Raw genomic sequence first — 57,671 nt, forward strand, 5'->3', positions numbered from 1 at the left:
AAATAAAAAAGGGCATGTTACATGCCCTTTTTTAGTGATTAAAAACGCCGTTGATTAAAGCGCTGTTGCGGCTTTCATCTCGGTTACAAATGTTTTTAATTGTGTGGTCATTGCATTTAAATCATTTAGGTTTGCTTCAATGATTTTTACTACTGCAGAACCTGAAATAGCACCCGCAGCACCGGCTTTAAGCGCAGCTTTTACATCATCAGGTGTTGAAATACCAAAGCCTAATAACGCAGGCGCACTGTGGTACTCTTGTAAGCGCGAAACCACGTGTGTTGCAGGCATTTGTGCTTTAGTATCGGTGCCTGTTACCCCTGCACGAGACAGTAAGTAAGTGTAACCGCGACCGTACGATGCGCACTCACGCAACGTATCGTCACTGGCGTTCGGCGTAGCGATAAATATCGGGTCAATACCGTTTGCCATGGCGGCTTTTCTAAACATTTTAGACTCGTGTAATGGCACATCAGCCACTAAAATAGAGTCAACGCCTACTGCTTTTGCATCAGTGTAAAACTTTTCTAAGCCACGTTTAAATATTAAGTTTGAATACAATAATAAACCAATTGGGATATCGGCATTGTACTGGCGTATTTCTTTAATAATATCAAAACAATCTTGTGTATTAATGTGCTCATCTAAAGCACGAATATTGGCCTTTTGAATAACAGGGCCGTCGGCAATCGGATCTGAAAACGGAATACCTAGCTCTAGTCCATCTGCGCCGCCATCGATTAAGCTTTTAATAATTTCAATGCTTTGCGCTTTACCCGGATCGCCAATAGTCACAAACGGTACAAATGCGCCTTGGTTTTGCTCTTTTAGTGCTGCAAACATTTGTCCGTAACGGTCAGTTTTTACTTGGCTCATAATTGACCTTCCTCTGATAATACCTTGTGTACGTGGGCTAAATCTTTATCGCCACGACCACTTAAATTAATAACAATAATACTGTCCTGCGTTTGCTCTTCTGCATATTCGAGGGCGTAGGCTAGCGCATGACTTGATTCTAGTGCCGGAATAATACCTTCGTGCTTTGCCAGTGCTTGAAAGGCATCAAGTGCTTTGGTGTCGGTAATGCCTACATATTGAGCACGGCCAGTTTCGTGCAAAAAGGCATGTTGAGGGCCAACTGCGGGATAATCTAATCCCGCCGATACAGAGTAAGACTCTTCAATTTGGCCATCTGTATTTTGCATAATATAAGTGTAAGTACCGTGTAAAATACCTTTAGTGCCTTTACAGATGGTTGCGCCATGTTCGTGCGTGTCTAACCCTTTACCTGCAGGTTCAACGCCAATAAGCTTAACGCTTGGCTCGTCAATAAAATCAGTAAACATACCAATAGCATTGGAGCCACCACCTACACACGCAATAACCGCATCAGGCAAACGGCCTTCGGCTTTAAGTACTTGTTGTTTTGCTTCTTCACCAATTATTTTTTGATATTCACGTACAATTGTTGGAAAAGGGTGAGGGCCCGCGGCTGTACCTAAAAGGTAATGAGCCTCTTGATAATTTGCTGACCAGTCACGCAATGCCTCATTAACCGCATCTTTTAGTGTGCCCGAGCCTGCCGTTACTGGAATAACTTCAGCGCCCATGAGTTTCATTCTGAATACATTTGGCTGTTGGCGTTCAACATCTTTTGCACCCATGTAAATACGGCATTTTAAGCCAAGTAATGCACAGGCAAGTGCAGTGGCTACACCATGTTGGCCGGCGCCGGTTTCTGCTATGACTTCTTTTTTACCCATGCGTTTGGTAAGCAGTGCTTGGCCTAATACTTGGTTTGTTTTGTGCGCACCACCGTGGAGTAAATCTTCACGCTTTAAGTACAGTTTTACTTTTGGGTTTTTAACTAAGTTACGCGTTAACGTAAGCGGCGTAGGGCGACCCGCATACTCGTTAAGTAATTTACTTAGCTCTGCCTGAAACTCAGGATCTTTTTGTGCTTTATTAAATTCGTTTTCTAACTGCTTAAGCGCAGGGACAAGCAGTTCCGGTACAAACATACCGCCAAACTCGCCAAAATAAGCTGGATTTTGCATTTTAACCTCAATAATTTCTGATACTTGTAAAAGCATGATGTAGTTTGTTTGCGCACTTTTTACCAGGAGACTGCTCTACACCTGAATTTAAATCAAGTCCTAAAGCTCCGTGATAGAGGGCATCGCTAATATTGTCTGGGTTTAAGCCGCCAGCAAGCATAAATGGGGTGGTCGCATCACGCAGTACCGACCAATCAAATGTTTTACCTGTGCCACCCGCGTGTGAATCACTGTGGGTGTCGTATAAATGGCGATCTGCGCCTGCTACGGGTTGTGGTAAAACATCTTTTATTGCCTGTGCTTTCCAAATTTGGCAATTACGTGGTAATTCACTACGTAATGACGCAATGTATTGTTCATCTTCTTGGCCATGTAATTGAACGGCTGATAATTTAAGTTGTTTAGCGTGTTCAGCCACATCAGGTATAGCAGCGTTAACAAATACGCCAACAAATTTTAAAGGCGCACTTTGACTGATTTCTTTAGCGCAATCTAAATCAACAAAGCGGGGTGATTTAGGGTAAAAAATCAACCCGCCATACACAGCGCCATTGCTATAGGCTGCAATAGCATCTTGATTGCGGGTTAAGCCGCACACTTTGTTTTCGCCTAATATAACGCGACGACATGCTTGTATTAGATCAGCTTCAGCCATTAATGAGCTGCCAATTAAAAAGCCATTACATAAAGGGGCTAAGCGTTTTACATCTTGATGGGTGTAAATACCTGACTCAGAAATAACCACTTTATTTTCAGGAATAAGTTTACGTAGTCGTTCTGTGGTGGCTAAGTCGGTGCTTAAATCACGCAAATCTCGATTATTAATTCCAATTATTTGTGCATTGAGTGCCAGCGCACGGTGAACTTCTTCTTCGTTACTTACCTCAGTTAATACTGACATATTTAATGAGTCGGCCACTTCATGCAGTGTTTTATATTGCTGATCGTCAAGCACAGATAGCATCAGTAAAATAGCGTCGCCGCCATAAAGACGTGCCATATAAACTTGGTACTCATCAATAAAAAAGTCTTTACAAATAAGCGGCTGTTCAACTTGGCTACGTACAAATTCAAGGTAATCAAAGCTGCCTTGAAAGTACTTTTCGTCAGTTAACACACTCATACAAGTGGCATACTGCTTATACGCTTGGGTGATTTCTGTTAAATCAAATGGCTGACGAATCAACCCCTTAGAGGGCGATGCTTTTTTGCATTCTAAAATAAACTGCGTACCAGATGCTGCCAGTGCTTTGTAAAAACTACGCTCAGTCGGTTTGGCTTGGTGCTTAAAGCTATCTAGTGGGCGTGCAGCCTTACGCTCGATTAGTTCTATTTTTTTATCAGCAATAATTTTGTCTAATACATTAGCCATGACTTACCTCAATAATTGCATTTAATGTGTCCATGGCCTTGCCTGAACGTAATAAAGAGTGTGTTATTTGTGCACCTTGTTTTAACGACTCTGCTTGGCCGGTTAAGTACAGCAATGCGGCCACATTAACAACAATTGCGGCGTTGTGTGCCTCAGTGCCTTTACCTTGTAAAATAGCAAGGCTGGCGTTTGCATTGTATTGTGGGCCTTCACCGGCTAATTGTTCAAGTGAATAGTTTGCAAGGTCAAAATCACTTGGACTGAGTGTGTACTGAGTAATTTTACCATTATTAAGCTCTACAACCTGTGTTGGGCCATGTAAGGCAATTTCGTCAGTACCAGAGCCGTGCACTATCATAGCGCGTTTAGTCCCTAGAGTATTAAGCGTTTGTGCCATTGGCAGACATAAAGACTCATCGTACACGCCGAGTAATTGCACCTCAGGAGCGGCTGGATTAGCCAGTGGCCCAAGAATATTAAAAATGGTTCGGGTTTTTAAACTGGTACGCACGTTCATCGCATGGCGTACCCCGCTGTGGTAGTGCGGTGCAAATAAAAAGGTAAAATTTGTGCTGTCTAAACAACGAGCAGCGACCTCTGGGGTCATATCGATATTGATCCCCAGTGCTTTGAGCAAGTCAGCAGAGCCAGAATTACTCGACACGCTTCGATTGCCATGTTTTACCATATTAATACCTGCCGCGGCCGCCACAATCGCGGCCGTGGTACTAATATTTATAGTGTTTGAACCATCGCCACCGGTGCCACAGCTATCAGCAAGTAGTGTTTTATTAGTGGTAAAGGCAACGGCATTTTCACGCATTGAAGCGGCAGCACCGGCAATCTCATCGCTTACTTCACCTTTCATTTTAAGGCCAATAAGTAACGCAGAGAGTTCAATGTCGCTCATATTACCTTGCATAATTTGATCAAATAGCGATTTTGCTTGCACGTAACTAAGTGACTGCTTTGTGATGATGTGCTCAATGGCGTGTTGAACATTAAGCGGGCTGTGTAATTGATTAGTCATAATGTTCCTTTTATTTGGCACGTGTTAAATAAGCAACGCTTTGCTGTAGTAGCATTGCGCCATTGGGCGTTAAAATTGACTCTGGGTGGAATTGATAGCCCAGTACATTGTCTTGATGATGATAAATAGCCATTGGTATATCTTGGTATTTGGCAATAACGGCTAAGTTATCAGGTACTTTTGTTGCCATTAAAGAATGATAACGTGCCACTGGCATGGTGCTTCCCATACCGTAAAATACAGGGTGATCATTTAAATTTATAATTGATGACTTACCATGTACGGTTTCACCAGCGTGACCGACTACTCCGCCATAGCTTTGTGTTAGCGCTTGTTGGCCTAAACAAATACCTAGCATTGGAAATTGGCCCTTACACAGGTTAATTAACTCCATAAGGCAGCCTGCATCGCTAGGTGCACCAGGGCCTGGTGATAATACCAGCAGTACTTGTCCACGCTCTGCCTGCATTTTTTCGAATATGATCTCTGCGCTAATGTTGTTTCGGTAAACTACTAACTCAGCACCTAGCATTGTTAGCTCATCAACAAGGTTGTAGCTAAATGAGTCAAAGTTATCTAAAAAGTAAATTTTAATAGGGTGTGCTTCACTCATTTTATACTGCCTTATACGTCGATTTAATCGCGGTGATCACCGCTTGGGCTTTAGCGCGCGTTTCGTTTGCCTCTGACATTGGATCTGAATCGAATACAACCCCAGCACCAGCCTGCACATAAGCAATATTATTTTTAACAAAGGCGGCACGAATAACAATACAGCTGTCCATGGCACCGTCACCGGTTAAATAGCCAACTGCGCCACCATAGCTACCGCGACGTTTGCCTTCAGTTTTGCGCACTAATTCTGCCGCACGCACTTTGGGTGCCCCCACTAAGGTACCCATATTCATACAGGCTTGATAAGCATGCAGGGCATCTAGTTCGGGTTTTAATTTTCCAACTACGCGTGATACTAAATGCATTACTTGTGAATAACGGTCTACTTTTAATAGCTCTTTGGCATGGCGAGTACCAGGCACGCTAATACGAGCAACGTCGTTACGTGCTAAATCAACCAGCATTAAGTGCTCGGCACGTTCTTTTTGATCGTTTCTGAGCTCAAGTTCAATACGGCTATCTAAATCGGGATTAATTTGTCCATTTGCAAACTTACCCCGTGAACGTGTACCTGCAATCGGATAAACCTCAACTTGTTGAGACTTAACCTCATACTTAAGCGCAGACTCTGGAGAAGCGCCAAATAATGAGAAATCTTCATCACGCATGTAAAACATGTACGGGCTTGGATTTTGCTTTTTAAGCTGGCTATAAGCATGTAATGAGTCAGGGCACGGCAATGAGAAAGTACGAGAGGGCACCACTTGAAAAATATCGCCATCAACTATGTGTTGCTTAAGTTTTATCACTTGTTGGCAATATTGCTCATCACTAATATCAACATTTACAGGGCAGTCACCTGCTTGGCTTGGGGCACTAAAGTCTGCGGCGTGGTCGCATAATGTATTCAGGCGCTCTAATTGTTTGCCCACTTCAAAACAGTTTGCGTGAACATCTGGGCCATTAAACACATTACCAATTAACTCGGTTGTTTGTTTTTGGTGATCAATAACAACCAGTGTTTCGGCTAAATAAAATACGTAGTCTGGGCAGGTATTTTCACCGTCAGGTACATCGGATAGTTGTTCAAAGTTAGCCACCATGTCGTAGGCAAATACACCGCCTAAAAACACTGAGAACGGATTGTCAGTGGTGCTTCTAATACTATTTAAACAAGTGTGTAGTGCACTAAAAGCGTTATCGGCAATCAGTTTGCTAGCTTGGTCAATGGTGTCATCGACTGGGTGATACTCAAGTGTGAGTGTGGTATCGGTTAACTGTGAAGCGCAGTTTTGTACATTAGCCTGCAAATAGTTAAGTAGTTGTTGGCCGTTGTTTGATTGTGCACTGATGCTCACTTGGTTGCCTTGGCAAACAATACGCAATGCACAATCAACCAGTATTAAGCTTTTTACGCTATCTTTTGAATCTATTTCTGCAGATTCAAGCAATAGTGAGTTAGGTTTATCAAGTGCCGCATACAAGGCAAGTGGGCTACTTATGTAGTCTCGTACTTGCGTTATGCTTGTCACTTCACCTGGTGTTGTTGTTATATGACTAAAAATCAAACCTCATCCCCTAAAAAATAAAACCCCGCAATGCTAAGCAGTGCGGGGTTTGAATAACGATGTCTAAATTATAGATAGACCATTACCGTCCCGCTATGCCAAGCGCCACCACCAATGATGTGTAAGAGTGTTTACGTTATTCATGTTTTTAATTCCTGTTAATCTTGTATTGCAAAATTTAGTGATAAAAAAACCCGCATGGTAGCGGGTTAGAATTTTTTGTTTAGACACGACAATTCATCACCCTTTGTTTTAAGAGTGCCACCACCAGATGATGTTTTGAATTGTATTTTTCATTGTTATTTATTCTTTAATGTCTAAAAGTGGCTACAGTAAAACGTATCAACTGCTTTTGTGTCAAGTGTTTATTTAAAACAATTTCGTTAAAAAACTTGTTATACTGTGTGAAACACCATTAAACCATTAATTAAAGTAGTTTTCATTTGATAAAATACGACTTACATAGCCATACAACACACTCAGACGGACATTTAACCGTTGAGGAACTATTAGCGCGAGCAGTCGATAAAAACATTGATGTATTTGCCATTACCGATCACGATACTGTGGCCGCAATTGAGCCTGCGCAGGCTTTTATCAAACGTGAAAACTTGCCGCTTAAACTGATTAATGGGGTTGAAATATCAACCAAATGGGAGAGTTTTGAAATACATATTGTTGGGCTTAACATTGATACCAATGATAGCACTTTGCATACATTACTTAGCGAGCAACAGCAAAAGCGCGAAACCCGTGCAATTGAAATAGGCCACCGATTAACTAAAAATGGCTTTGAGGGTATTTATCAACAAGCCCGCGAGCTGGCTGAAAATGCGCAAATTACTCGCGCTCACTTTGCCAGAGCTTTAATTGAGCGAGGTGTGGCTAAAAACTTTCCTGGGGTATTTAAAAAGTACTTAGGGCGAGGAAAAACCGGTTACGTACCGAGTAACTGGTGTGATATGCAAACGGCAATTTCAGCGATTCATGCCGCCGGTGGGGTGGCTGTTTTGGCGCACCCAAGTAGCTATAAAATGTCGAATAAGTGGTTGCGTAAACTACTCGTAGAGTTTAAATCAGTGGGCGGTGATGCAATGGAAGTTGCCCAACCGCAACAGGCCCCGAGTGAGCGTCAGTTTTTAGGCTTATTGAGTCAAGAATACGATTTGCTTTGCTCTCAAGGCTCTGATTTTCATTTTCCGACTAGTTATTTAGAACTTGGAAAAAATTTATACTTACCTAAAGATTGCCAAGGGGTTTGGCAAACATGGGAAAAGCACGAAGGAGTTGCATTATGAGTCAATTATTTCATATACATCCGGATAACCCACAGCCTAGACTAATTTCTCAAGCTGTTGATATTATTAAACAGGGCGGCGTAGTTGTGTACCCAACAGATTCGGGATATGCGATTGGCTGTAATTTAGGTAACAAACAAGCAAAAGAGCGCATAGAGCGTATTCGTGGTATTGAAAAACACCATAATTTTACTTTAGTGTGCCGCGATTTATCTGAGCTTTCTACTTATGCTCGGGTAGATAACCAAATGTTCAGGCTGATCAAAAATAATACCCCAGGGCCTTATACGTTTATTTTTAAAGGCACGAAAGAAGTACCTAAACGCTTATTAAACGATAAGAAAAAAACCATAGGCATTCGTGTTATTGAACACCCAATTGCTTGTGCGTTACTTGCTGAATTGGGGGAGCCATTAATGTCATGCTCACTTATTTTACCGGGTGATGAATACACGCAAGCGGACCCCGATGACATTTTGGATCGTCTAGATAAGCATGTCGATTTAATTATTCATGGCGGATACCTCACAGAGCAAGCAACCACGGTAATTGATTTATCAGAGGACGATATTCAAATTTTACGTGTAGGCTGCGGTGATACGGCTCCATTTGAATAACAATGAAAAAGCCTGACACGGTTTCGTTAACACCTACAGATATGCCAGTGCAGCAAAAGCTGCCACTGGCATTTTTGCATGGGAAAGCCGTTGTTGAAAAGCCTGAAGATTTATATATTCCGCCTGATGCGCTTGAAGTTATTTTAGAAACCTTTGAAGGTCCGTTAGATCTGTTGCTTTATTTAATTAAAAAGCACAAGTTAGATGTTCTCGAATTATCTATATTTAGCATTACTGAGCAGTATGTAAAATATGTAGAAATGATGAGTGAGTTTCAGTTAGAACTCGCCGGCGAATATCTCGTAATGGCAGCATTGCTGGCGCAGATTAAGTCGCGGTTGTTACTGCCAGTGCATGAGGAATTAGAAGAAGAGGAAGATCCCCGCGCCGAACTTATAAAACGTCTACAAGAGTACGAACAATTTAAAAAAGCGGCCGAAAATATCGATTCTTTGCCCCGCGTTGGTCGCGATATATTTATCGCCAATGCAACTTTCCCAGAGTTAGAAGAAAAAAACCAACCCTTACCTGAACTGGCAATCAAAGATCTATTGTTAGCGCTAAGCGACGTAATGGCGCGTGCTAAAACATTTGAGCATCATTTAATTAGCGCAGAAACCCTGTCAACTCGTGAACGTATGAGTTTAATTTTACACACACTATCCCAAGCAAAAGCACCTGTTGCGTTTACCCAACTGTTTACCTTTGAAGAGGGCCGCAGTGGAGTAGTTGTTAGTTTTATTGCCATGTTAGAACTAATCAAAGAGGGCTTAATTGCTTGCTTACAAGTTGAGTCTGATAGCCAAATATATGTATCTCTTAATGAGCCTGCCGAAAGTTAACCTCCCATAAAGTTTTTTGCAATTATACTAAATTAATAGACTTTACTGTGCGTATACGCACGATAAGTGTTTGCATATGCTATTTTAATCGCCACTCATCCATTATATCGTAGTGTTATTACTAGATTAGAGATTGGCGATAAGCAATGTTTAAAAACTCAAAAACCGGTTATGGCCTGATGGCTATATTTTTACACTGGTTAATGGCGTTGACTGTCTTTGGTTTGTTTGGTTTAGGCTTATACATGGTTGAGCTAACTTACTATGATAGCTGGTACAAAGGCTCATTAGATTTGCATAAAAGCATAGGGCTGAGTTTAGCGGCTGTATTTGTTTTTAGACTGTTATGGCGTCGATTTAATGTAAAACCTAGCCCTATTGGGACCAACACTCAATTAAATCAGCTGGCCCAAACCGCACATATTTTAATGTATCTGTTTTTAGTGATTATTATGGTGTCTGGGTATCTAATCTCTACTGCTGATGGGCGACCAATCGAAGTGTTTGGCTTGTTTTATGTCAAAGCCATCGACTTTACCTTTGATTCTCAGGCAGATATAGCAGGGCAGATCCATTATTACAGCGCATGCTTACTGATTGGGTTTGTGGTGCTGCATATTTTAGGTGCGTTAAAACACCACTTTATAGATAAAGATAAAACATTAATTAGAATGATCAAATTACAAAAGGAAGCTTAAAATGAAAAAGTTACTATTAACTTCAGCGTTATCAGCAGCGATGTTTATGACAGCTACCGATGCTAGTGCTGCAGACTATGTTATTGATACCAAAGGAGCACATGCCTTTGTTAATTTTAAAATTAAACATTTAGGTTACAGCTGGTTGCACGGGCGTTTTAACACCTTTGATGGGCAGTTTAACTACGACGCTAAAAACCCAAACGCATCTCAAATTAGTGTAAATATCGACACAGCAAGCCTAGATTCAAACCATGCTGAACGAGATAAACACTTACGCGGTAGCGACTTTTTAAATGTAAGCAAATACCCACAGGCTAGCTTTAAAAGTACAGCAATTAAGTTTGATCAAGACGGTGAAGAAGCCACAGTAACCGGTGAGTTTACCCTTCATGGTATTACTAAAACAATTAGTTTTGAAATTGATAAGATTGGTGAAGGTAAAGATCCATGGGGTGGTTACCGTGTTGGTTTTGAAGGTGAAACCAGCTTAAAACTAGCTGATTACGGTATTGATTACGATTTAGGCCCAGCGTCAACGCACGTTGATATTGGTTTATTTATTGAAGGTATTCGTCAATAATACCGTTTTATAGTTAAAGCTAAGCGTTATCACGCTTAGCTTTTTTATTGTAAATGCGCTTCTAATTTTGATTTTAAGTGACTTGGTAACCACCGAGTTAATACTTGTTTATAGTCTTCAGTTTGCTTAATTAGTTTGAGTTGCTGATTGAGTGTGGCAATATCTTCTGCGCCTTGCTCGTTTTTAGTACAGCCAATGTAACCGTAACTAATTTTTGGTGCCTCAGTCAGCATGCGCTGCGTTAAATTGTCACTAAACCCCATCGTTTTTGCTAAATAATAATGCTCACTGGGGTAGCCTAATAAAATATCAATTCGCTCTAAGTTAAGCATATAGGTTAATGTACTGAGGGTATCGCGAGTAGGTCTAATGACAATATTTGTATTAGGTGTGGTATTAATTACCTTATCAATTTCACTGCCGTATGAGCGATTCATCGATACACCCAAGGTGAGCTTTTTATTTACTAATAAATTAGTTAACGACACTGATTTACTGCTTTCAATACCTAGCGCAATGCTCAGCTTTTGATGCATGGCAATAGATGGAGAAAGACCAGCTGTAGAGCTTTGGTGCGTGAAATAAACACGTTCTTCTCGATATTTGTTTTTATAAAGTGATAATGCGCATGCATTTGATTGCAGGTTAGCGAGTTCCTGAATAACTTTACCAGAGGGAATAATGATACGTTCAAAGTTAATATGCGGAAGTTGTTGCTCTAACAGTGAAATAATACTTTCATCACGGCCCTGAGATTTATCCGGACCGTTTAAAATATAATAGGGCGCAAAGTCATGCGTTATCCATTTTATTGTTCTGGCATCACACTTTGTGCTTAAAAATACACAGACGAACAGTATTAACCACGAAAACCGCATTTTCACTACAACAAATAAATAAACATGGATTTAAGTGTAGTCAGTAATACACCAAAAAGTAAAATGCCAGCATAAAGCTGGCATTTTAATTTATTTATAAGTTAAACACTTATAAATAATAATTAACTGGCTTTCAGCCATTTTACAAATTGACGTGCATCACTTGCTTTTTGAAACAATGCATTTTTCAAACCTTGTGTATCGCTGAAGATTACACGATGTTTGTTAACCGAAATTGATTGCACTGGATGTGCTATTTGGATCATAGATCCGTTATATTTGTATGACATAATAAAACTCACTTTATTTTTGTTATTTATTCTGGGCTTTTTCTTAAAGCACATTACAGATGATAAATAATCTAATTGTGTTTAGCTTCATTACAGTGTTGACGATCTTTATGACACTTTTACGATGATATTAAAAATAAATCATCAAGGTATTAATAGGGGTTCTCGCCGTACAATAACTTAGCTTTTGAATATACGTTTTGCGGGGCTTACTGGATCAGGGTAAAGAGGTTAACCGCTAGGGCTTTTTATAGCCAAGCAGCGATATTACGTCACAATATTTTTCTTTGCAAGCAATTTATTAAAATACTTTGAATTGAGTGGAATTCACATATAGCCATAAATATTAATTCGTAAAGGTCAACAGACCCAAATATATCTGACTATACTCAGTTTTTAACTGAGGGGGTCAAATGAACTCACTATCTGCGCCATATCAACATTTTTTATCTAATCCAATAGCAAAGCCGCCTTGTCGTATGCACAATGCAAATATGTATGGTTTTTTTGCTGAAATAGAATCTAATAAAGCACAAAAGTATATTGATTCAACGTTAAACATAGGGGAGGAGGGTAATATTTATTTTAAAATACTTGGCGAGTTTGCACTTATTACATTTACAGATATTGAAAAAATAGCCTCGATGACCCCGCCATTCGATCAGCATGGTTGGATGCAAGAAACAGATATTATCATTTGGTTGCCTGTCGCTAAGGTTGAGGATGAAGATATAACCTACTTATATTGGTATCCAGCGTTTATCTGTGTTAACAACATTTATGCACTTATTAATGGTCGCGAAACATGGGGCTATAATAAGTATTTGTGTGACTACACCATGCCCAGCTGTGTATCTGAGCTATCGAATTTTTCAATATCTTTAGAGTGCTTTGAACATTTCTCCCCTGAATCAAAGCTACAAATGCATGAGCTATTTTCAATTACTATAAATTCTAAACACCAAGATAGCGATTTCTTATCTATTATTGATAACTTTGGCGATCAAGTAGCAAATTTGTTTTCTCGCAAACATTTAGATATTGATTTTTCATTATTAAAGCAGTTATTGAGTGGCTTTGTTAATCCACAAATGGATCAAATTTTGTTAAAACAATTTCCTGATGGCAGTGGCGATTCAGCGGTATACCAGAGCGTAATGCACTCACCTTCAATGATTAAAAAAATACATAGCTTTAAATTTTTGAAACCTGAGTTTACTTTGCATCTTAATAAATTAGATAGTTTTCCACTTGCCGATATGTTTGGTCTAAAGTTAGGTAGTCAAGCGCTGCACTTACCTTTTTATGTGCAAATGGATTTCGACCAGTTAGCCGCAACTAAAATTTAAATTGCTTAGAAGGATTTACCATGAACCAAGAAAAAATCGTGATAATTGGTGGCGGTGTATCGGCTATGACTGCTGCACTGTATTTAACTGAGCAACCTGACTGGCAACAGCATCGAACTATCACAGTATACCAACAAGGCTGGCGTTTGGGTGGTAAAGGAGCAAGTGGTCGAAATGCGGCTAGCGGGCAGCGTATTGAAGAGCATGGCTTACATGTTTGGTTTGGTGCTTATGTAAATAGCTTTAAAACAATAGAAACGGTTTACACTAAGTTACAACGGCCAGCCGATTCACCTTTATCTACATGGCAGCAAGCATTAAAACCGCATAGCTTTATAGCCTTAGAAGAATATATTGATGACCAATGGCAAACATGGCCAATTGATTTCCCATTACTTGCAGGGAATCCTGTTGATGGAAGTTTAGATATAACGCCATGGGATTTTATTAAAATGACCCTAGCTTGGCTAAAAAAGTGGATATTTGATTTACAGTCAGCAGCAAAAAAAGCTAATAAAAATATACAATTAAGTACAAAAAAAACACGAGACCAATCTTTATTACGGCACTTGCACCAACAAATAACAGATTTGGTTGATGATACCGAAGATGCTTGGCGAGATTTTGCTGATGATATAAAACAATATTCGAGTGAAGTTGCTTCTACTCCAAGCTTATTAATCAATACATTAAATAAGTTTGCCCACGCCGACAATACATTAAACCCCCAAGTACATGAGAAAAAAGATGGCCTTGTTATTTGGTATATAGTTAGAAAGCTAAAGCGCTGGCTTAATAGCGAAATGATTGAGTTGTTAGACAATAATGCGCAGCTTAGACGATTATATATTTGCGCAGACCTTGCTATCGCAATGCTAGTTGGTTTGGTAAAAGACAAAGTATATCGAGAAGGGTTTGAGGTTATAAATAAATTTGATTTTAGGCAATGGCTTATAAGAAATGGGGCAAATGAGCAATACAGTGCTAATTCGGCGCCTATACGAGGGTTTTATGATTTGGTGTTTGCGCACCCTGCGGGTGACCTAAGTAAGCCGAATGTTGAGGCTGGTGTCGCATCACTGGCTATGTTACGCATCGCGCTGTGTTACCGCGGAGGGGTCATGTGGAAAATGCAAGCGGGGATGGGCGATGTCATCTTTGCTCCCTTATACGAACTACTAAAAAAAAGAGGGGTTAAGTTTGAGTATTTTCATCAATTGCAAAACCTGACTCCCAGCCTAAGTGAGCAAGGAGAGAGTTTTGTCGAGACCGTTGAACTTCAGCAACAAGTTTCTTTTCTCGCAGACGCAGAGTATCAACCACTGGTTAATGTTAAAAAACTACCTTGTTGGCCAAGTGAACCACTTTATGCGCAAATTAATAGTGAACAAGCCGCACTATTAAAGCAGCATGATATTAATTTAGAATCTTTTTGGTCAGACTGGCCGTCTCAATACGAAAACCATTTTGGGCAGCCACTGCCAATAAAAAAATTAAACTACAAAGAAGATTTTGACAGAATTGTGTTGGGTGTATCTGTGGCGTCACTTGAGCACGTATGCCCTTCATTATTAGCGTGGGATACTAAATTTGCAGCGCAAGCAAAGCAAGTCAAAACGGTGGCAACCCAAGCTGCCCAACTATGGCTTAATAAAACAGACGAGCAATTAGGCTGGCAATATATTCCAAAGAGTAAAGAAGGCCCAATTCTAAGTGGCTTTAGCGAACCATTTGATACGTGGGCGGCAATGATGAATTTAGTCGACAAAGAGCAGTGGCCTACTGATTGCCCTCCTAAAAACATTGCTTATTTTTGCAGTGTTTTTCCTTGTGAGTACTATCCACCAAAAAGTGAATATCAATTTCCTCTACAGGCTAAATCGCAAGTAAAGGTAAATCTAGAAGCAATACTAGAAAAAAACATGCAGTCCTTATGGCCGCTTGCATATCAAAATAATGAGTTCGACTGGTCTGTATTATATGAAATATCGTCATCAGGGGATGAACGATTAAATGCTCAATACTGGCGAGTAAACGTTGACCCAAGTGAGCGTTATGTTTTGTCAGTTGCGGGTTCAAGTAAGTATCGACTGGCGACAGATGAAACAAAATTTACAAACCTTTTTATTACCGGTGACTGGATTAAAACGGGTGTTAATGCCGGTTGTGTTGAAGCGGCTGTTATGGCAGGTATGCAAACAGCCAGAGCAATGGTGGGTTACCCACAACACATTAGTGGCGAAAATGCATTTGCAGTTATCAAAAATTAAAATACTCTTCCAGCACAGCTTTAATCGGTTGATTAGTATATAGTTAAACATGTTGTTTACATTTATTTAGCGCAAAGGTCACGTGAAATGAAAAATAAAGGCAAGCTTCTCAATAAAAATATATGGTTGGTATGCTTACTAGGCTTTTTACTGCCACTGCAGGCGAAAGTAGTGGTAGAGGGTAAAAGTGATGACCAACCGAACATGGAAATCATTGAGGTTTATGCGCAAAAAAGAGCCCAAAAAATTGAAGAAGTCGGCATTTCTGTAAGCACAATAAAAGGGGACGATCTCAAAGCGCAACAGGTTAAAGACTCAACAGAGTTATCTGTATTTGCCCCAAATTTAAAAATTAGTCAAAACGCAGCGGAAGGCACACCACCAGCAGTTAATATTCGTGGCGTAGGGCTAGTTGATTATAACACCGCTAATACATCGCCGGTAGCGATGTATGTGGATGATATAGCTGTGGGCTCTGCCAGTAACCAAATTGTAAACTTATTTGATATCGAGCAAATTGATATTTTGCGTGGCCCTCAAGGAACTTTATTTGGTCGTAACTCTACTGGCGGGGCTATTTTAATCCGTTCTAAACGCCCTGAGTTTGAACAAAGTGGTTATTTAAGTGCTGGTATTGCTAATAACAACGCGACCAGTGTAGATGCTATGTTTAATTCAGCTATTGGAGACAACACAGCCGTTCGTGTTGCGCTAAACCATAAAAATTATGATTATTCTACAAACAATATTTTCGCTGATTCACCAACAGCGGGCATGCGGCAAACAAATGGCCGAGTGTCCTTTTTAGCTGACTTTGACACTGTGCAGTTGTTGATAAAAGGGCATATTTCTGATTGGGATGGCATAGTTCAGCCTGTTGGCAGTATTGGGGTTATTGCAAACCCATTAACAGGAGAGCGATGCTCGCCAGCACAAGCAGGTTCAACCACCTGTTTTGATAACTTTGGATTTAATGATGGCAGTGATGATTTTTATACAGTAAGCGTTAATAATAATTCGCCACATAAAACCGATGGTAAGGGGGTTAGTGCCCATGTTAATTGGCAATTGGATACACACAATGAGCTTATTTCACTAACTAGCTATAACAAGTTAAAGCGTGATCATGCCTTTAACTGTGATGGCTCTCCAGCACGGTTATGTGAAGGCAATTTAGGTTTAAATACTGATTTAGTAACGCAAGAGTTTCGGTTGCAATCTCAGCTCGCAGAGCATTTTCTTACAACGGGAATTTATTATGCTGATGAGTCTATTATTCAAGACAATGTAAATGATATTTTGCGAGATTATCGAGGCATTTTAGAGACAGATTTAACCGCTACTTTTTTCTATGATAATAGGATAAAAACAAAGAGCATTGCAGCGTTTACCCAACTTGACTATCAATTAAACCAAGATTGGCTAATTACCGCTGGGCTTCGTTATTCTTATGAGTATTTAGATTACGACTCAACATCCCAGCTTAATATTATTTTAGACCCTAACGATTTAACCGGAGTTAAGGTGCCATTTTATCGTGTTCAGGGAGAGCAATCAGATAATGGCATTTCTGGTCAGTTGGCTGTGAACGTTAAGCTAGATGATGCAACCTATGCCTATTATCGATTTGCTAATGGCGCAAAAAGCGGAGGCTATAACGGTGGGTTTTTATCATCGGTTGAACAAGCACAGCTTGCTGATTATCAAAAAGAACGATTGAACTCACATGAAATTGGCTCAAAGTCTTGGTGGCCACAGTTGGGCATGCGATTTAATTGGGCTGCATTTTATTATGATTATAATGACCAACAGGTGTTTATGAATCAGCCTTCAGTATCTGATCAGAGCCCGCCTATTCAATTATTAGAAAATGTGGCAGATTCGACTATATATGGCCTAGAGGCTGATTTTGAGTATTGGCTGACCGATGATTTGAATGTTAAGTTTGCTATGGGTTATATACCCCATGCAGAGTTTGAAGAATATGTTGATCCTTTAGGTAACGCATTAACAGATAATCGTTTGCCGTTTACCTCAAAATGGAATCTCAGTGCAGGCATTGAATACACGCTCGTGCTGGCTAATCACCCACTAACAACGCAATTATTAGTTGATTATCAATCCGACTATTATTTTGATCAGAATCAAAACCCTTATGCTATGCAAGATGGCTATAGTATTTTTAACGCAAACATACATTATCAACATGATAACTGGGCGATTGCTATTTGGGGGAAAAATCTCTTTGGTACGCAATATAGTCATTTAAAATTTGATTTAAGCTCTTTCCTTGGCATGCTTGAAGACTTTAAAGGTGAAGGCAGGCGTTTTGGTTTAGATGTTAGTTATCAGTTTTAATTTTAGTCTTTAAATTAAGGTGCGAAGTATGCCAATGAAGGCAGTTCTAAAGCTATTTTTATATTGTGTATTTTTGTGCTTTAGCAATTTAGCGCCGGCAGATACACTCGCTCCTATTGTTTATACTTTAAAACAACAAGATACTGATTTGCTCGGTCAGGGTCATGTATTTCAGGTAACGAGTGGTACTTTTCCCCGTAACCACAGTGAAATAGAAATGTGGCTTGAAGATAAACAACCACAATCAAGAACATCGTTTTTTGGTGGTAGTTTTTGGTTTGTCATAGCACTTGAAAATAAAACAGACTTAGATGAACTGGTGCTCTATCCGTATAACACGTTACTTTCAAAAATCGAAACCCGGATTTATGATATATCGAACTTTGATGAACCAATAAAGCAGTATGTCACTGGGGGGCTTTACCCAAATGAGTTTGCATTTCACTATGGAAATAAAGTTAAGCTGGCGCCTAATCGTTCTTACGTATTAATTGCAAAATTTCAAAGTGAATATTTTTATACTCCACCAAAATTAGTGCTTTCATCTTATGACGATTTTTTTGTAAGAAAAACCTCAGACAACATGATTATGTTGCTGTGCTTTGGGGTTGGTATTGCGTTAGGTTTATACAATTTTCTTATTTACTTGGGGGATAGAGATAAAACCCATTTGTACTATGCCATGTTCACAGCATGCTGGGTGTTGGCTTGGAGTCAGTTTTTTCATATACCGGATCAAATTTTTGGTTTTTACAATGCCCATTTTCATTGGTTAGGTTTTACTTTAATTCCCATCACAAATATTTTATTTTTTAACAGCTTACTTAAATTAAAAGACACGTCTCCTAAGTTATCTCGATTATCAATCTACTTAGGCATTGTTGCCACCGCAGGCGCACCTTTTGCAATGGTTTGGCCTGGTTTTGGCTTTATTTGGGCCACTTTAGTGACAGGGGCAACTTTATCTTTAGGTATGGTTGTTGGTATACGAAGCTGGATCAGTGGCTTTAAGCCGGCTCGCTATTTTGTTCTCGCCTATTTGGCTATGGCCATTCCTAATATGGTTGGCAATTTAACTAATCTAGGAATTATTGAGCCAATAAAAATGGATCTCTATTTACTTGGGCTTATTGGCACAGCGCTCGATGCGGTATTACTTGCTTTTGCTGTCGCAAATAAATTCAGTATTTTGCATCATCAGAATGTTGAATTGACTAAAAATTTGGAACACAAGGTTAAGCTGCGTACCCAAGAGTTACAACAATTGGCGGAGGAGCTTCGTGATGCAAGTGAAGCTAAAAGTCGATTTTTAGCCAATATGAGCCATGAGATCCGCACCCCAATGACATCCATTATTGGTTATGCTGATGGGATAATTTTAGGTGATATACAGCCTCATGAAAGAAATCATGGGATCAGGGTGATTTTGCAAAACAGTCGTCATGTACTTGGGCTAATTAACGATATTTTGGATATGTCGAAAATTGAGGCTAACCGTTTAGAGATAGAATTAGTTGAAACGGATTTGTTTGCCACTATTGCTGAAATTGAATCATTACTAGGAAAGCAAATCCGCGATAAAGGCTTAAAATTCAAAGTTGATTATCAATTTCCATTACCAGATTGGATAGTCTCAGATCCAACTCGACTTAGGCAAATATTATTAAATTTAGCAACCAATGCACTTAAATTTACTACCCAGGGCTACATAATGCTGACGGTGAGTTGCAATCAAAAGCAACTAATAATTAAAGTTAAAGACACCGGTATTGGTATGACCGAAAGCGAGCAAAAAGACCTATTTACTCCCTTTCACCAAGCTGACTCGTCAATTTCTCGTAAATACGGTGGTACTGGACTTGGCTTAAATATATCAAAAAGCTTAGCAAATAAACTAAATGGCGATATTACTGTATTTTCTGTGGTAGGTAAGGGTAGCGAGTTTTGCTTTACTATGGAGTTAAATACAACCGAACATACACAATGGGTTAACGCATTTGACGATATACGTAAACCACAAACCAAAGAGCTACTTTTAAATAATAGTCAGCGAAATTTAGTGGGTAGAGTACTTGTGGCTGAAGACCATCCAGAAAATCGTCAGCTTATTAAGCGAATTTTAGAGCGGATGGGGTTAACCGTTGTCGCTGTTGAAAATGGTCGAGATGCAGCGCAAGCAGCGATGGATGAAAGCTTTGACTTAATTTTATTAGATATTCAAATGCCAATTATGGATGGTGAGCAAGCAATTAAGATTATACAAGCAACAGGGGTAACAACACCCATTGTGGCGCTCACTGCTAACACGATGAAGCATGAAATTGATCGCTATTTAAAACAAGGTTTTACTGATCATATTGCCAAACCTATAGATAGAAGCTGTTTTAGTAGTAAAATTGCAAGTTATCTTGATATTGATATATGCGAGAACATTAAGCTACCCGATGAGGAGTTTGCACTACTCAAGCAAGAATATATTAAAGGGTTAAATAAACAAAAAGACACGTTAGTGTCTCAATTTAAGCAGGGTGATATAACGAGTTTTGCACGCAGCGTGCATATGATCAAAGGAACGGCTGGAATGTTTGAATGCAAAGCGTTGTATAAACAGGCTGTTGATTTTGAAACAAACTTAAAGTCTTCACCTGACGCTTTCGACATACAACAAGTTGAGGCTCTACTCAATGCGATTGACGTTATTTTAACCGTTAAAAAAGCACCTTAAATTTTACATTTTATCGTTGAATAACCGCTATACGCTTTGTTATGAAGACAACTAGGGTTATGCATGCTTAAATATATTCTCTTGTAGGAGGACGTATGCAGTATCAACATATTAAGGTGCCAGACAATGGCGACAATATTCACATTGATGATCAAGGACAGTGGCATATACCCGAACAACCTATTATTGCCTATATTGACGGTGATGGTGTTGGCTTAGATGTGATGCCAGTAATGCGTCAAGTAGTGGATGCTGCCATAGAACATTGTTATGGCAAGGAACGTAAGATACATTGGATGCAGGTGTATAATGGTGAACAAGCGGCTAAGCTTTATGATGGCGACTGGTTCCCTCAAGAAACCATTAATGCAGTACGTGAATGCAAAATTGCTATAAAAGGGCCGCTAACCACACCTTTAGGCGGTGGCTTTCGCTCTCTTAATGTTGCGCTTCGCCATGAAATGGATTTATTTGTTAATATGCGTACTATAAAAGGCTTTAGTGCTTTACCCTCGCCATTAAAAAACCCCTTTACCACTAACATTACCGTGTTGCGCGATAGTAGTGAAGATGTTTATTCAGGAATTGAATGGCAGGCGGGGAGTGTTGAAAGTGAAAAAGTGCTCGATTTTTTGTGTGAAGAAATGGGCGTAACCCGTCTTCGTTTCGCTCAAGAGTGTGGTATAGGGATTAAAAATATATCTAAAGAAGGGTCAGAGCGATTAATACGCTTTGCCATTAATTATTCCCTTAAAAATGAGAGAGAGTCACTTACGTTAGTGCATAAAGGTAATGTTCTTAAATTTACCGATGGGGCGTTTAAACGCTGGGGCTTTGCGCTCGCAAAACAAGAATATAATGCCAAAGAACATGAAAATGGGCGTTGGCTTGAAATACAACGAACCAATTTACCCCCCTTGATTATTAAAGAAGTGATTGCCGATAATATGTTGCAGCAATGCTTGATGGATCCTGCGCAATTTGATGTGGTGGCTACTACAAATCAAAATGGTGACTTTTTAGCCGATATGCTCAGTGCACAGGTTGGGGGGGTAGGGATTATGCCTGCCGCCAATTTAAATACAGAGGTTGCTTTTTTTGAGCCGACACATGGCACATTCGAGCGAATAGCTGGTCAAGATAAGGCAAACCCAAGTAGTAGCTTATTAAGCGCGGTGCTAATGCTAAAATTTATGGGATGGGTTGAAGCGGCATGTTTAATCGAAAACGCCTTAGAAACTACATTTGCCAGTGGGCAGGTAACTTTTGATTTGGCTCATTCAAATCATAACTCGACAACCTTAAGCTGCAAACAATTTGCTAGTAAGGTTATCGAGCACTTTTAAACGACTGCATGTTAAGCTGCTGAAGCGTTAGTGGTTGCTTGACGATGAACACATGGACGCTCTGTTAGCTCTGCTGCTCTGTGATAAAGCTCATGTGCACTTTGCTCGTCACATACAGTGCCACTGAGCGTGTCCATTAACGCAACTACAATAATGGCAGGTACTTGACAGCAGTATTCATCTAATACAGCTTCGGTTGTTTGTGCATCAACATGGCAATGAGGGTGGCTTTTACGTTGATAGGCACTTAATAAAGTGTTTACGTCAAGAGTATCGTTTTCTTGATGTTTATTTTTACGACATTTACAGCCGAATTCATCAACTAATGTGGCAAGTGACTGGTAAACGTGACCCGTCTCAAGCGGCGTATTTGGGCATAATTGTTGTTCAATGAAGTGATGTAAATTTGCATCAATGAATAACCCGTCTTGTTGTGTGAAGCTTGCTGATGTTTGCATAATTATTACTCTTAGTTTGTTGGCTTAACTTCACTGTAGCGCTAAGTGTAATATTAATGAAATTGTTGTTTTCAATAATTGATATTGATTTAATCAATATTTTAATGTGTTACCTATCAACCACTGTATTTGCGAACGCTAATAACTCACGTCTAAGCCATTGATGCGCTGGTGTGTGGTGTAATAACGGGCTCCAAATCATTTTTACTTCTATAGGGACGACTTGAAATGGTACTGGGCTAATCACTAAATTAGTATGACTGGTTAATAGCTTTGCTTGACGACGGGGTAGCGTAGCTATGAGTTGCTCAGATTGACACAGTAAGCTGGCAATCATGTAATGGCGAGTAAATACGCGTATTTTACGGGTTTGTTCTAATTGCCACAAAGCTTCATCTACCCAGCCTAATTTTTGTTTTCCTGACTTATTGGTCACTGCGGGCTCTGGCCCCCAGCCTGCGCGGTTAACCCATATATGTTCGCTTTGTAGGTATTGATTTAAGTTAGCATGCGTTAAAAAATCATTTTTTGGGTGGGTTAAACAACAATAATTATCTCGCCATACAGTCGCTTGATGAAAAGAGCGCGGCAGACCATTAAAACGATTTATTGCCAAATCGATAGTGCCTTTTTCCATATCTTGTAAATTTACATCACTGGGACTGAGCACATCAAAGTCAATGCCCGGGTTTTTAGCTAGTTGCTCGCAAATAAAGGGGGCAATTAGAGTCGATTCTAAATAATCGTTTGCCATAATACGAAATGTAACTTGCGCAGTTGCTGGGTTAAATTGCTCGCTTGGTTGAGTGATCTCCTCTGCCATTTTAAGCAGCGCTTCAATTTCAGGTTTGAGCGACAGTGCTTTGGCTGTGGGAGTCATAGAGCCCGCAGCTCGTACCAGCAAAGGATCATCAAATAAATCTCTTAAACGTTTTAACGCATTACTCATCGCTGGTTGAGTTAAAGCAAGCTTATTAGCTGCTTTTGATACGCTTTTTTCATCTATTAATACATTTAAATAGACGAGTAAATTGAGATCGACATTTCTTATATTCATATGATCAATTTTATTTATTTGCTGTATTAATTACCTAAATTAAAGTGTGCTTGCTAAGGTGTAAACCTCTAATAAAAAATAATCAGCATAATTGCTAAAAATAGAAGCGCCTAAATCATGCCAAGCACGCCATTAACCTCTCAACATAATCCGGTACAAACCGTGGTCGCCACTAAGTTAGCCCGAGCGATATTTGCAGGCTTTGAGGCTATGTTTGCACAATTTTTAAATATCACCTTAGGGGCACAAAGTCGCTTTGAACAACGCCAGTATCATGAGGTGCAAGCAGCAATGCGAGAGCGCTTACAAGTGTATGAACGCTTAGTAAAGCAAGTAAGTGAAGCCGTTAGAGTGATTGCTTATGATGAATTGGATTGTCCTCAAACATGGCAGCGGGCAAAAAATATTTATGGTGAGATGGTAAAAGAGCATGAAAACCAACCCATTGCGCATACATTTTTTAATTCTACTTTTGGCGCTATTTGGGATGATAAAAAAATTCGCACAGTTCACTTATTTGTATTAAAAGCAAAATACCGAGGACAGCCGCGTTCCTATGAAGGACTTGTAAGTCGTATCTCCTTAAAAGAAGGTTTTGATCAAGCAATTAAAGCCTTATTAAATGAGCAAGTGTTTAGAGTCCCCTTTGAAGATTTAAGTAGTGATTTAACTAAGTTACAAGCAACGTTAACGCAAGGTGCTCAGCAGCAATGTCGACAAGTATACGAATTAATAAACTTAAATGACGGTTATATTGAATACGCTAATTCGCATTTTTATCGTAATAAGGCCTGTTATGTCATAGGGCGATGTATTGCCAAAAATGGCGATAACATGCCCTTTGCAATTGCTATTTTAAATACCCCCGATGGGCTTACAATTGATGCTGTAATGATGGGGGCTGATCAACTTAGTTTATTATTTGGCTTTGCACGTACCTATTTTATGGTAGATACCGACCAACCTGCTCGTTATGTTGACTACCTCAGTGTATTAATGCCTCACAAACAACGTTTTGAATTATTTAATGCGATTGGTTTTATTAAACATGCAAAAACCGAATTTTATCGTTATAAAGTAGATACGACTAAAAGTAGTCCCGCAGAATACACGTACCATCTAGCGCCAGGGACTCCGGGTATGGTGATGCTAGTTTTTACCATTGACGGCCTAGATTATGTATACAAGGTAATAAAAGATAAGTTTAGTGCCCCAAAAACAGCAACTAAACAACAAGTAAAAGATAAATATAACTTTGTAAAACAAGCTGACAGAGTAGGGCGATTAGTTGACACTCATGAGTTTAGATACCTTGCATTTGACTTAAGCCGTTTTAGTGATGAACTGCTAATACAAATGAAAAAACACATTGGCGATAGCTTAGTCATTTCCGGCAAAGCCTTAATACTAAAGCATGTTTACGTTGAGCGAAAAATGACACCGCTCAACCTGTATATCAATCAATGTAATAGTCAATCACTTCAGCAAGTGATGCTTGATTATGGTAAAGCGATAAAAGAGCTTGCCAGTGCAAATATTTTTGCTGGTGACATGCTGATGAAAAACTTCGGCGTCACACGTTGGGGGCGAATAGTATTTTATGATTATGATGAAATTTGCCCTCTCACCGATTGCAATTTTAGAGACGTGCCAAATACACAAAACGCGTTAGAAGAATTAAGCTCACACAGCTATTTTGATATTGACCAAAATGATATATTTCCCAGTCAATTTAAAGTGTTTTTTAGTGCCAGTAACAGTGCGTTTAACCACTTTAACCATTACCATAGTGATTTATTTACGGCAAAGTACTGGCAAATGATCCAGCAAGGAATTGAGCAAGGCCAGCTTCCAGATGTATACCCTTATAAGCAAAGTTGGCGTTTTAATACTATGTCAGTAAATTAACGCTGAGTTGGTTTCTTCAGGCACAGTTAACACGATAAGGATTATGATGAAATTTACTATATTCGCTTGCTTAGTTTTATTGCCATACTCTGTATTTGCCAATCCCCTATTAGGTACGTGGGAGTTTGTTCAAGGAAAATACGCGGTAGAAGATGGGTTTGTCAGCGCTAAAGCCCCAGAGATAACTTCAATCAAATTAGTAACAGCAACACACTTTAGCTATATCACAGAAAAAAATGGCCAATTTAGTTATGCTGGTGGTGGCCAGTACCAATTAACCGATGGGCAATTTATTGAAACCTTTGAGTATGGCAATATTGCATCATTGATGGGTAAAACCATGGCTTTTGATTATAAAGTTGAAGGGAATTTGTGGCATCATTCTCTTACAGAAAATGGCCAGCTAGTTGAAGCCGAAGTGTGGCGAAAAATCAAATAAACCCAATACAAGGAGACTTATGCGGTACATTTCACATCATGAGCAGCAGTTAGCGTTTTCGAAAACCGATAAACCGAAGGTAAACAATAATGAAGTGCTGGTAAAAGTGGCAGCGATTGGGGTTAACCGCGCTGATTGTATGCAGCGTCAAGGTAAGTATCCTGCCCCTGAAGGGGATAGCCCTATTTTAGGACTTGAGTGTGCAGGCACCGTGTGTGAGCTTGGCAGTGAGGTAGACCCTAAATGGCTCGGTAAGCGTATTTTTACTTTATGTGCTGGTGGCGCTTACAGTGAATACGTCGCAGTAGATTCGCAGCAGTTAATGATATTGCCCGATCATATCTCTATGGCGCAAGGTGCCGCTATAAGCGAAGTGTATTTAACAGCCTTTGGTGCGCTATTTGAATTAGGCAAGTTACAATCAGGGCAAACGGCGCTTATTCATGCCGGTGCCAGTGGTGTTGGTGGGGCTGCTATTCAAATGGCAAAAAGTGCTGGTGCACAAGTAGTGATTACCGCGGGTTCGGATGAAAAGTGTGAACATGCTAAAAGGTTGGGTGCTGACCACGTAATTAATTATAAAACCACTGATTTTGTTGAGTATATGAAATCAAATGAGCTAACTGCAAACGCAATTGTTGACCCTGTTTCTGGTAGCTATTTAAATAAAAATGCCATAGTGGCCGCAGTGGATTGTCAGATTATTATGCTGGCATTTTTAGACGGGCGCTTTGCAGAGGTAGACTTTGCACGTTTATTACAAAAGCGGATTTCGTTTCATGCATCAACGCTACGTAATCGCAGTATTGAGTTTAAACGGGCTCTGAGAGATGCCTTTGTCGCGCGTTTTTATGATGATATTGCCAATCAGAACTATGACTTTAATATTTATAAAACCATGTCATGGCAGCAAGCCAGTGAGGCTCATGCCATTTTAGAGGGTAATGAAAACTCAGGTAAAGTTGTGCTACTGGTTGAATGATATAAGCAAGCACAGCGGGATTAATATTGTTAATTAGGCTGTGCGCCCATATAATTTAGTGAACACTATAAAATATTAAGGCAAATAATGAATCCAATTATTGCAATATTAAAAGAGCACAACGTTAGTGATGAAAAAGTAGCTGCGTTGTTTGAAGCATTTACCCAAAACCCAATGATGGCTATGGCATTAGTGCAAGAGCTGGGTATACCACCTGAAAAGCTTCAGCAACTAATGGCTGTGGTGATGACTCAACCGCATTTGATTAAAGAAGCCACTGATGAATTAGGTCTTGATTTTGCAAAAGTACAAGAAGCGAAAGACAAGTTAAATCAGCAGTAAACCACCTTTAGAGACATGTTTTATACATGTCTCTATCATTAAACATGTTTTGTTACACACTCCTTTGAACGGCTCTGCGTTTATACAGTCAAATAAATACTTAACCCATAGCAGAGACAAAACATGAAGCGACTTTATAAATTTTGGAAAAATAATCGTTCTTTAATTGTATTCATTATTTTAATGAGTGTGTTTAGAAGTGCCGTCGCCGATTGGTATGAAGTACCAACAGGTTCAATGAAACCGACTATTGAAGAAGGCGATCGAATCCTTACCGATAAAATGGCGTATGATTTACGTATACCATTTACGCATGTATCCCTGTTGAGAATGGGGGACCCACAAACTGGCGATATTATTGTATTTGACTCGAAAGTAGCGGATAACCGTTTGATTAAGCGAGTAATAGGTGTACCTGGAGATACTATTGTACTTAAAAATAATGAACTTATAATCAACGGCGAAAAGCTTAATTACACACATTTGCAAAGTAATCCGACTTCTTTAGATAAAATAGAAAACTTAAATGGTTATAAGCATTCAATCCGCGTTAGTAATACACCATCACGTTTATCGAGCTTTGATGAAATAACAATTCCTGAACACTACTATTTAGCCATGGGTGATAACCGTGATAATAGTGCAGATTCTAGAGTAATAGGGCTCATCCCACGTGATGAATTACTAGGTAAAGCCGAGCGTGTGATTGTATCGCTTGATTACGATAACTATTATTTACCTAGAGCAGAGAGATTTTTAAAACCTTTAGAGTAATAGAACTGCTGTTAGCAAGGCTAACCACAAGGTTTTAGCCTTAATTCGTTTGTGATTTTTCTAATCTATATCAATTGAATACGCTTCGAGTAGCTCATTCAGCTTAGTTTGCTCTGATGCATCGAACTCGATACCAACACTAAGGCGATTCCCCTTCATTTGATTATTTCTGATATAGGACGTGACTATGACAGACTTATTGTCTATCGGTGACAAAATATGCACAAATACTTGGCGTTTTTTTAGCGCTACAAATCCAGAGCTCACATGTATCGCAAAACGGCAGCCACTGGGTGAAATATCAATAATTAACCCATGCAATAAGCTCTTACTATCGGCGTCTATATCACCTTTGTGTAAACTTATTTTAGCTGGAATATGAGTCGGTAGCCTGCTAGTTTCGCGTAATTGACGGCTTTCGATTTTTTTAGGGTACGCTAGATAAATTAACCGTTCAGGGCGAAATGAAATCGCTAATATACTTGTAGAAAAAGCCACACATTCACCGCGCTCATCTTCGATGATATAACGAACAATGGCGCCATTACCTTCAACTAAAATATCGCTGTAGTCGTTTTTACCTGCTTGAGCAGGGTATTTTAATATTAAATATTTACCGGTGTCGTAGCCGATTAAAGTGAGTTTAAAGCGAACCTGAATAGGATTGTTAAATTGTATATCAATTAATTTCCCTGGAAGTAAATCGAGGAAAAACTTTTTTTGATCTTCAGTTGCTTTCTCTTCAACAGTGGTATTATTTTTATTCGCTTCCACAAACTCTTTCTCAATATTAACAGACGCTTAATTATCTTTTAATATAGTGTAAAAATCACTAGTATTAAAGAGGGCATTTAGAATTAGCTATTAATACTTTATGCTCGTTCTAGTAAGTATTTCAGCTATTCACTGGGTTTTATCTACAGAAATGTTGCTATTGTAGCAACAGGTAAACATTAAGGTGATCAATAAAAACTTAGCGCTTTGCTATTTAAATCATACTTATACTACCATTTATCACGTTAAGGATTATTTTTTACGAGCTGAAAGACTGTTTACCTTTTTCTCGATAAAATTTATCTACATAAAAAGTAAGTCACTTAGCTAAGTAAATGGTATAGCATAGTAACACCATCCATCTGTTTAAATTAGAGCAGCACAAAGGATTATGATGATCGTTAACATGTTCGATAAATTAATATTTGCTTGCGCTTTTATTATTGCATTGCAACTACCGCAGCTAAGTGATCATTACCAACAACATTTAGCGGGCTTGTATCATGCGACCAAGTGGCAAGTTGATGGCTATGCAGATACAGCAAAGCAATATAAATTTTCTAGCACACAAGCAATGATAAACCGTCATTTAGAAAACACGGAACCGAGTGTCAGAGCCGATGCAGAACAAAAACAGCAAACCTTGATGCTATTCGCAGACTTAAATCAAGGTATGAAGCTATTTGAGCAAGGTAATTTAGTGCAAAAATTGCTGTATATATTCTCCCCTGATCGTTTCGAAAGATTACAAAATACACTTGATAACTTTAAGTTAGGGATCCCTTTAACCACCAGTGCATTATTGTTTGCGCTGATATTAGCTATCATATTAAATCAGCTCGTAATGTTGCCGTATACTTTATATGTTGCCCACAGAAAACGAAACGCAGCGAATGCTCAATGACGTAATTACTGTTGGTGCTTTTTAATCGGCTTTTTAACGATAAAGGCACCACGAATATCACCCTGTTTGAAATTTGTTGCTTGATCGCTAGGGTACAAAGCGGCTATTTTTTTAGCAACTTCAGGTGCAATGTCACTGCCATGACATGCTAAACACGCCTTTTGAGTGGGGATCGCTTTTATAAAATACCAGCCATCTGACCTTTGTGTTTGGTGTTCTATTTTTGCTATAGGCTCGCCATTGAGCTTACGTTGTTCAAAATTTAATAAAACATTTCTTAACCATTCATCGGGTTGATTATCTGGGTTACGTGTTTTTAACGCACTGCGGCTAATTTGCCATGCACTATTGCTGTGTTGTGGAGTGATAGCGGGTGCGGCTGTATTACATACACTAATCGCCGCTATAGGTCCATTTTGTTGCATGGTGCTAACCAGTATCTGTTTTAAATCAGTTGAAAATGCCTTAATAGTTTTGCGCGCATCGTCAACATTGTTAGCAAAAGCAGCGGATGAAATAAATAAACTGGAAAAAAGTAAAATAATGCGCATAATACCCCCTCAATATTAGTAACTACTAATATATAGAGTATCAGGTATTTTTCAACTAAATCGTACAGTGTTTCAGCACTTTTTTATTCGATGTACCGTGGCTAAAATCGATAAACGGTCCCAAGTGAGAATAATATGTATACTAAACAAGATGATAATAAAGTAATAAATCAACAAAACACCTATGATGCTGGTGGACTTAGTGCTGATGACCCCTTGGCGGCAATTAAAACTATTCGACTTGAGCAGTTGGCACAATGTCGGCTAAAAACACAAAAAGAAATGCAAACGGGGCATAAAAAAAATAAACCCTAAGCGATAATAATTTGCTAAATTAAATTTATGAATTTCAAACTTGGATAGTGCAATCAATTACATAACTATAAAACACCCTCATCAGGTTATTTCCTTTATTGCTTGGCTATGCGCTTTGGTTGTGATGTTGATAGGACTTTTTACACCTAACAATAAAGAAATTTTATTGTTCTTAACAGTGAGCTCGCTGTGTTTGCTGATGTTTAATAGTGTGGCAATTTCTGCTTGGGTATTTCATCAGTTTAAAGATAAGCAGTTACGCTTTATAGCGGTTCTATGTAGCGCAGCTTTAATGCTGTGCACAGTAGGGGATGTGATTAACTTTAACCTATCCCAGCACTATCATCGCTATGCAACGTTAATAAAGCATGACTACTTAATTGATTCAATTTTATTTTTTGCACCTGGCTACAGCCTTTTATTTTTAGCCTGTGTGTTGGCCTATAAAAGGCAGCAAGCTATATCGCAATTAAAAAGCATACTTTTTATGCTTGTTGTACTGGTGATAAGTGCTACGTCACTCGCTTCTATGTATCTTGATGGCGCTGGTATACCTATTTTAGCTATGACCGGCGTTTATAGTGTGGTGGTAACTGCCGTGGCGCTTATGGGCCTTATGTTGGTTATTGCTTATGGTGGGTTTCATGCGCCCAAACCAATAATGTGGGTGAGCTTAGGGCTTTTACTAGCTGCATTGGCCGATGCCATTATTGGTGCTTTTTGGATTTATGGTAACCAAGGGCAAGGTTTTTATCCTCAGGTGCGCTATATAAATTGGTTTATCTATATTAGCTCCCAATGCTTAGTGATTCATTTGGCAAAAGTAGTCGCCTTAGCTAAATAACGTCAACAATAAAAAAGCCGCTAAATATTTAGCGGCTTTTTTAAACTAGCGCAGAGTTTACATTACTCGCATACCAGGCTCTGAACCATCGTCTGGGTTAAGAATGTATATTTCTTTACCGCCAGGGCCTGCGGCAAGTACCATGCCTTCAGACATTCCAAAGCGCATTTTACGTGGTTTAAGGTTAGCAACCATCACAGTTAGCTTTCCTTCGATGTCTTCTGGTGCGTAGGCTGATTTAATGCCTGCAAATACTTGGCGTGTTTCGCCGCCTAAATCAAGAGTTAACTTAAGCAGTTTGTCAGCACCTTCTACGTGCTCTGCTTTAGCAATTTTAGCAACGCGTAAATCTACTTTTGCAAAGTCATCAAATTCAATCTCAGCTGCGATAGGCTCTTTTGCCAGTGGGCTATTAGGATCGATTTTGTCTTTTTCAGCGATTAAGCTTTCTTTTGATTCTTCAACCATTTTATTCACTTTGTCCATTTCAACACGTTGCATTAACGGCTTAAATTTATTGATAGGGTGGCTTATTAGTGCAGTTTGCACACCTTGCCATGTAAGCTCATCATTTAAAAAGGCTTCAACATTTGTTGCCATACCAGGTAGTACAGGCTTCAAGTAAGTGATCAGCACGCGAAATAGGTTAAGTCCTAACGAACATACTTGATGCGCTTCTTCTTGCTTAGACTCGTCTTTAATAAGCACCCAAGGCGCAGCATTATCAATAAATTGATTTGCTTTATCAGCAAGCGCCATAATTTCACGGATTGCGCGGCTGTATTCACGATTTTCGTAATGTTCAGTAATAGTGGCTGAGGCATTTTGAAATTCAGCAAGCAGTTGTGGTTCCATAATTGTGTCGCTTAACTTACCGTCAAACTTTTTAGTAATAAAGCCAGCACAACGGCTCGCAATATTAACTACTTTACCCACTAAGTCTGAATTTACACGCTGTGCAAAATCTTCAAGGTTTAAGTCTAAATCGGTGATTCCACTGTTTAGTTTAGCTGCGTAGTAATAACGTAAAAATTCAGGATCTAGGTTATCTAAATAAGTACGCGCTTTAATAAACGTGCCTTTTGATTTAGACATTTTCGCGCCATTAACAGTAACAAATCCATGGGCAAATACGTTAGTAGGCTTTCTAAATTGAGCGCCTTCTAACATCGCAGGCCAAAAAAGGCTGTGGAAATAGATGATGTCTTTACCAATAAAATGATAAAGCTCAGCGTCAGACCCTTCTTGCCAAAACGCATCAAAGTCGATGCCTTGTTTGTCACATAAGTTTTTAAAGCTCGCCATATAACCAATAGGCGCATCTAGCCATACGTAAAAATATTTACCTGGTGCGTTTGGAATTTCAAAACCAAAATAAGGTGCATCACGGCTAATGTCCCATTGCTGAAGACCATCGGCAAACCACTCATCTAGCTTGTTCGCCATTTCTTGCTGGATTGTGCCTGAGTGTAGCCATTCTTTAAGCATGCCTTCAAAGGCTGGTAAGTCAAAAAAGTAATGCTCAGAATCTTTTAAAATAGGCTCAGCACCCGACATGACAGAGCGTGGGTTGATTAGCTCTGTTGGGCTATAAGTTGCGCCACAGGCATCACAGCTATCACCGTTTTGATCTTCTGATTTACAGGTAGGGCAGGTGCCAGTAACAAAGCGGTCTGGCAGAAAAATACCTTTTTCTGGATCGAATAACTGAGAAATAGTGTGCTTTTTAATATGACCGGCATCGTTAAGGCGGTTATAAATAAGCTCACTAAATTCTTTATTTTCTTGGCTGTGAGTGCTGTGGTAATTATCAAATTTGATATTAAAATCAGCAAAATCGCGTTGGCGTTCTATGCTAACGTTTTTAACCATTTCCTCTGGCGTGATCCCTTGCTTTTGCGCATTAAGCATAATAGGTGTGCCATGAGCATCATCGGCGCACACGTAGTATGCTTCGTGGCCTTGTAGTTTTTGAAAACGCGACCAAATATCAGTTTGAATATACTCTAATAAATGCCCCAAATGGGTAGGGCCATTGGCATAAGGTAATGCGCTAGTAATCAGGATCTTTCGCTGTGCCATAATCATTCCAAATTAAGCGTTCCTAGCTAGGAACAGATGAAAATTATTACATTATCGATAAGCGCGGTAGTAACAGAGTACACTGCTTATTGATATTTACTAATTGACTGGTGTTAATGCCCTGAATGTTACATAATTCCGTGGCACTTTTCATCAAAGAAACGCTATTTTATTGCTATGTTTGGACTGTCGAAACTATTCTCTGCTAAATCGGTGCAAAAACAACCGATTATTTCTGCTTTAGCGGCCTATCGCAGTGCCGCTTTTGCTGTGGGTATTGAGCAAGATTTTATTGCTGATATTACTCAAAACACCGATAAATCAATTATTGTTAAACTCACTCTTCCTTTTGCCGCGCAATCTGAAATGCCGCATGTTGCTAAATTTTTAACTGAGCGACTTAAAATCGAGGTAAATGTAAGTGCGGTTGTGGCACTTAAAGAGCCTGCGAAATTTAAAGCCATAAAGCACATTATTTTAGTGGCCTCAGGCAAAGGCGGGGTAGGCAAATCTACTACGGCTGTAAATCTTGCCGGTTCGCTTAAAAACGAGGGCGCTAAAGTAGGCATTTTAGATGCCGACATTTATGGTCCGTCTATTCCTATGTTGTTAGGTTTGGTAGGCAGTGAGCCTGTCACTAAAGACAACAAACAATTACAACCATTTGATGCCAGCGGTATTAAAGCGCAATCTATAGGCTTTTTAGTGCCTAGCGACGATGCAACTGTATGGCGCGGTCCTATGGCCTCAGGCGCGCTTAGTCAGCTATTAAATGAAACCGATTGGGGTGAGCTTGATTACTTAATCGTCGATATGCCTCCAGGCACTGGCGATATTCAATTAACCATGAGCCAAAAAGTACCTGCCAGTGGCACTGTAATTGTTACAACGCCACAAGACTTAGCGTTGGCAGATGCGCAAAAAGGCATTGCTATGTTTAATAAAGTAAACGTGCCAGTGCTTGGTTTAATTGAAAATATGAGCCATTACATTTGCGGGCATTGCGGTGAAGCTAATCATGTATTCGGTAAAGGTGGCGCACAAAAGTTAGCCTTGAAGCATGGTGTTCCTGTGCTTTCACATATTCCGCTTGCGATTAATATCAGAGAATCCTCTGAACAAGGTAAATTGATTGCCAATGATGCAAATGCAGCTATAAGTGAAACTTACAGTGCAGCCGCACGGCTCATCGCCAGTACGCTTTATTATCAACAACATCACAACGCGATTGAAGTTGTGATTACGGAAGATTAAAAATGAGACTTTCAGATACACATATAAAAGAATATTTAAACGACGGGCGCATTGTTATTGAGCCCGCCCCGACCAGTGAAATGATTTCTGGGGTGACTGCGGATCTTCGTTTGGGTAATAAGTTTAGAACTTTTCATGCCCATAATGCCGCTTTTGTTGACTTAAGTGGTCCAAAAGATCAGCTTAATAAAGCCTTAGAATCAATTATGAGCGACGAAATTGTACTAGATGAAGGCGAAGCATTCTTTTTACACCCCGGCGAGCTTGCATTAGCAATAACCTATGAAAAAGTAACCCTACCTGCAGATATTGTTGGCTGGTTAGATGGGCGTTCGTCGCTGGCACGTTTAGGTTTAATGGTGCATGTAACCGCACACAGAATCGACCCTGGTTGGAGTGGTAATATTGTTTTAGAGTTTTATAACTCGGGTAAACTGCCACTTGCACTTAGACCCATGATGAAGATTGGTGCAATGAGCTTTGAAACGCTCACCGGTCCATGTGAAAACCCGTATAACACCCGTGTTGATGCAAAATATAAAGATCAGAATAGCGCGGTGGCAAGTCGTATCAGTGATGATAAATAGTAATTCTGATTTTTAGAAACGATTACTATGTTTGTTGATGAAGCACATAACCTAATAGTTGAAAATAATGGTTAAGTGCTTCATTGGCGTGTAATGTGTGCTTTAACTCAGGATAAATTAAACTATTATTACTTAACCCGCTGACTAAGAAACTGTTTTTGATTGTTTGATGCTGGTTTATACATGCTTCAAAACAACGAGCTGCAAGCTCCTCTGGCATACTCATGTATTGTTGCTTTTGCTTCTTATCAAACGCGATACAGCGTTGTACAAATTCATTCGCATCTTCACCGTTTTGTTCTAAAAATACCTGCTTATAAAATTGATTAAGTGCATCATTAAGTGGATGGCTCAAATCAGGAGAGTTTGATAACCATAACTTAGAGGCGAAACCAAAGCGGGTTTTTGATTTAAATAAATGCTCACTAATATGATGATCAAATGCATGAAACCACTCATGGGCTAAAGCACCGCCGCCTGCGTTTTTTGCCAGTGCGAGAGTTTGATCGTAAGCATTATAGTGTGCTTGCACGCCTTTTTGCCCACCGTGACCAAAGGCAAAGTTAAGCTTACCGCGAAGGCCAATTGCTGTTGGCGGTAAATGTAAAATTTGCGCTAAATCAGCTAGCGCATCATAAATTAGATTGGCACTAATAAATCGCTCTTCTTTAGTCACCCATTTACCAACTACCATCGAACGAAAACCAAAAGTCGTTCTAATATCGCTAAAATCAACTTGGTCGTCAAAACGATAGTCAGGGCCTTGGCGTGAAAATCCACGCTTTAATCGAGAAGGGGTATTACGCATTGGTTATTTCATTTTTAATTACAGGTAACGTGCTTTTACGTGAGCGGGCATATGTTGGGTTTGTTTGGTAATTAATTCATCTAATAAATCATACAACGGCGCCGGATTGAGTGCTTCAATAAGCGATAAACTATGCGCTACGGCCTCTAGCGTTGACAAGCTATCTGCTCTTGGGGCTTTACGAATAGTATAACGGTTCGTGGGAATTTGGCGAAAGCTTACTGTTTTAAACTTTTGTAATAGTGGGGTTAATTGCAAAATTTTAAAGGCTTTATTCCATGTACCATCGAGCACTATTAAATGTGTAATGGGTCGCACGTTTTCATTGTCATTAGCTACATCTAACTCAATTGCGTCCTCGTTTGGATAGAGTAACACCGTCGAGCTGAGCGGCAGCTTTTGCAAGCAAGCAAAATCTTGATTATTTTCGCCTATAATTATTTTGCATCGCGTTAAACTTAATGCCAATAACTGTGCCGTATTTTTACTAATTTTTGCTTCACTGGGGTGCTGTAACACAACAACCTGAGTTTGATTATCAACACAGGTGATTGCATTGCAAATACAGGTGCTTAGCGAAAAATTACATTGTTCACAAAGGGCACGTGCCATAAGCTAACCATTCGATTAATACATTTAACTTAATTATACATTTTTGCATTAATAAAGTTGGTTTTTTTTGTGCTTAGATATAGAGTAAGAGATGAAATATAAATTGCAGGAACGCATTATAGGGCATCAATATGACAGAAATCAGTATCGACGAATCCGCTTTAGAAAGTATGGAATCGCTATTAGGTGAACAATTTCCAGATACGCTGGAATTTTGTTGTGCGGAATTTGAGCGCTTAGGGAACGAAACTATTGCAGCGCTAGGCCAAGATAAAGAGGCTGCAATTCGCCATTCTCATAGCCTTAAGTCAAATGCGGCTCAATTTGGAGCGGCAAGTTTAGCCGAGGTAGCACGTTTAATTGAATATAATTTAAATAATGGGAATGACGAGCAGGCTGTTGATGCAGCAAATAATTTAATGGCGCAAGTTACTGGCTCGCAAGCAAAATTAAATGAGTGGCACGCTCAGCGATAAACCCGTTTAATGAAGAACAGAATAAAGTGTTAACGTGAATTTTTTTCAGTTTTAAGCGCTTAATTTCCCCTAGTAATTCACGGCTTTACTGAGTTAGTCTTAAGGCTAACTTGCTCTTTAGAGGTAACAATGTCAGAAATAAAAAAGAGTCATAAATTAGACGGCGTCTGTTATGACATCCGTGGCCCCGTTTTAGTGCAAGCTAAAAAAATGGAAGATGAGGGCCAAAAAGTACTTAAGCTTAATATTGGTAACCCCGCGGCGTTTGGTTTTGATATGCCAGAAGATATGCACCGCGACATTATTCGTAATTTATATTCTGCTCAAGGCTATTGTGATTCTAAAGGGCTTTACTCTGCGCGTGTTGCTATTTATCAGCATTACCAACAGCGTGGTTTACACAACTTAGACGTTGATAATATTTACATTGGTAACGGTGTGAGTGAACTGATTCAAATGGTCACTCAAGCGTTGTTAAATAATGACGATGAAGTATTAATTCCTGCACCCGATTATCCGCTTTGGACTGCGTCGGTAAAGTTAGCAGGCGGTAACCCTGTTCACTATTTATGTGATGAAGAGCAAGATTGGTTTCCTGATATTGATGATATTAAAAGCAAAATCACCTCGAAAACTAAAGCATTGGTGTTAATAAACCCTAATAATCCAACAGGGGCAGTGTACAGTGATGCCTTGCTTGAAGAATTGATCAACATTGCCCGAGAGCACAAGCTTTTACTGTTAAGTGACGAAATATACGAGAAAATTCTGTACGACGGCGTTACCCATACTTCTATTGGTGCATTGTGCGACGATATTCCCATTATTACGTTTAACGGTTTAGCTAAGACATATCGCGCCGCTGGTCTTAGAATGGGTTGGATGGTGCTAAGCGGGCGCACTGCCTTAATGACAGATTTAATTAAAGGCCTCGATATTCTTGCCTCAATGCGTTTATGCGCAAACGTCCCTGCTCAATATGCCATTCAGCAAGCATTGGGTGGGGTACAATCCATTGATAGCTTAATTGACCCCGGAGGCCGCTTATACGAGCAACGAGATATTGCTTGGCGTGGATTAAATGCAATTGAGGGGATAAGCTGTAAAAAGCCAAAAGGGGCGCTGTATGCATTTCCCAAAGTTGATACAAAATTGTTTAATATTAAAAATGATGAACAAATGATGTTTGACTTGTTAAAGGCAGAAAAAATATTATTAGTACATGGGCGCGCTTTTAACTGGCCAGACCCCGATCATTTTAGATTGGTGTTTTTACCTAATAAAGATGATTTAAGCAGTGCGATGATGAAAATGCAGCGGTTCTTCAAAGATTACCGACAAGAATAAAGTAAAAAACGAGCCAAATGGCTCGTTTTTTGGTTAATGCACTAAAGTAAATGGCCGTGTTTCAAAGCATGTGATGGGGCATTCCATTCTCTGTCTTGGAATGCCTGCTTCCATAAAAACGTGCCCTTGCACAGTAAAGCCGTTATTTTTGAATCGTTCTACTTCATTTAAAATACAGTTAATACTGACAGCCTCAATACCTTGCTCTGCGGCAAGCTTTACAATGAAATTAAGTAGAGATTTATAAACGTTGCGATTGCGGTGCTGGGGTAGTACGGCAATTCTTCCTATTAAACCATCATTACATAATCGACCTGTGGCAACAGGTGAGTGCATATTATCGGTAACCAGAATATGTTGAGCGAGCGCATCTAAGCTATCAAATTCAATATTCTTTGGAATATGTAATTCGTAAACAAAAACACGCTCTCTTATTTGTTGAAGTTGATCTTTTTCACTTTGCCAATCAACTTTGTCAACAGTATAAACCATAGCCTCCTCCTAGCTAAACCAAATACCCTCATTAACCAGTGTAGTAAAGGTTTCGATAAAATCTAGGCTAGGTGTGGTTGAATTCAGCAAGCTGCTATCAAATTCAATAAAATCAGTTAGCTGTTTTACAGCCTCTAAATCAGATAGCGGTAAAGGGTAGTTTTCGCCATTAACACTTAAAAGCAGCTCATCACCTATGCATTGGTAAATTGCACGCGTGCCACCAAGACGCTCAAATGTCACATCATTTTCAAGTTGTTGTATAATTTCAGCTGTACTAAACGGGTTTTCTTCAGGCGCTAAATCCATATCATGCTTAGGTTGACTTAATGTGTTTCCCAACCAATTTTTAAATAAGCTGTCGTTTTCTATTAAAGCCTGCATTAACGTTTTTACTTTATCAACTTCGCTTTGCGTAAGCTCACCTTTTGAATCACGTAGCGCGAGGGTATGATCCGTGTAACGTTTTTGACCGCTTTCTGTGTCAATAATATGATCTGCAAAGCTAGACAGTAAATCTTGTTGATTAGGGGCTCTAAATCCGACCGAGTAGTTTAAAGCATTTTCAATGGCATAGCCTTCATGTGGACAACCTGGTGGTATGTACAAAATGTCACCTGGCTCTAAAACGCAATCAATCACTGCAGTGAAAGCTTCAACTTGTAGCAAGCTTTTATTTTGAGCAAACTGCTTTAATGAGGCATCAGGTAAGCCTACTCGCCAATGGCGTTTGCCTTCTCCTTGAATAATAAATACATCATATTGATCTAAGTGTGGTCCAACACCACCGCCAGGGGTTGAGTAGCTGATCATTAAATCATCTATACGCCAGTTAGGAATAAAACGAAATGGCTCAAGCAATTGTGCGGCTTCTGGGTGCCAATGATCGACTGCTTGCACTAATAAAGTAGCGTGCTCATCGGTGAGTATTTCAAAATCTTCAAACGGCCCTTGATGGGACTGCCATTGCTGGTTATGGTTGGTTATAATACGCGACTCTATGCTGTCTTCCATGGCAAGGCCTGCCAGTTCATTGGCATCAAGAGGGTCTTCAAAGTCGCTAAAACCTCTTTTGATTAACAGTGGCTTTTTTTGCCAATATTGATTTAAAAACGCTTGCTCAGATAATTCATTTATTTTTAATTGATACATAGAATGCCTATAACGTTAAGACCTAAATGAAAAAAGCGAAAGGCAGGTACCTTTCGCTTTTTATTAGTAGATTTGAGTAATTAAACTAAATCATCAATAAACTCAACAGCGCGACCAATGTAGTTGGCTGGGGTTAGCTTTTTCATTTCTGCTTTTGCAGCGTCTGGTAAATCTAAACCATCAATGAAATCAGCCATAATTTCTTGATTTACACGTTTACCACGCGTTAAATCTTTTAGCTTTTCATATGGCTTTTCAATGCCGTATTTACGCATTACTGTTTGGATTGGCTCTGCTAGTAGCTCCCAGTTTTGGTCAAGCTCATCGGCTAAACGTTGTTCGTTAACTTCTAGCTTGCTTACACCTTTAAGTGTAGATTGGTATGCAATAACAGCATAACCCATACCTACACCTAAATTACGTAATACGGTTGAGTCAGTTAAATCACGTTGCCAACGAGAAACAGGCAGCTTTTGCGCTAAGTGACCTAATATGGCATTAGCTAAACCTAAGTTACCTTCTGAGTTTTCAAAATCAATAGGGTTAACTTTATGTGGCATAGTTGATGAGCCAATTTCACCAGCAATGGTTTTTTGCTTGAAGTGATTAAGCGCAATGTATCCCCACATATCGCGGTCAAAATCGAGCAATATAGTATTAAAACGCGCAATAGCATCAAATAGTTCTGCAATGTAGTCATGCGGTTCAATTTGTGTGGTAAACGGGTTAAGTGTTAAACCTAGGCTAGCTACAAATTTATCTGCGTGAGTATGCCAGTCGTAATCAGGGTAAGCACTTAGGTGGGCATTGTAGTTACCTACAGCACCATTTACTTTGCCTAGCATTTCTACTTGGGCAATTTGATCACGTTGACGCTTTAAACGCATGTATACGTTTGCAAACTCTTTACCCATAGTTGATGGGGTTGCAGGTTGCCCATGCGTACGAGTCATCATTGGAATGGCTTTGTATTGAACCGCTTTTTCTTTAATTGCGCTTAATAGCTCATCGCAATAAGGTAAGATAACATTGTTACGTGCTTCACTTAACATTAAACCGTGAGATAGATTATTAATATCTTCAGATGTACATGCAAAGTGAATAAATTCATTAATGGCATGTAATTCAGCGTTATCAGCTACTTTTTCTTTTAGTAGGTACTCTACGGCTTTTACATCATGGTTAGTGGTGCGTTCAATGTCTTTAACACGCTGCGCATCGGCTTCACAGAAGTTATCGACGATAGCATTTAATAGTCCGTTTGCTTGCTCGCTTAAAGCTGGGACTTCTTTTATATCGCTTGCTGCAGCTAACGCTTGCAACCAACGCACTTCAACGGTTACGCGGTATTTGATTAATCCAAATTCGCTAAAAATACTGCGTAGTTCAGTGGTTTTGCTGCCGTAGCGACCATCAACCGGAGAGATAGCCGTTAACGCTGAAAGCTCCATAATAACTCCTAAATTTTAGTTTGAACGATAATTAAATTTTTGTTTTAGCAATGGCGAGAATTTTTCTTTTTGCAAAAAAAGAAATGACGACGTTTGCCGCCCATTTGACGCCATAATACTGCACTACGAATGCCGGCTAAAAGTAACGCACGGATTTTGTTTTGAGTGAGCTGCTGTTTTAATAACTCGGGTTTACCATAAACCTGGATTCGGTGCCCAAGGGGGCTTAGCACCGACGAGTATATATCTGCTAAACCGGCAACAACACTGTCATCGGTAATAGCAAAATGATCTAAACGACGATGAATATCATCAATACGTTTACCTAATTCATTGAGGCTCTTACTATTGGCACTAAGGGCTCGCTCTAACTGCATTAAGCCACCCACGTATTTAACTATTTCAACATCTTTTTGAGCACCGGCACTTAGTTGTGCCATTAATGTTTTATAGCCATCACGCAAATTTTGTGTGCCTTGGTATACATCCTCAGGAGAGGCGGGTGAGGTTTGCACAATACTTGATAACAACGTTGATAAGTCATGTTCATCACAACGACCGTATTGAGCAACCTTTTGTACTTGTTTTGCTACTTGGCACATGGCAGCAAGTGCCATGACTTGATGTTGATTCATTACTTAATCACCGAATCAATAATACCACCGCCTAAACAGACTTCATCAGCGTAAAATACGGCGGATTGTCCTGGGGTAACGGCTTTTTGCGGCTCATCGAACAATACGCGTGCCATACCATCTTCTCCAACGAGTAATGTACAGCTTAAGTCTTCTTGACGGTAGCGAGTTTTAACGGTGCAGCGAGTTGTACCTTGCGGGCCAACACGATCTACCCAGTGTAATTGGTTTGCATTAAGGCCGTTACTGTACAAGCGAGGGTGATCTTTACCTTGACCAACAACAAGAACATTTCGTTCTATATCTTTATCTACCACGTACCATGGTTCGCCCGAGCCTTCTTTCATGCCACCAATTAATAAACCTTTACGCTGGCCAAGGGTGTGATACATCAAGCCTTCATGCTCACCTACATTGTTACCATCGGTGTCTTCAATTACTCCAGGTTGTGCAGGCAAAAACTTTTGCAGAAAATCTTTGAATTTACGCTCGCCAATGAAACAAATGCCGGTGCTGTCTTTTTTATCATGGGTAATTAAATCCTGTTCTTCAGCAATGCGGCGTACTTCTGGTTTGGCAATATCTCCGACAGGAAATAGTGTTTGCGCAATATGCTCATGGCTTAGTGTATACAAAAAGTAGCTTTGATCTTTGTTATCGTCTAGGCCTCGGCACATTACGTATTTGTCATCGCGTAGCTCTCGACGCACATAATGACCAGTTGCAATAAAATCAGCACCAAGTGCTTGCGCAGCAAACTCTAAAAACGCTTTAAATTTTATTTCTTTATTACACATTATATCTGGGTTGGGTGTACGACCCGCTTTGTATTCTGCTAAAAAGTATTCAAATACATTATCCCAGTATTCAGCAGCAAAATTAACGGTATGAAGTTCAATGCCTAACTTGTCACATACAGCTTGTGCATCTTTTAAATCTTCAGCAGCAGCGCAATATTCATCATTGTCATCTTCTTCCCAGTTCTTCATAAACAAGCCTTCTACTTGGTAGCCTTGCTGTTTTAATAAATATGCAGATACAGAAGAATCAACACCGCCGGACATACCAACGATGACTTTAATGTGACTATTTTCGCTCATGAATAATTTCGCTTATACAGATTACTGTTAACTTGGAAAGGCCGCGATTATAGCATGTATTTTGTTGGTGCTTAAAGAGAGGATGGGGGATTGAATAGATTTTGTTGTAACTTTTTCCATCCTATGGTTAGTAAGGCGTAGTTTGGTGTGTAATTTACTCATTTTTAGGCTAATGAAAAGGGATGAATTATATTGATGGCTTCATACTTTGTAAGTTGCTTTTGTCGTATTTAATTACGTAGCGCTATTCTTCATTAACAAAACTTTACATTTGAGATTACCTACCATATCTTAATTAGTATCTAAACACGTAAATACTTAAATAACCTAAAATATAATCAATGGAATGAATATATGAATTACGCCTCGCAATCACATTTGGTTAAGTCGTTTGTGCTGGATGCGTCCGAAAAAACGGTGTCAAATCTTACTTTTGAAGACGATTATTCACTACAGCAATTCAAAGAATCAGCTTATAAGTTATTTTATGACATTATAACTGTGCCAGCTCCCTATCTTTATCAAGAGCCTAATCCGATTGTTGAGCTGTTTAGGCTTATAGAATCCTCTTTAGGCTCTTTAAAATCATCACAAAAGGCAATTTTAAGCCAGTTAGAGAAATGGTGGGTAGAGTGGCATTTTGTCGCTTCAATGAATGTATCGCTTGAACGTGAAAACAAAGAACAAGACTATAATGTTATAAGCACTACCCAACACCCTATGCGCAAGCATGAGTTGAGTCATTATGCGCGGTTATTCACGATTCTACCCTTACCGGTATGTGATGTTTGTATGGTAACTGGTGATATTTTAAAAGTGAACCAACGTTTTATTGATGTATTTGGTTACACGTTACAAGACGTACCTAATCTTAATGTTTGGTGGAAATTAGCCTACCCTGAAAAAGATTACAGAACATTTGCACAAACGTTATGGCAGGAGTCACTTGAGCAAGCCAATCAAAATAATGATGATATTCCAGCTAATGATTACAGGATTTCTTGTAAAGATGGCAGTGAAATTGTGATGCAAGTTTCTGGTATCAGTGTTGAAGGAGAATTTATTGCTATATTCAACGATGCTACTGAGCGTTTAAAAACTCAAGAAATACTCAGTGATATGGCGTTTTTAGACTCACTCACTAAAATAGCCAACAGGCGGCGCTTTGATGAAAAACTAACGTCTGAATTTAACAAGTTATCGAACGAGCATCGTGAGCTTTCGATGATCATTATTGATATCGATAATTTTAAAAAGTATAACGACCGATATGGTCATCTCGAAGGAGATAAATGTTTATTTCAAGTTGCGCAAAAATTAGCTGAAACCGTCTGCAGGCCAGAAGATTTTGTAGCGCGATTCGGAGGAGAAGAGTTTGTCGTGCTGTTACCTCAAACAGGTAAGCAAGGGGCATTATTTATTGCCGAACAAATACAAAAATCGATTGAAAAAATGGCCATTCCCCACAAAGACAGCTTTACAGGTATATTGTCTGTCAGTATGGGAATAAACACCATAGAGCATGAACACGATAGCGATCATGCGCAATTTTTTAAAAAAGCGGATAACGCACTTTATTACGCGAAAAAACAAGGAAGAAATTGTATTGCTTTAGCTACAGATAATTAGGGTCTGTTGACCTTTGCGGATTAAAATTTGTTCAAACTAGGGGCGGTTTAATCGCGGCGCGAGGTTTGTAACCTAGTGGGCTAAGTAAAAGCCGAGCAACAAAGAGTAAATCGCCCCTAGGCAGAACCCAAAGGGCAGCGCCTGTTTGGCATTGATGCTGCGTTATCGCCTATTTATGGGGAATAACCACACCACATAGGCTTTGCCTTGCCTAAATACCAAACAGACTGCTGCAAATTTAACCTTGAAAGGTCAACAGACCCTAACGCAACTTGATGGTTAATTATCAATATCTTTGAATTGACCGCTATTTATTCCCTCTAGCGTGTATTTACCGATACTGTAGCGAATTAAACGCAAAGTAGGATGGCCAACATGAGCTGTCATACGTCTAACTTGACGGTTTCTGCCTTCGTTAATTGTAATACTTAGCCATGATGTAGGTATTGATTTACGCTCTCGCACTGGAGGAGTCCTTGGCCAAAGCGCTGGTTCATCCATTAAAGATACTTCAGCGGGTAAGGTGATGCCATCTTTTAGTTCGACACCTTTATTTAAAGCATCGATAGATGCTTGTGTTGGGGTCCCTTCAACCTGAACCCAATAGGTTTTGTTGGTTTTTTTACCAGGCGCTGTGAGCGTATTTTGTAACTTGCCGCAGTTTGTTAATAACAACAACCCTTCGCTGTCCCTGTCTAAACGACCTGCTGCGTAAACATCTTTTATAGGAATAAAATCAGCCAATGTTTGCCTATTTTGATCGTCAGTGAACTGGCAAAGAACATCATAAGGTTTATTAAATAAAATGACTTTTTTATCGCTCTGCGCTATTGCCGGCTTTATTGGTCTTTTTACTGTCCTTTTATTGATACCACTTCGAGAGTAAGTACGGCCTGTATTGCGCTTACCCTTTGAGGAGGGCGAATGTTCAGTTTTATGCTTCATTAAATACACCGTGCAGGTTTAGGTAAACCCGCAATTTTAGTTGCTTGTTTGGCTGGCCCTTTAGGAAAAAGTTTGTATAAGTACATGCTGTTCCCTTTATCCTCACCGAGTGCTTTAGCCATGGCTTTGACTAACATTCTAATGGCTGGACTGGTGTTATATTCAAGATAAAACTCTCGCACAAAGTTAACAACTTCCCAATGCTGCTCAGTTAATGTGATGTTTTCTTGCTCTGCAATAACATTGGCTAACTCTTTTGACCAAACAGTATGATCTAGCAAATAACCTTGTTTATCAGTGTCTATTGTTTGATTATTAAATTCCAACATGGTTCACCAAGTAATTGATTGTTTTGCAGTTAAACTGAGGGTAACAAACTCATCATAGCTAATTGCTTTGTCGTTCATATTTAATGATATATCTCGAGCTTCTGCATCATCTTTTAAAATATAAAGTGAGTCAGCAAATTGTCTATATTGCCCTTTTGCAAAGCAAGCGTCACCCACGAGTAAAACACTGTCTGTGAGCATAATTAGATTATCTAAGCTGTGTGTACTGTAGTAATTCAGTGGTTTTGAAAAAATATGTAAAGTACTCATAGGGTCACCACATGCTGCTGATTGTGAATTAACTGTTTTTGGGCATTAAAGTTTACTATGTTTGCCTCAATGAGTAGTTCACTTTTACTTAAACCATAATCAATCAGTGACTTTTCACAAACGTAAATATTTTCAACATCATAGATTTCCAACATTTTAATGTTTTTAAAAAAATCTTTGATACCTAAATTATTTGGCTTTTGGTTTTTTTTAAGCGCTAACACAGCTGGGCCGCTAAACAACCAGCTAATATTTTGATCTACGGCAGCAAAAATAAGGGTCATATCAAGTGCATCGCGGGTATGCATATCATCAAATGGGCTTGACTGACTAATTACGAGTACATTAATCATTTAAATTGTATCCATTTATCTGCTTCACTGGCCAGCATGGCAAATTCAGCTAAGCCTGCAACAGCAAATGCGCCGGTATTCTTTATATCTAAGCCTCGCTTTTCAGCCGCAGTAACGCATAACATTAGGTTTATATTTTTTTCAGCCAGTTGCTGCCAAAGCGAGGGAGTACTTAACTCATCTGAGGCTAACTCAAAATGAGTTGAAGCATGATAAATACCATCTTGGTATAAAAATAACGCATCAACGCTATGTCCCTGCGCTAGGCAGGCATGAGCAAACTTAACAATACGTTGAGTGGTATCGTGATCTGATGGTGGAGTATGTAAAGAAAGTACAAAGCGTGCCAAAACTATTCCAATAAAAAAGCCCCAATAAAGGGGCTATTTTAACAGAACTATTTAATTAGTCATTATTTGCGCCAAGTAAGGCAAGTAATGAAGTAAATAGGTTATATACGCTAAGGTATAAAGATACAGTTGCACGGATATAATTTGTTTCGCCGCCGTTAATGATTCTGCTCGTATCGAACAAAATTAGGCCAGACATGATTAATACAACTGCTGCGTTTAGAACCATAAACATTAACGAGCTACCTAAGAAAATATTTACAATACTTGCCACGATAACCACAATTAAGCCTACAGTTAAAAAGCCACCCATGAATGAGAAGTCTTTTTTAGTGTTAAGCGCATAAGCAGATAAACCAAAGAAGATTAACGCCGTAGAACCTAGCGCTTGCATAATTAGCATAGGGCCATTAGGTAATTGTGCGTAGTGATTTAGTAGAGGGCCTAAGCCGGCTCCCATTAATCCTGTAAACGCAAACACCCAAAATACACCAGATGCTGTATCTGCTTTTTTATTAACAACAAAAAGTAGACCAAATGAAACTAGTGTGAATACAAGTCCCATAAAGTAAGGTAATTGCAGTGCCATTGAAATACCGGCAGTGACTGCACTAAATGCAAGTGTCATTGCAAGTAAGAAATAAGTGTTTTTAAGCACTTTGTTTGTTTCAATGGTCGACATTACCGGCTTTGCAGTATTGTACGATTGATTAAACGCCATTGTAGAGCTCCTGTAAGTGAAACTAAGTAGTTCCTGTAATTTAACTAAAATTAGATTACCAACTCTTATATGTTTGGGCAAACCTTTGTAGATCAATAGACAACTAAATTTAAATAAAAGTTCATTTGCCGGTTAGGATTTGCTCTCATTGCTTTATGTTTAAACAAATTAGTTGTTTTTTAATCACTTGAACAAAAAAATGAAAAAAAAGCTTCACAAAGCCCAAGGGTTTCCCTATTATTCAGGCCGTGCGGAGAGATGGCAGAGTGGTCGAATGCACCGGTCTTGAAAACCGGCAGGGGTTTATAGCCCCTCTAGGGTTCAAATCCCTATCTCTCCACCACCTTATTAAAATAATTATGAGTACACTCTTACTTGTAGTTTATGCACTTTCGGAGAGATGGCAGAGTGGTCGAATGCACCGGTCTTGAAAACCGGCAGGGGTTTATAGCCCCTCTAGGGTTCAAATCCCTATCTCTCCACCATTATCAGATAAGCCCGCTATTTGCGGGCTTTTTTGTGCCTCATATTCGCTATATCTTTTTCAAAACCAAGCATATTCAGTTAAAAAATACGACCATAGTCTCTATTTATAAGCTTTGGCTCTTAGTGCATGCTTAGAAATTAAAGATTTATGTTTTTGTTAAGGATCTTACAATGAAACATCAACTCGCAAAAAGTGTCGCACTTTCATTATTATCTCCCGTTATTATTGGTAGTATGTTGGGGATTTACTACGCATTGACTATGCGCGGTGACGCTGTTTCTATTTTTTTAGGACTATTAATGACCGCTATTGCTAACGCGCACATAGTGGGTTTAACTATGGCCGCGTTTGTTGTGCCGGGTTATTTACTTATGTTTAAGTATTCTAAGGTAAATTATTCTGGAGTATTAACACTGGGCTTGCTGGGTGGCGCTATTTTTAGTTATCTTTTGAGCGCCACTACAGGCGAGATCTTTTTAATCAATAGTGTGATGTCAGGGTTTGCCGCTGGACTGTTTTTATTCGGCCTGCGTAAATCGGTACAAAGTTAATTGCGGAATATTTAATCAAGTGTGTCGTAAAACCATGTAATTTCCTTTTTTTTACCCGCAAAAGGTTTCAATTTTTAGTGACAAAGAGTACCTTTAGCTACTGTATGTTTAATAAGAAGTAGTTTGGTATGCAAAAGCACGATTTTTACCAGTCATTAGTTAAGCAAACTGAATCGCTGATAGGCGGTGAATCAAACATAATTGCTAATATGGCAAATATAAGCGCGCTGTTATTTACCTCTTTAGAAGATGTGAATTGGGCGGGCTTTTATTTTATGGATTCACCATCAGAATTGGTACTTGGTCCATTTCAAGGCAATCCAGCTTGTATTCGTATTCCAGTAGGAAAAGGGGTATGTGGCACTGCTGCGGCGGCCGAGCAAACCCAATTAATTTCAGATGTGCATGCTTTTGACGGTCATATAGCCTGTGATGCAGCATCAAATTCTGAGATAGTTGTACCTATCATGAAAAATGGATCTGTATTTGCGGTACTAGACATAGATAGCCCAAGTATTGGCCGATTTGATACTGATGACCAAGCAGGGCTTGAAGCACTTGTAAAATGCTTAGAGGCTAGCCTGTAATGAAAGACTTGCTAAATGTTCAAGACTACCTTTTTGCCGTTCAAGATGTTGGTGATTGGGAAGGGGATGAAGAACATGTAGCGGAAACGCTCAATGATTTGATTCACATGGCATGGGATCGTCTACCTGATGATTTAGACTGTGATTCAATTGATGAAATTATAAATGGTATTTGGGAACATTTACGTGGTGATATGGCTGTGATTGAAGCTGACTTTGAAGAGTTAGCTGATTGGTGTATCCACTATGTTGATTCTGCCCTTGATGAAAAGATGTGATTAAATAGGTTCTAAAATGGAAACCACAAACAAGCTAAAAGATATTAATGAAGTATTGGAGTTCTTATATCAAGAATTTCCACAATGTTTTAAACAAAAAGAGGGCATTCAGCCGCTTAAAGTAGGTATTTTTAAAGATATCGCTGAGCGTATTGAAGGCTCTGAAAAAGTTAGTAAGACACAAGTTCGTCAAGCACTTAGAAAATACACATCTAACTGGCGCTACCTTGAAGCGGTTACTAAATCTGAATTTAGAATCGATCTTGACGGAAATCAAGGCGAAAAAGTTGAGCAAGAGCATATTGACCACGCACAAAAAGCGTTGGAAGAAAGCCGTGCTAAAATGGCAAAGCGTAAAAAGCAGCAACGCCCTCGTCAAGATTCAGAAGCAAAATCTTTCAAAAAGAAACCAGCTAACGCGGCTAAAAATTCATCGGCTGCAGCAAAGCCTGCAAAAGCCGCTGCGCCTAAGCGTTCAGGAAAAGTTGAACCTTTACCAGCAGGCGAGGTCAAGGTTAATAACAAGGTTAAAGTTAAACTTGGCCAAGCACTTGTTAATGCAGTAATCACTGAAGTAAACAAAGACGATGTTCACGTTGAATTAGTGACCGGTATGCAAGTAAAAACCAAAGCCGACAGCTTATACATCATTTAAGTTGCGAAAAAAATTAAGGAGTTGTGTATGAGTAAAAAGTTTACGCTCATTCCGTTAGTTGCTGCGCTGTTTTCAGGTTCATTATTGGCTGCAGTAGAGCCGGTAACATTAGAAGACTTACCTTTGCTCAAGCAAGAAAGTCAGCACGGTACAGCCAGTAAACGAGTGGCTAATCTATTTACTCGTTCGCATTACACACCTGTTCGATTTAACGATGAGCTTTCAAGTAAAGTGTTTGATCGTTACATCGAATCCCTTGATTTTAATAAAAGCGTGTTTTTGAAAAGCGATATTGACTCTTTTGAGCAATATCGTGAGCGTTTTGATAACGCGCTTATTAGCGGCAAGTTAGGCTTTACATTTGATATTTTCAACTTAAGCCTTAAACGTCGTTTTGAACGTTACGAATTTTCGCTTTCACTACTTGAAAATGAAATGACGTTCGACACTGAAGATGAATATTTTTATGACCGTGAAGATGCTCCATGGGCGACCACGCAAGCTGAATTAGATGAAATTTGGCGCGAGCGAGTAAAATATGATGCATTACGGTTAAAAATGACAGGTAAAGATTGGCCTGGCATAAAAGACGTTTTAACCAAGCGTTATAAAAATGCAGAGAAGCGTCTTGTACAATCAAAATCTGAAGATGCATTTCAAATTGTAATGAATTCACTTGCACGTAGTATTGAAGCACATACTTCATACTTATCTCCACGTCGTGCAGAACAGTTCAAAATGGATATGGATCTTGAGCTTGAAGGGATTGGTGCAGTATTAACGCCTGATGAAGACTACACGGTAATTCGTAGTTTAGTGCCTGGAGGCCCGGCAGACAAATCTGAGCAAATTAAAGCCGATGACCGCATTATTGGTGTGGCTCAAGATGGCGAAGAGTTTGTTGATGTAATTGGCTGGCGTTTAGATGATGTGGTTGATTTAATAAAAGGTCCTAAGGGTACTAAAGTTCGTTTGCAATACCTAAAGGGTGCAGATGCTCACGGTACGCCTAAAGTGGTTGAAATTACCCGTGATAAAATTCGTCTAGAAGACAGAGCTGCCAAATCAGAAGTATTTGAAGCCAGTTATTCTGATTTAACCAGCAAAATTGGTGTAATAGAAATCCCTGGTTTTTACAATAACTTATCTAAAGATGTAAAAGTTGAGTTGGCTAAACTCAAAGAACAAAACGTAGACGGAATTATTATTGATTTACGTCAAAATGGCGGCGGTTCATTATATGAAGCTACGCAGTTATCAGGTTTGTTTTTTGATCAAGGTCCAGTAGTACAAATTCATACTTTAAACAACCGTATTGAAGAACAAAAAGACCGTGACGGCATTACTTATTATGATGGCCCACTCACAGTGCTTGTTGATAGATACAGCGCATCCGCGTCTGAAATTTTTGCCGCAGCTATGCAAGATTATGGCCGCGCCGTTATCATTGGTGAGCAAACCTTTGGTAAAGGGACCGTGCAGCAGCATAAAGGTTTAGCGCGTGCTTATGACTTATACGATAATCCATTAGGTAGTGTGCAATATACAATTGCAAAGTTTTACCGCATTAATGGTGGTAGTACACAGCATAAAGGGGTGATCCCAGATATTACGTTCCCATCGGCTATTGACCCTGCAGAGTGGGGGGAAAGTAAGCAAGATAATGCACTACCATGGGATAGCATAGTACAAGCAACGTATAAGCAAATAGGGCGTTTAAACCCTGTTATAAATGTGCTTGAAAAACAGCACAATGAGCGAATTAAAACTGAACCTGAATTTAATTATGTGTTTGAGGATATCGCTCGTTACAACGAAGAAAAAGATCGTAAAACAATTTCTTTAGTCGAGAAAAAGCGCATTAAAGAAAAAGAAGAAAATGAAGCGCGAGCACTAGCACGCACTAACGAGCGTTTAAAGCGTTTAGGCAAACAACCTGTTGAAAACTTGGATGATGTGCCTGAGGTGATTGAAGAGCTTGACCCGTTTCTTGAAGAAGCAGCTCTTATTACGCAAGATTATATCAAATATGGTCGCGTAGCTAAGCGCTAAATTCAGCTTCACTTTGTAAAAAAAAAGGCGCCTAGGCGCCTTTTTTACTATCGATAATTTGCTAAATTGTTATAATCGCGGATTACCAAAAGTTGAGCTAGATCAATAGTGCTCAATAAATGCGCGTACGTGCTAATAAAAATAATCAACATGCATCGAATGTGTGTAGGAGTCTATATTTTGAAGCCAATTGAAGAAAAACCACTAAAAAGTGCCTCGTTTTTTGATGCACTCATTCCAATTGCTGTATTAATTTGTTTATTAGGTGCCGCTGTGTACTTATTTGGTGATGACTCATCGTCAGGTCCCAATCAAATTGCCTTGTTGTTTGCAACATTCGCTGCGGCGTTAATTGGTTTAAAAAATGGCTACACATGGAAAAAATTAGAAGATGCAATGATTGAGGGGATCACCTTATCTCTTAGTGCGATTTTAATCTTACTCATGGTAGGGGCATTAATTGGAACTTGGCTATTATCAGGAACCGTTCCGACATTAATTTATTACGGTCTACAAATTATCAATCCTAGTTGGTTTTATGCCGCGAGTTGTTTAATTTGTGGCATTGTAGCAATGAGTATTGGTAGTTCATGGACTACAGCAGCGACTATAGGTGTTGCGTTACTCGGTGTCGCTTCAGGACTGGGTTTAGAACCGACAGTTACCGCGGGTGCTGTAATATCAGGCGCTTATTTTGGCGATAAGCTTAGTCCATTATCTGAAACAACCAATTTAGCTCCAGCCGTTGCTGGTGCAGATTTGTTTGAACATATTCATCATATGCTTTGGACTACAGTACCTAGCTTTGTAATTGCATTAATCATCTTTGTTTTCATGGGCTTTAACGCGACAGCAGCGGGAGAGGCTGGTCAAATAGACCAAATAACTGCAATTCTTCAGCAAAACTTTAACATTGGCTTAGAAATGTTGGTGCCGTTAATTGTATTACTCGTACTTGCTATTCGAAAAATGCCAGCGTTTCCTGCCATTTCTATTGGTGCTGTCATTGGCGCGGTGTGGGCTATGCTATTTCAATCGGACTTAATTGCTAGCCAAATAGACATGACTCAGGGTGAGTTTGTCGGTTACTTTAAACTGGTTTGGACCACCTTTTTTGATGGCTTCACGATTAACACGGGCGATGCGAAAATGGACTCGTTACTGAGCGGCGGCGGTATGTCTGGCATGCTAACAACCACATGGTTGATCATGACAGCACTGATGTTTGGTGCAATTATGGAAAAGACGGGTCTACTTGATATATTTGTTAAAAGTATTCTAAAAATAGCAAAAAGCACTGGCTCTCTTATCGCCTCCACTATTGCAACGTGTATTGGTACCAATGTTATTGCTGCCGATCAGTATATTGCCATTGTGGTACCTGGGCGGATGTTTAAAGAAGAATACAAAAAGCGGGGCTTAAAGCCTGTTAACTTATCACGTACTCTAGAAGATGGCGGTACAATTACTAGCCCACTGATACCGTGGAATACGTGTGGTGCGTATATGCAAAGTGTTTTATTAATCAATCCGTTTGACTATGCGCTTTATGCTTTCTTTAACCTTATAAATCCTTTCTTAGCCGTGATTTACGCTTACTTAGGAATTAAGATACTACGTATTAAACCTAAACAAACGGCTTAATTTAAGTAGCTCCTTTTATCACTAAAAGGGGCTATTTTTTTGGAGTGAACATGACTGAACTACAAAAACCTCAAGCAGAATATCTAAAAGACTACCAAGCCCCCCATTTTTCAATCGAACACACTGAGCTGACGTTTGATTTACAGCCATTACAAACTCAGGTAAATGCTTTATTAACACTTAAGCGCGTTGGCGATTCAAATGCACCACTGGTATTAGATGGCATTGACTTAACTTTGATCTCATTGTCGGTAGAGGGTGAGGAGCTCACAGATTATAAAATTATAAATCAGCAATTAATCATTAATAATCTACCTGATGAGTGTCAGCTAAGTATAGTGACGCAAACATCACCGCAAACCAATACTTCACTTGAGGGGTTGTACTTATCGGGCGGGGCTTACTGTACCCAATGTGAAGCACAAGGGTTTAGAAAAATAACCTACTATATGGACCGTCCTGATGTCCTTTCTACTTTTGATGTCACTATAATTGCAGATACAATATTCCCACATTTACTTTCAAATGGTAATCAAGTTGATAGCGGTGAAACGCAAGATGGACGCCATTTTGTAAAATGGCAAGACCCATTCAAAAAGCCTAGCTATTTGTTTGCCTTAGTAGCTGGGGACTTTGATGTTTTACACGACAAATACACAACACGTAGTGGTAAAGACGTCACCTTAGCGTTATTTGTTGATAAAGGGAATTTACCAAAAACAGAGCATGCCATGACTTCGCTTAAAAAAGCGATGGCTTGGGATGAAACTCGCTTTAATTTAGAGTACGACCTTGATATTTACATGATTGTTGCCGTTGATTTTTTCAATATGGGAGCAATGGAAAATAAAGGCTTAAACATTTTTAACAGTAAATGCGTGTTGGCGAATCAAGAAACGGCAACCGATAAAGATTACCACACCATTGAGTCTATTGTTGGCCATGAGTACTTTCATAACTGGACCGGAAATCGTGTAACTTGTCGTGACTGGTTTCAATTGTCTTTAAAAGAAGGCTTGACGGTATTTCGAGATCAAGAATTTAGTAGTGATTTAGGCTCTCGTGCGCTTAATAGAATTGATGCTGTAAAAGTGATGCGTACTCATCAGTTTAGTGAAGATGCAGGTCCTATGGCTCATCCGATACGTCCAGAAAAAGTGATTGAAATGAATAACTTTTACACTGTGACTGTATATGATAAAGGGGCAGAAGTAATTCGCATGATGCATACCCTTTTAGGTGAGCAAAACTTTCAAAAAGGCATGGCTTTGTACTTTGAACGCCATGATGGGCAAGCAGTGACGTGTGATGATTTTGTTGCAGCAATGAGTGATGCATCATCCATTGATTTATCACAATTTAAGCGTTGGTATAACCACTGTGGTACGCCTCGCCTAAACGTAACTAAAAAGTATGATGAAGCTTCGCAAATATTCTCGCTTACCGTAGAGCAGCTTACGCCAGCGAACCAGCCTGATAATGCAATGTTACATATCCCTTTTGCTATTGAGCTTTTAGACTCTCAGGGGCAAAGTATTACATTGCAATACCAAGGGAAACAGCTTGATAATGTGTTGGATGTAACTAATAGCTCGCAAACATTTTACTTTGATAATATTCACACTAACCCAACCGCGGTATTGCTCGAAGATTTTTCAGCCCCATGTATTTTAAATCAATCTATTAGTGAAGCGGATTTACTGCATATTATGCGTTTTGCGCGTAGCGATTTTTCACGCTGGGATGCACAACAGCAGTTATTTATTAACGCACTTAAAGCCAATGTTACTTCAGCAAGTAAAACTCCATTGAGTGAGGAGGTGATTGATGCACTTCGCACATTGCTATCTCAACGTGAGGGTGATTTAGCATTGATTGCTGAACTGTTGAAGTTACCAAGTTTTGATACCTTAGCTGCTGAATTTGAAATAATACCGGTAGATCAGATAACGGCAAACATTGAGTTATTTGAACAGCAAATAGCCACACAATTGCACAGTGAGTTTTTAAGTTGTTACCAAGCAATCATTGGTGATGGTAGTGTGACTGCCCAAGCGGTGGCAATACGTGCGCTGAAACAGCTTTGTCTTCATTACTTGGCAAAAACCGACAGTGTTGATGCGGCAAGTTTAATTGAGCAGGCTGCATCTTCAACAAATATGACCAATGTACTCGGTGCATTAAGCAGTGTGGTTAAAGCAGCACACCCATTGTCGGATCAATTGCTCGAGCATTTTGATGCTCAATGGCGCCATGATGTATTAGTAATGGATAAGTGGTTTGCTTTGCAAGCAATGAACTCTGCTGAAGATGCTATCGAGAAAATAAAAGCCTTGTACTCGCATCCTTGCTTTGATTTTTCGAATCCAAACCGAGTACGTGCATTAGTGGGCAGCTTTTCTCATTTTAATACCGCACAGTTTCATCGTTTAGATGGCACGGGCTATACATTACTTGGCGATTTATTGATTAAGCTTAATGCGATTAATCCGCAAAATGCATCTCGTATGTTAACGCCGTTTATGTCGTGGCGTCGTTATGACGAAACGCGTGCAACTGCAATGCGAGCACAATTAGAGCGATTAGCTAATTTAGAAGGTTTAAGCGACGACTTATTTGAAAAGGTTGAAAAAGCCTTACAATAAATCATGATAGAACATTATTTTAGTATGAATTTGAGCTACACAAAGTGCATGGATTATTACCATGGACGGTATAGCTCTATCCAAGTGACAGCTGATAGCGGTAAAACAATTCGTTTTTCCGCTCATTATCTTCGACCTTTTATTTCGAGTTTAGGGATCCGAGGTCGATTTAGACTTATTTTAAGTAATGAAAACAAGTTCATCCGTCTCGAACGAGTAGCCTAGCTATTGTTTTTTATGATATAGATATACACAAATATTGCCTTTTTGTTAATTTCGATTTGTCCTATTGTTAATTTACGTGTATAAATTATCTGGTATGACGTCTTACCAATACGTAAACGTCAAACAAATAAAAAACTTATAACTGATTGAAGGCGACCATTTGTAATTTGTTTAATTCGCTTCTATCGTTACGATTACACTAAAAACAATAACTTGATCACACAAAAAATACCCGCGACAGGGGGGGAACCAAAATGATAAGAAGATCGCTTTTTGTTAAAAATAAAATAGTACTCGGCTTAACAGCTGCGGCTATCGGTTTATCTGCAGCACAGACACAGGCTGCAACATTTGAGGTAGGTGGTTTTGATATCGCCTTCGATTCTACTTTTTCTTATGGCCAAAGTATTCGTGTTGAAGACCGCGACTTTAACATCATAGGTAAAAGTAATAACCCATCTTTCGATTGGACTGGCTATAACCCAGCAGTTAATCCGATTTATTCATCACAAGATGTTTGGGCTCAACCGGGCTCTTACTCGAATAATGGCGATGCCGGTGATTTAAACTTTAATAGCGGCGAATCTTTCTCCAAACTATTAAAGGGCACGCATGACCTTTCAATAAGTAAAGATAACTACGGTTTATTTACCCGTTTTATGTATTTTTATGATTTTGAATTAATGGACGGCGATCGTGCTTATGTTAAT

Annotated in this window: 57 protein-coding genes, 2 tRNA genes and 1 pseudogene (1 of these 60 only partly in view); 34 read left to right on the forward strand and 26 right to left on the reverse strand. The window is 39.4% G+C overall.

The features are described from left to right. Positions 1–54: 54 nt before the first annotated feature. Genes trpA through PUND_RS09020 form a run of 6 tightly spaced genes read right to left on the reverse strand, consistent with a single transcriptional unit; the run spans position 55 to position 6,642 of the window. Positions 55–876, reverse strand: a complete 822-nt coding sequence (gene trpA / locus PUND_RS08995) for a tryptophan synthase subunit alpha (RefSeq protein WP_010390235.1) — start codon at positions 874–876, stop codon at positions 55–57. Next, complete coding sequence (trpB, locus tag PUND_RS09000) at positions 873–2,057, reverse strand: tryptophan synthase subunit beta (protein WP_010390233.1); 1,185 nt, start codon at positions 2,055–2,057, stop codon at positions 873–875. The genes trpA and trpB overlap by 4 nt, the downstream gene beginning before the upstream one ends. Before the next feature lie 7 nt (positions 2,058–2,064). Further along, positions 2,065–3,429 (reverse strand): bifunctional indole-3-glycerol-phosphate synthase TrpC/phosphoribosylanthranilate isomerase TrpF, encoded by a 1,365-nt coding sequence (trpCF, locus tag PUND_RS09005; RefSeq protein WP_010390231.1) that lies wholly within the window; start codon positions 3,427–3,429, stop codon positions 2,065–2,067. Next, positions 3,422–4,459 carry an anthranilate phosphoribosyltransferase gene (trpD, locus tag PUND_RS09010; RefSeq protein WP_010390230.1) on the reverse strand — a complete coding sequence of 346 codons (1,038 nt, stop codon included), beginning with the start codon at positions 4,457–4,459 and terminating at the stop codon, positions 3,422–3,424. Before trpD ends, trpCF begins: the two co-directional genes overlap by 8 nt. Positions 4,460–4,469: 10 nt before the next feature. Beyond that, complete coding sequence (locus tag PUND_RS09015; RefSeq protein ID WP_010390229.1) at positions 4,470–5,072, reverse strand: aminodeoxychorismate/anthranilate synthase component II; 603 nt, start codon at positions 5,070–5,072, stop codon at positions 4,470–4,472. Position 5,073: 1 nt separating this feature from the next. Next, positions 5,074–6,642 (reverse strand): anthranilate synthase component 1, encoded by a 1,569-nt coding sequence (locus PUND_RS09020; RefSeq protein WP_010390228.1) that lies wholly within the window; start codon positions 6,640–6,642, stop codon positions 5,074–5,076. Between the two features lie 443 nt (positions 6,643–7,085). Between PUND_RS09020 and rnm the strand changes: the two genes are divergently transcribed. The 5 genes from rnm (at position 7,086) to PUND_RS09045 (ending at position 10,680) form a co-directional block, all read left to right on the forward strand. Continuing rightward, positions 7,086–7,940, forward strand: a complete 855-nt coding sequence (gene rnm / locus PUND_RS09025) for an RNase RNM (protein WP_010390227.1) — start codon at positions 7,086–7,088, stop codon at positions 7,938–7,940. After that, the gene (locus PUND_RS09030; protein ID WP_010390225.1) at positions 7,937–8,557 is read left to right on the forward strand and encodes an L-threonylcarbamoyladenylate synthase; all 621 of its coding nucleotides are present in this window, start codon (positions 7,937–7,939) and stop codon (positions 8,555–8,557) included. The genes rnm and PUND_RS09030 overlap by 4 nt, the downstream gene beginning before the upstream one ends. A 2-nt stretch (positions 8,558–8,559) precedes the next feature. Continuing rightward, on the forward strand, positions 8,560–9,399 hold the full coding sequence (locus tag PUND_RS09035; protein WP_010390223.1) for a segregation and condensation protein A: 840 nt from the start codon (positions 8,560–8,562) through the stop codon (positions 9,397–9,399). A gap of 146 nt (positions 9,400–9,545) precedes the next feature. Next, positions 9,546–10,097 carry a cytochrome b gene (locus tag PUND_RS09040; RefSeq protein WP_010390221.1) on the forward strand — a complete coding sequence of 184 codons (552 nt, stop codon included), beginning with the start codon at positions 9,546–9,548 and terminating at the stop codon, positions 10,095–10,097. Between the two features lies 1 nt (position 10,098). Next, a complete protein-coding gene (locus PUND_RS09045; protein WP_010390220.1) occupies positions 10,099–10,680 on the forward strand; it encodes a YceI family protein in 582 nt (193 codons plus the stop codon). Positions 10,681–10,724: 44 nt separating this feature from the next. On the opposite strand, the gene PUND_RS09050 is transcribed toward PUND_RS09045, so the two are convergent. Together PUND_RS09050 and PUND_RS09055 are read right to left on the reverse strand one after the other, a co-directional pair. Further along, on the reverse strand, positions 10,725–11,558 hold the full coding sequence (locus PUND_RS09050) for a transporter substrate-binding domain-containing protein (protein WP_010390219.1): 834 nt from the start codon (positions 11,556–11,558) through the stop codon (positions 10,725–10,727). Between the two features lie 122 nt (positions 11,559–11,680). After that, positions 11,681–11,848 (reverse strand): hypothetical protein, encoded by a 168-nt coding sequence (locus PUND_RS09055; RefSeq protein WP_007375427.1) that lies wholly within the window; start codon positions 11,846–11,848, stop codon positions 11,681–11,683. A 413-nt stretch (positions 11,849–12,261) separates the two neighbouring features. Between PUND_RS09055 and PUND_RS09060 the strand changes: the two genes are divergently transcribed. From PUND_RS09060 to icd, 5 genes are all read left to right on the forward strand, one after another. Further along, entirely contained in the window at positions 12,262–13,197 is a 936-nt protein-coding gene (locus PUND_RS09060) for an acetoacetate decarboxylase family protein (protein ID WP_010390213.1), read from the forward strand. 20 nt (positions 13,198–13,217) lie between these two features. Next, positions 13,218–15,467, forward strand: a complete 2,250-nt coding sequence (locus PUND_RS09065; RefSeq protein WP_010390211.1) for an NAD(P)-binding protein — start codon at positions 13,218–13,220, stop codon at positions 15,465–15,467. Positions 15,468–15,554: 87 nt separating this feature from the next. Continuing rightward, positions 15,555–17,825 (forward strand): TonB-dependent receptor, encoded by a 2,271-nt coding sequence (locus PUND_RS09070; protein WP_010390209.1) that lies wholly within the window; start codon positions 15,555–15,557, stop codon positions 17,823–17,825. A gap of 28 nt (positions 17,826–17,853) precedes the next feature. Further along, complete coding sequence (locus PUND_RS09075; protein WP_010390208.1) at positions 17,854–20,550, forward strand: 7TM diverse intracellular signaling domain-containing protein; 2,697 nt, start codon at positions 17,854–17,856, stop codon at positions 20,548–20,550. Positions 20,551–20,645: 95 nt separating this feature from the next. Beyond that, positions 20,646–21,896, forward strand: coding sequence for an NADP-dependent isocitrate dehydrogenase (gene icd / locus PUND_RS09080; protein ID WP_010390207.1), 1,251 nt, complete (start codon positions 20,646–20,648; stop codon positions 21,894–21,896). A gap of 11 nt (positions 21,897–21,907) precedes the next feature. Here the strand turns inward: icd and PUND_RS09085 are convergent, their stop codons facing one another. Together PUND_RS09085 and PUND_RS09090 are read right to left on the reverse strand one after the other, a co-directional pair. Next, positions 21,908–22,354 carry a hypothetical protein gene (locus tag PUND_RS09085; RefSeq protein ID WP_010390205.1) on the reverse strand — a complete coding sequence of 149 codons (447 nt, stop codon included), beginning with the start codon at positions 22,352–22,354 and terminating at the stop codon, positions 21,908–21,910. Between the two features lie 109 nt (positions 22,355–22,463). Further along, positions 22,464–23,411 carry a LysR family transcriptional regulator gene (locus tag PUND_RS09090; protein WP_010390202.1) on the reverse strand — a complete coding sequence of 316 codons (948 nt, stop codon included), beginning with the start codon at positions 23,409–23,411 and terminating at the stop codon, positions 22,464–22,466. Positions 23,412–23,528: 117 nt separating this feature from the next. On the opposite strand from PUND_RS09090, the gene aceK reads away from it, so the two are divergent. From aceK to lepB, 5 genes are all read left to right on the forward strand, one after another. Further along, on the forward strand, positions 23,529–25,319 hold the full coding sequence (aceK, locus tag PUND_RS09095; protein ID WP_010390200.1) for a bifunctional isocitrate dehydrogenase kinase/phosphatase: 1,791 nt from the start codon (positions 23,529–23,531) through the stop codon (positions 25,317–25,319). A gap of 46 nt (positions 25,320–25,365) precedes the next feature. Further along, positions 25,366–25,758: a hypothetical protein gene (locus PUND_RS09100; RefSeq protein ID WP_010390199.1), complete on the forward strand. Its 393-nt coding sequence runs from the start codon at positions 25,366–25,368 to the stop codon at positions 25,756–25,758. Between the two features lie 19 nt (positions 25,759–25,777). After that, entirely contained in the window at positions 25,778–26,740 is a 963-nt protein-coding gene (locus tag PUND_RS09105; protein ID WP_010390198.1) for a zinc-binding dehydrogenase, read from the forward strand. Between the two features lie 87 nt (positions 26,741–26,827). Further along, a complete protein-coding gene (locus PUND_RS09110) occupies positions 26,828–27,082 on the forward strand; it encodes a DUF2999 family protein (RefSeq protein WP_008113615.1) in 255 nt (84 codons plus the stop codon). 123 nt (positions 27,083–27,205) lie between these two features. Next, positions 27,206–27,856 carry a signal peptidase I gene (gene lepB / locus PUND_RS09115; protein ID WP_010390197.1) on the forward strand — a complete coding sequence of 217 codons (651 nt, stop codon included), beginning with the start codon at positions 27,206–27,208 and terminating at the stop codon, positions 27,854–27,856. A 60-nt stretch (positions 27,857–27,916) separates the two neighbouring features. On the opposite strand, the gene PUND_RS09120 is transcribed toward lepB, so the two are convergent. Next, a complete protein-coding gene (locus PUND_RS09120) occupies positions 27,917–28,630 on the reverse strand; it encodes a flagellar brake domain-containing protein (protein ID WP_010390195.1) in 714 nt (237 codons plus the stop codon). 394 nt (positions 28,631–29,024) lie between these two features. Here PUND_RS09120 and PUND_RS09125 point away from each other — a divergent pair, with 394 nt between their 5' ends. After that, a complete protein-coding gene (locus PUND_RS09125) occupies positions 29,025–29,534 on the forward strand; it encodes a DUF2937 family protein (protein WP_010390194.1) in 510 nt (169 codons plus the stop codon). A gap of 5 nt (positions 29,535–29,539) precedes the next feature. Here PUND_RS09125 and PUND_RS09130 read toward each other — a convergent pair whose 3' ends face one another. Then, a complete protein-coding gene (locus PUND_RS09130; protein WP_010390193.1) occupies positions 29,540–30,085 on the reverse strand; it encodes a Tll0287-like domain-containing protein in 546 nt (181 codons plus the stop codon). Positions 30,086–30,220: 135 nt separating this feature from the next. Between PUND_RS09130 and PUND_RS09135 the strand changes: the two genes are divergently transcribed. After that, positions 30,221–30,400 (forward strand): hypothetical protein, encoded by a 180-nt coding sequence (locus PUND_RS09135; protein ID WP_010390192.1) that lies wholly within the window; start codon positions 30,221–30,223, stop codon positions 30,398–30,400. Positions 30,401–30,566: 166 nt separating this feature from the next. Continuing rightward, on the forward strand, positions 30,567–31,244 hold the full coding sequence (locus tag PUND_RS09140; protein ID WP_240539507.1) for a hypothetical protein: 678 nt from the start codon (positions 30,567–30,569) through the stop codon (positions 31,242–31,244). Positions 31,245–31,301: 57 nt separating this feature from the next. Here the strand turns inward: PUND_RS09140 and metG are convergent, their stop codons facing one another. After that, complete coding sequence (gene metG, locus PUND_RS09145; protein ID WP_041708923.1) at positions 31,302–33,326, reverse strand: methionine--tRNA ligase; 2,025 nt, start codon at positions 33,324–33,326, stop codon at positions 31,302–31,304. Positions 33,327–33,503: 177 nt separating this feature from the next. Here metG and apbC point away from each other — a divergent pair, with 177 nt between their 5' ends. Next, entirely contained in the window at positions 33,504–34,580 is a 1,077-nt protein-coding gene (gene apbC / locus PUND_RS09150; RefSeq protein ID WP_010390188.1) for an iron-sulfur cluster carrier protein ApbC, read from the forward strand. A 2-nt stretch (positions 34,581–34,582) separates the two neighbouring features. Next, on the forward strand, positions 34,583–35,167 hold the full coding sequence (dcd, locus tag PUND_RS09155) for a dCTP deaminase (RefSeq protein ID WP_010390186.1): 585 nt from the start codon (positions 34,583–34,585) through the stop codon (positions 35,165–35,167). A gap of 25 nt (positions 35,168–35,192) precedes the next feature. On the opposite strand, the gene PUND_RS09160 is transcribed toward dcd, so the two are convergent. Both PUND_RS09160 and PUND_RS09165 read right to left on the reverse strand, forming a co-directional pair. Next, positions 35,193–35,975, reverse strand: coding sequence for a CLCA_X family protein (locus PUND_RS09160; protein ID WP_010390185.1), 783 nt, complete (start codon positions 35,973–35,975; stop codon positions 35,193–35,195). 18 nt (positions 35,976–35,993) lie between these two features. Then, positions 35,994–36,587, reverse strand: a complete 594-nt coding sequence (locus PUND_RS09165) for a tRNA-uridine aminocarboxypropyltransferase (RefSeq protein WP_010390184.1) — start codon at positions 36,585–36,587, stop codon at positions 35,994–35,996. Between the two features lie 131 nt (positions 36,588–36,718). Here PUND_RS09165 and PUND_RS09170 point away from each other — a divergent pair, with 131 nt between their 5' ends. Together PUND_RS09170 and PUND_RS09175 are read left to right on the forward strand one after the other, a co-directional pair. Beyond that, on the forward strand, positions 36,719–37,063 hold the full coding sequence (locus tag PUND_RS09170; RefSeq protein ID WP_010390183.1) for an Hpt domain-containing protein: 345 nt from the start codon (positions 36,719–36,721) through the stop codon (positions 37,061–37,063). Positions 37,064–37,192: 129 nt separating this feature from the next. Further along, complete coding sequence (locus PUND_RS09175) at positions 37,193–38,410, forward strand: pyridoxal phosphate-dependent aminotransferase (RefSeq protein WP_010390182.1); 1,218 nt, start codon at positions 37,193–37,195, stop codon at positions 38,408–38,410. A 33-nt stretch (positions 38,411–38,443) separates the two neighbouring features. Here PUND_RS09175 and PUND_RS09180 read toward each other — a convergent pair whose 3' ends face one another. The 5 genes and pseudogenes from PUND_RS09180 to mnmA all read right to left on the reverse strand — a co-directional run bounded on the left by PUND_RS09180 (position 38,444) and on the right by mnmA (position 43,240). After that, the gene (locus PUND_RS09180) at positions 38,444–38,902 is read right to left on the reverse strand and encodes a GNAT family N-acetyltransferase (protein ID WP_010390180.1); all 459 of its coding nucleotides are present in this window, start codon (positions 38,900–38,902) and stop codon (positions 38,444–38,446) included. Positions 38,903–38,911: 9 nt separating this feature from the next. Next, positions 38,912–40,054 carry a ribosomal protein uL16 3-hydroxylase gene (locus PUND_RS09185; protein ID WP_010390179.1) on the reverse strand — a complete coding sequence of 381 codons (1,143 nt, stop codon included), beginning with the start codon at positions 40,052–40,054 and terminating at the stop codon, positions 38,912–38,914. Positions 40,055–40,134: 80 nt separating this feature from the next. Beyond that, positions 40,135–41,505, reverse strand: a complete 1,371-nt coding sequence (gene purB / locus PUND_RS09190) for an adenylosuccinate lyase (RefSeq protein ID WP_010390178.1) — start codon at positions 41,503–41,505, stop codon at positions 40,135–40,137. Positions 41,506–41,536: 31 nt separating this feature from the next. Then, positions 41,537–42,140 (reverse strand): annotated as a pseudogene (gene hflD, locus PUND_RS09195) (high frequency lysogenization protein HflD). Then, the gene (gene mnmA, locus PUND_RS09200; protein WP_010390175.1) at positions 42,140–43,240 is read right to left on the reverse strand and encodes a tRNA 2-thiouridine(34) synthase MnmA; all 1,101 of its coding nucleotides are present in this window, start codon (positions 43,238–43,240) and stop codon (positions 42,140–42,142) included. The pseudogene hflD and the gene mnmA overlap by 1 nt, the downstream one beginning before the upstream one ends. A gap of 354 nt (positions 43,241–43,594) precedes the next feature. Here mnmA and PUND_RS09205 point away from each other — a divergent pair, with 354 nt between their 5' ends. Then, the gene (locus PUND_RS09205) at positions 43,595–44,869 is read left to right on the forward strand and encodes a sensor domain-containing diguanylate cyclase (RefSeq protein WP_010390174.1); all 1,275 of its coding nucleotides are present in this window, start codon (positions 43,595–43,597) and stop codon (positions 44,867–44,869) included. 279 nt (positions 44,870–45,148) lie between these two features. Here PUND_RS09205 and PUND_RS09210 read toward each other — a convergent pair whose 3' ends face one another. Genes PUND_RS09210 through PUND_RS09235 form a run of 6 tightly spaced genes read right to left on the reverse strand, consistent with a single transcriptional unit; the run spans position 45,149 to position 47,837 of the window. Further along, positions 45,149–45,814, reverse strand: a complete 666-nt coding sequence (locus PUND_RS09210) for a pseudouridine synthase (RefSeq protein WP_010390173.1) — start codon at positions 45,812–45,814, stop codon at positions 45,149–45,151. Then, positions 45,814–46,143: a TusE/DsrC/DsvC family sulfur relay protein gene (locus tag PUND_RS09215; protein WP_010390172.1), complete on the reverse strand. Its 330-nt coding sequence runs from the start codon at positions 46,141–46,143 to the stop codon at positions 45,814–45,816. The genes PUND_RS09210 and PUND_RS09215 overlap by 1 nt, the downstream gene beginning before the upstream one ends. 3 nt (positions 46,144–46,146) lie before the next feature. After that, a complete protein-coding gene (locus tag PUND_RS09220; RefSeq protein ID WP_010390171.1) occupies positions 46,147–46,413 on the reverse strand; it encodes a DsrH/TusB family sulfur metabolism protein in 267 nt (88 codons plus the stop codon). Further along, positions 46,410–46,766 (reverse strand): sulfurtransferase complex subunit TusC, encoded by a 357-nt coding sequence (tusC, locus tag PUND_RS09225; RefSeq protein WP_010390169.1) that lies wholly within the window; start codon positions 46,764–46,766, stop codon positions 46,410–46,412. Before tusC ends, PUND_RS09220 begins: the two co-directional genes overlap by 4 nt. After that, the gene (gene tusD, locus PUND_RS09230; protein WP_010390168.1) at positions 46,763–47,116 is read right to left on the reverse strand and encodes a sulfurtransferase complex subunit TusD; all 354 of its coding nucleotides are present in this window, start codon (positions 47,114–47,116) and stop codon (positions 46,763–46,765) included. Before tusD ends, tusC begins: the two co-directional genes overlap by 4 nt. 55 nt (positions 47,117–47,171) lie before the next feature. Continuing rightward, positions 47,172–47,837, reverse strand: coding sequence for a Bax inhibitor-1/YccA family protein (locus PUND_RS09235; RefSeq protein WP_008112034.1), 666 nt, complete (start codon positions 47,835–47,837; stop codon positions 47,172–47,174). A gap of 252 nt (positions 47,838–48,089) precedes the next feature. Between PUND_RS09235 and PUND_RS09240 the strand changes: the two genes are divergently transcribed. The 11 genes from PUND_RS09240 to PUND_RS09290 form a co-directional block, all read left to right on the forward strand. Further along, positions 48,090–48,180: transfer RNA gene (locus tag PUND_RS09240), tRNA-Ser, on the forward strand. Positions 48,181–48,231: 51 nt separating this feature from the next. Continuing rightward, positions 48,232–48,322, forward strand: a tRNA-Ser gene (locus PUND_RS09245). A 172-nt stretch (positions 48,323–48,494) separates the two neighbouring features. Further along, complete coding sequence (locus PUND_RS09250) at positions 48,495–48,875, forward strand: hypothetical protein (RefSeq protein WP_008112036.1); 381 nt, start codon at positions 48,495–48,497, stop codon at positions 48,873–48,875. A gap of 128 nt (positions 48,876–49,003) precedes the next feature. Continuing rightward, the gene (locus PUND_RS09255) at positions 49,004–49,462 is read left to right on the forward strand and encodes a GAF domain-containing protein (protein ID WP_010390165.1); all 459 of its coding nucleotides are present in this window, start codon (positions 49,004–49,006) and stop codon (positions 49,460–49,462) included. Beyond that, positions 49,462–49,740: a hypothetical protein gene (locus tag PUND_RS09260; RefSeq protein WP_010390163.1), complete on the forward strand. Its 279-nt coding sequence runs from the start codon at positions 49,462–49,464 to the stop codon at positions 49,738–49,740. The genes PUND_RS09255 and PUND_RS09260 overlap by 1 nt, the downstream gene beginning before the upstream one ends. A gap of 16 nt (positions 49,741–49,756) precedes the next feature. Further along, the gene (gene proQ / locus PUND_RS09265; protein ID WP_010390161.1) at positions 49,757–50,395 is read left to right on the forward strand and encodes an RNA chaperone ProQ; all 639 of its coding nucleotides are present in this window, start codon (positions 49,757–49,759) and stop codon (positions 50,393–50,395) included. 27 nt (positions 50,396–50,422) lie between these two features. Further along, the gene (prc, locus tag PUND_RS09270; protein WP_010390159.1) at positions 50,423–52,447 is read left to right on the forward strand and encodes a carboxy terminal-processing peptidase; all 2,025 of its coding nucleotides are present in this window, start codon (positions 50,423–50,425) and stop codon (positions 52,445–52,447) included. Between the two features lie 159 nt (positions 52,448–52,606). Then, positions 52,607–54,091 (forward strand): Na+/H+ antiporter NhaC, encoded by a 1,485-nt coding sequence (gene nhaC / locus PUND_RS09275; RefSeq protein ID WP_041709519.1) that lies wholly within the window; start codon positions 52,607–52,609, stop codon positions 54,089–54,091. Between the two features lie 50 nt (positions 54,092–54,141). After that, the gene (gene pepN / locus PUND_RS09280; protein ID WP_010390155.1) at positions 54,142–56,736 is read left to right on the forward strand and encodes an aminopeptidase N; all 2,595 of its coding nucleotides are present in this window, start codon (positions 54,142–54,144) and stop codon (positions 56,734–56,736) included. A gap of 3 nt (positions 56,737–56,739) precedes the next feature. Then, positions 56,740–56,961, forward strand: a complete 222-nt coding sequence (locus PUND_RS09285) for a DUF2835 domain-containing protein (protein WP_010390154.1) — start codon at positions 56,740–56,742, stop codon at positions 56,959–56,961. Between the two features lie 254 nt (positions 56,962–57,215). Next, positions 57,216–57,671, forward strand: partial view of a DUF1302 domain-containing protein gene (locus PUND_RS09290; RefSeq protein ID WP_010390153.1) — the 5' end (the start) only. 1,641 nt of this gene lie beyond the right edge of the window; 456 of the gene's 2,097 nt are visible here — the first part of the coding sequence; it begins with the start codon at positions 57,216–57,218; the stop codon falls past the right edge of the window.

Origin of the sequence: Pseudoalteromonas undina (assembly GCF_000238275.3) — a bacterium.
Lineage (GTDB): Bacteria > Pseudomonadota > Gammaproteobacteria > Enterobacterales > Alteromonadaceae > Pseudoalteromonas > Pseudoalteromonas undina.

Excerpts from the sequence above, each read along its gene's own strand:
- PUND_RS09165 (WP_010390184.1), bottom strand. The coding sequence starts at position 36,587 with ATGGCACGTGCCCTTTGTGAACAATGTAATTTTTCGCTAAGCACCTGT.
- proQ (WP_010390161.1), top strand. The coding sequence starts at position 49,757 with ATGGAAACCACAAACAAGCTAAAAGATATTAATGAAGTATTGGAGTTC.
- PUND_RS09075 (WP_010390208.1), top strand. The coding sequence starts at position 17,854 with ATGCCAATGAAGGCAGTTCTAAAGCTATTTTTATATTGTGTATTTTTG.
- PUND_RS09260 (WP_010390163.1), top strand. The coding sequence starts at position 49,462 with ATGAAAGACTTGCTAAATGTTCAAGACTACCTTTTTGCCGTTCAAGAT.
- PUND_RS09205 (WP_010390174.1), top strand. The coding sequence starts at position 43,595 with ATGAATTACGCCTCGCAATCACATTTGGTTAAGTCGTTTGTGCTGGAT.
- mnmA (WP_010390175.1), bottom strand. The coding sequence starts at position 43,240 with ATGAGCGAAAATAGTCACATTAAAGTCATCGTTGGTATGTCCGGCGGT.
- PUND_RS09175 (WP_010390182.1), top strand. The coding sequence starts at position 37,193 with ATGTCAGAAATAAAAAAGAGTCATAAATTAGACGGCGTCTGTTATGAC.
- PUND_RS09215 (WP_010390172.1), bottom strand. The coding sequence starts at position 46,143 with ATGTTGGAATTTAATAATCAAACAATAGACACTGATAAACAAGGTTAT.
- nhaC (WP_041709519.1), top strand. The coding sequence starts at position 52,607 with ATGTGTGTAGGAGTCTATATTTTGAAGCCAATTGAAGAAAAACCACTA.
- trpB (WP_010390233.1), bottom strand. The coding sequence starts at position 2,057 with ATGCAAAATCCAGCTTATTTTGGCGAGTTTGGCGGTATGTTTGTACCG.
- PUND_RS09105 (WP_010390198.1), top strand. The coding sequence starts at position 25,778 with ATGCGGTACATTTCACATCATGAGCAGCAGTTAGCGTTTTCGAAAACC.
- metG (WP_041708923.1), bottom strand. The coding sequence starts at position 33,326 with ATGGCACAGCGAAAGATCCTGATTACTAGCGCATTACCTTATGCCAAT.
- aceK (WP_010390200.1), top strand. The coding sequence starts at position 23,529 with ATGCCAAGCACGCCATTAACCTCTCAACATAATCCGGTACAAACCGTG.
- apbC (WP_010390188.1), top strand. The coding sequence starts at position 33,504 with ATGTTTGGACTGTCGAAACTATTCTCTGCTAAATCGGTGCAAAAACAA.
- PUND_RS09220 (WP_010390171.1), bottom strand. The coding sequence starts at position 46,413 with ATGAGTACTTTACATATTTTTTCAAAACCACTGAATTACTACAGTACA.
- dcd (WP_010390186.1), top strand. The coding sequence starts at position 34,583 with ATGAGACTTTCAGATACACATATAAAAGAATATTTAAACGACGGGCGC.
- PUND_RS09160 (WP_010390185.1), bottom strand. The coding sequence starts at position 35,975 with ATGCGTAATACCCCTTCTCGATTAAAGCGTGGATTTTCACGCCAAGGC.
- PUND_RS09065 (WP_010390211.1), top strand. The coding sequence starts at position 13,218 with ATGAACCAAGAAAAAATCGTGATAATTGGTGGCGGTGTATCGGCTATG.
- PUND_RS09035 (WP_010390223.1), top strand. The coding sequence starts at position 8,560 with ATGAAAAAGCCTGACACGGTTTCGTTAACACCTACAGATATGCCAGTG.
- PUND_RS09110 (WP_008113615.1), top strand. The coding sequence starts at position 26,828 with ATGAATCCAATTATTGCAATATTAAAAGAGCACAACGTTAGTGATGAA.
- PUND_RS09050 (WP_010390219.1), bottom strand. The coding sequence starts at position 11,558 with ATGCGGTTTTCGTGGTTAATACTGTTCGTCTGTGTATTTTTAAGCACA.
- PUND_RS09185 (WP_010390179.1), bottom strand. The coding sequence starts at position 40,054 with ATGTATCAATTAAAAATAAATGAATTATCTGAGCAAGCGTTTTTAAAT.
- PUND_RS09055 (WP_007375427.1), bottom strand. The coding sequence starts at position 11,848 with ATGTCATACAAATATAACGGATCTATGATCCAAATAGCACATCCAGTG.
- PUND_RS09250 (WP_008112036.1), top strand. The coding sequence starts at position 48,495 with ATGAAACATCAACTCGCAAAAAGTGTCGCACTTTCATTATTATCTCCC.
- lepB (WP_010390197.1), top strand. The coding sequence starts at position 27,206 with ATGAAGCGACTTTATAAATTTTGGAAAAATAATCGTTCTTTAATTGTA.
- PUND_RS09015 (WP_010390229.1), bottom strand. The coding sequence starts at position 5,072 with ATGAGTGAAGCACACCCTATTAAAATTTACTTTTTAGATAACTTTGAC.
- PUND_RS09045 (WP_010390220.1), top strand. The coding sequence starts at position 10,099 with ATGAAAAAGTTACTATTAACTTCAGCGTTATCAGCAGCGATGTTTATG.
- prc (WP_010390159.1), top strand. The coding sequence starts at position 50,423 with ATGAGTAAAAAGTTTACGCTCATTCCGTTAGTTGCTGCGCTGTTTTCA.
- PUND_RS09170 (WP_010390183.1), top strand. The coding sequence starts at position 36,719 with ATGACAGAAATCAGTATCGACGAATCCGCTTTAGAAAGTATGGAATCG.
- PUND_RS09130 (WP_010390193.1), bottom strand. The coding sequence starts at position 30,085 with ATGCGCATTATTTTACTTTTTTCCAGTTTATTTATTTCATCCGCTGCT.
- PUND_RS09070 (WP_010390209.1), top strand. The coding sequence starts at position 15,555 with ATGAAAAATAAAGGCAAGCTTCTCAATAAAAATATATGGTTGGTATGC.
- PUND_RS09060 (WP_010390213.1), top strand. The coding sequence starts at position 12,262 with ATGAACTCACTATCTGCGCCATATCAACATTTTTTATCTAATCCAATA.
- PUND_RS09210 (WP_010390173.1), bottom strand. The coding sequence starts at position 45,814 with ATGAAGCATAAAACTGAACATTCGCCCTCCTCAAAGGGTAAGCGCAAT.
- PUND_RS09090 (WP_010390202.1), bottom strand. The coding sequence starts at position 23,411 with ATGAATATAAGAAATGTCGATCTCAATTTACTCGTCTATTTAAATGTA.
- PUND_RS09125 (WP_010390194.1), top strand. The coding sequence starts at position 29,025 with ATGATCGTTAACATGTTCGATAAATTAATATTTGCTTGCGCTTTTATT.
- PUND_RS09235 (WP_008112034.1), bottom strand. The coding sequence starts at position 47,837 with ATGGCGTTTAATCAATCGTACAATACTGCAAAGCCGGTAATGTCGACC.
- PUND_RS09100 (WP_010390199.1), top strand. The coding sequence starts at position 25,366 with ATGAAATTTACTATATTCGCTTGCTTAGTTTTATTGCCATACTCTGTA.
- trpCF (WP_010390231.1), bottom strand. The coding sequence starts at position 3,429 with ATGGCTAATGTATTAGACAAAATTATTGCTGATAAAAAAATAGAACTA.
- PUND_RS09085 (WP_010390205.1), bottom strand. The coding sequence starts at position 22,354 with ATGCAAACATCAGCAAGCTTCACACAACAAGACGGGTTATTCATTGAT.
- purB (WP_010390178.1), bottom strand. The coding sequence starts at position 41,505 with ATGGAGCTTTCAGCGTTAACGGCTATCTCTCCGGTTGATGGTCGCTAC.
- tusC (WP_010390169.1), bottom strand. The coding sequence starts at position 46,766 with ATGATTAATGTACTCGTAATTAGTCAGTCAAGCCCATTTGATGATATG.
- PUND_RS09030 (WP_010390225.1), top strand. The coding sequence starts at position 7,937 with ATGAGTCAATTATTTCATATACATCCGGATAACCCACAGCCTAGACTA.
- PUND_RS09285 (WP_010390154.1), top strand. The coding sequence starts at position 56,740 with ATGATAGAACATTATTTTAGTATGAATTTGAGCTACACAAAGTGCATG.
- pepN (WP_010390155.1), top strand. The coding sequence starts at position 54,142 with ATGACTGAACTACAAAAACCTCAAGCAGAATATCTAAAAGACTACCAA.
- PUND_RS09040 (WP_010390221.1), top strand. The coding sequence starts at position 9,546 with ATGTTTAAAAACTCAAAAACCGGTTATGGCCTGATGGCTATATTTTTA.
- icd (WP_010390207.1), top strand. The coding sequence starts at position 20,646 with ATGCAGTATCAACATATTAAGGTGCCAGACAATGGCGACAATATTCAC.
- PUND_RS09135 (WP_010390192.1), top strand. The coding sequence starts at position 30,221 with ATGTATACTAAACAAGATGATAATAAAGTAATAAATCAACAAAACACC.
- PUND_RS09255 (WP_010390165.1), top strand. The coding sequence starts at position 49,004 with ATGCAAAAGCACGATTTTTACCAGTCATTAGTTAAGCAAACTGAATCG.
- PUND_RS09180 (WP_010390180.1), bottom strand. The coding sequence starts at position 38,902 with ATGGTTTATACTGTTGACAAAGTTGATTGGCAAAGTGAAAAAGATCAA.
- trpA (WP_010390235.1), bottom strand. The coding sequence starts at position 876 with ATGAGCCAAGTAAAAACTGACCGTTACGGACAAATGTTTGCAGCACTA.
- trpD (WP_010390230.1), bottom strand. The coding sequence starts at position 4,459 with ATGACTAATCAATTACACAGCCCGCTTAATGTTCAACACGCCATTGAG.